General features: G+C 65.8%; 54 protein-coding genes and 1 pseudogene (1 of these 55 running past the window's edge). 24 read left to right on the top strand and 31 right to left on the bottom strand.

The features are described 5' to 3' along the window. Positions 1 to 120: 120 nt before the first annotated feature. A complete protein-coding gene (locus tag NX773_RS15010; protein WP_258857444.1) occupies positions 121 to 1050 on the bottom strand; it encodes a LysR family transcriptional regulator in 930 nt (309 codons plus the stop codon). A 99-nt stretch (positions 1051 to 1149) separates the two neighbouring features. Between NX773_RS15010 and NX773_RS15015 the strand changes: the two genes are divergently transcribed. The 3 genes and pseudogenes from NX773_RS15015 to NX773_RS15025 all read left to right on the top strand — a co-directional run bounded on the left by NX773_RS15015 (position 1150) and on the right by NX773_RS15025 (position 2926). After that, positions 1150 to 1710: a cytochrome b gene (locus NX773_RS15015; RefSeq protein ID WP_258857134.1), complete on the top strand. Its 561-nt coding sequence runs from the start codon at positions 1150 to 1152 to the stop codon at positions 1708 to 1710. 128 nt (positions 1711 to 1838) lie between these two features. Beyond that, positions 1839 to 2309, top strand: a pseudogene (locus NX773_RS15020) (YceI family protein); the annotation flags it as partial. Positions 2310 to 2335: 26 nt separating this feature from the next. Continuing rightward, positions 2336 to 2926: a YceI family protein gene (locus tag NX773_RS15025; protein ID WP_258857135.1), complete on the top strand. Its 591-nt coding sequence runs from the start codon at positions 2336 to 2338 to the stop codon at positions 2924 to 2926. Between the two features lie 15 nt (positions 2927 to 2941). Here the strand turns inward: NX773_RS15025 and NX773_RS15030 are convergent, their stop codons facing one another. Both NX773_RS15030 and NX773_RS15035 read right to left on the bottom strand, forming a co-directional pair. Beyond that, the gene (locus NX773_RS15030) at positions 2942 to 3691 is read right to left on the bottom strand and encodes a winged helix-turn-helix domain-containing protein (protein WP_258857136.1); all 750 of its coding nucleotides are present in this window, start codon (positions 3689 to 3691) and stop codon (positions 2942 to 2944) included. Positions 3692 to 3767: 76 nt separating this feature from the next. Continuing rightward, the gene (locus tag NX773_RS15035; protein WP_258857137.1) at positions 3768 to 4235 is read right to left on the bottom strand and encodes a GNAT family N-acetyltransferase; all 468 of its coding nucleotides are present in this window, start codon (positions 4233 to 4235) and stop codon (positions 3768 to 3770) included. Positions 4236 to 4351: 116 nt separating this feature from the next. On the opposite strand from NX773_RS15035, the gene NX773_RS15040 reads away from it, so the two are divergent. The 3 genes from NX773_RS15040 (at position 4352) to NX773_RS15050 (ending at position 6357) form a co-directional block, all read left to right on the top strand. Continuing rightward, positions 4352 to 4951, top strand: coding sequence for a TetR/AcrR family transcriptional regulator (locus tag NX773_RS15040; protein WP_258857138.1), 600 nt, complete (start codon positions 4352 to 4354; stop codon positions 4949 to 4951). A 220-nt stretch (positions 4952 to 5171) separates the two neighbouring features. After that, the gene (locus tag NX773_RS15045; RefSeq protein ID WP_258857139.1) at positions 5172 to 5564 is read left to right on the top strand and encodes a DUF6010 family protein; all 393 of its coding nucleotides are present in this window, start codon (positions 5172 to 5174) and stop codon (positions 5562 to 5564) included. Positions 5565 to 5577: 13 nt separating this feature from the next. Beyond that, entirely contained in the window at positions 5578 to 6357 is a 780-nt protein-coding gene (locus tag NX773_RS15050) for a carbon-nitrogen hydrolase family protein (protein ID WP_258857140.1), read from the top strand. Between the two features lie 6 nt (positions 6358 to 6363). Here the strand turns inward: NX773_RS15050 and NX773_RS15055 are convergent, their stop codons facing one another. Continuing rightward, the gene (locus tag NX773_RS15055) at positions 6364 to 6603 is read right to left on the bottom strand and encodes a helix-turn-helix domain-containing protein (RefSeq protein WP_258857141.1); all 240 of its coding nucleotides are present in this window, start codon (positions 6601 to 6603) and stop codon (positions 6364 to 6366) included. A gap of 10 nt (positions 6604 to 6613) precedes the next feature. After that, the gene (locus NX773_RS15060) at positions 6614 to 7165 is read right to left on the bottom strand and encodes an outer membrane beta-barrel protein (protein WP_258857142.1); all 552 of its coding nucleotides are present in this window, start codon (positions 7163 to 7165) and stop codon (positions 6614 to 6616) included. A gap of 341 nt (positions 7166 to 7506) precedes the next feature. On the opposite strand from NX773_RS15060, the gene NX773_RS15065 reads away from it, so the two are divergent. Both NX773_RS15065 and NX773_RS15070 read left to right on the top strand, forming a co-directional pair. Further along, on the top strand, positions 7507 to 9162 hold the full coding sequence (locus NX773_RS15065) for a sensor histidine kinase (protein ID WP_258857143.1): 1656 nt from the start codon (positions 7507 to 7509) through the stop codon (positions 9160 to 9162). Then, positions 9159 to 9857, top strand: coding sequence for a response regulator (locus NX773_RS15070; RefSeq protein WP_258857144.1), 699 nt, complete (start codon positions 9159 to 9161; stop codon positions 9855 to 9857). The genes NX773_RS15065 and NX773_RS15070 overlap by 4 nt, the downstream gene beginning before the upstream one ends. A 4-nt stretch (positions 9858 to 9861) precedes the next feature. On the opposite strand, the gene NX773_RS15075 is transcribed toward NX773_RS15070, so the two are convergent. The 13 genes from NX773_RS15075 to NX773_RS15135 all read right to left on the bottom strand — a co-directional run bounded on the left by NX773_RS15075 (position 9862) and on the right by NX773_RS15135 (position 20155). Then, positions 9862 to 10767, bottom strand: coding sequence for a type II secretion system F family protein (locus NX773_RS15075; RefSeq protein WP_258857145.1), 906 nt, complete (start codon positions 10765 to 10767; stop codon positions 9862 to 9864). A gap of 9 nt (positions 10768 to 10776) precedes the next feature. Then, positions 10777 to 11751: a type II secretion system F family protein gene (locus NX773_RS15080; protein WP_258857146.1), complete on the bottom strand. Its 975-nt coding sequence runs from the start codon at positions 11749 to 11751 to the stop codon at positions 10777 to 10779. A gap of 9 nt (positions 11752 to 11760) precedes the next feature. After that, positions 11761 to 13107 (bottom strand): TadA family conjugal transfer-associated ATPase, encoded by a 1347-nt coding sequence (locus NX773_RS15085; RefSeq protein ID WP_258857147.1) that lies wholly within the window; start codon positions 13105 to 13107, stop codon positions 11761 to 11763. A gap of 9 nt (positions 13108 to 13116) precedes the next feature. Further along, positions 13117 to 14271, bottom strand: coding sequence for a CpaE/TadZ family protein (locus tag NX773_RS15090; RefSeq protein ID WP_258857148.1), 1155 nt, complete (start codon positions 14269 to 14271; stop codon positions 13117 to 13119). A gap of 14 nt (positions 14272 to 14285) precedes the next feature. Beyond that, on the bottom strand, positions 14286 to 14720 hold the full coding sequence (locus NX773_RS15095; protein ID WP_258857149.1) for a TadE/TadG family type IV pilus assembly protein: 435 nt from the start codon (positions 14718 to 14720) through the stop codon (positions 14286 to 14288). After that, a complete protein-coding gene (locus NX773_RS15100; RefSeq protein ID WP_258857150.1) occupies positions 14717 to 15142 on the bottom strand; it encodes a TadE/TadG family type IV pilus assembly protein in 426 nt (141 codons plus the stop codon). Before NX773_RS15100 ends, NX773_RS15095 begins: the two co-directional genes overlap by 4 nt. Positions 15143 to 15145: 3 nt before the next feature. After that, positions 15146 to 16426, bottom strand: a complete 1281-nt coding sequence (locus NX773_RS15105; RefSeq protein WP_258857151.1) for a pilus assembly protein TadG-related protein — start codon at positions 16424 to 16426, stop codon at positions 15146 to 15148. A 6-nt stretch (positions 16427 to 16432) separates the two neighbouring features. Further along, positions 16433 to 16654, bottom strand: a complete 222-nt coding sequence (locus NX773_RS15110) for a Flp family type IVb pilin (protein WP_258857152.1) — start codon at positions 16652 to 16654, stop codon at positions 16433 to 16435. Between the two features lie 69 nt (positions 16655 to 16723). Beyond that, complete coding sequence (locus NX773_RS15115; protein WP_258857153.1) at positions 16724 to 16999, bottom strand: hypothetical protein; 276 nt, start codon at positions 16997 to 16999, stop codon at positions 16724 to 16726. An 11-nt stretch (positions 17000 to 17010) separates the two neighbouring features. Beyond that, the gene (locus NX773_RS15120; RefSeq protein ID WP_258857154.1) at positions 17011 to 18534 is read right to left on the bottom strand and encodes a type II and III secretion system protein family protein; all 1524 of its coding nucleotides are present in this window, start codon (positions 18532 to 18534) and stop codon (positions 17011 to 17013) included. Between the two features lie 26 nt (positions 18535 to 18560). Continuing rightward, positions 18561 to 19382 carry a Flp pilus assembly protein CpaB gene (cpaB, locus tag NX773_RS15125; RefSeq protein ID WP_258857155.1) on the bottom strand — a complete coding sequence of 274 codons (822 nt, stop codon included), beginning with the start codon at positions 19380 to 19382 and terminating at the stop codon, positions 18561 to 18563. A gap of 16 nt (positions 19383 to 19398) precedes the next feature. Beyond that, a complete protein-coding gene (locus tag NX773_RS15130; RefSeq protein ID WP_258857156.1) occupies positions 19399 to 19989 on the bottom strand; it encodes an A24 family peptidase in 591 nt (196 codons plus the stop codon). A gap of 7 nt (positions 19990 to 19996) precedes the next feature. Further along, complete coding sequence (locus NX773_RS15135) at positions 19997 to 20155, bottom strand: hypothetical protein (RefSeq protein ID WP_258857157.1); 159 nt, start codon at positions 20153 to 20155, stop codon at positions 19997 to 19999. Between the two features lie 318 nt (positions 20156 to 20473). On the opposite strand from NX773_RS15135, the gene NX773_RS23635 reads away from it, so the two are divergent. Next, positions 20474 to 21058 (top strand): PEP-CTERM sorting domain-containing protein, encoded by a 585-nt coding sequence (locus NX773_RS23635; protein WP_258857158.1) that lies wholly within the window; start codon positions 20474 to 20476, stop codon positions 21056 to 21058. 212 nt (positions 21059 to 21270) lie between these two features. Next, entirely contained in the window at positions 21271 to 24024 is a 2754-nt protein-coding gene (locus tag NX773_RS15145) for a PAS domain S-box protein (protein ID WP_258857159.1), read from the top strand. Between the two features lie 58 nt (positions 24025 to 24082). Here the strand turns inward: NX773_RS15145 and NX773_RS15150 are convergent, their stop codons facing one another. Genes NX773_RS15150 through NX773_RS15165 form a run of 4 tightly spaced genes read right to left on the bottom strand, consistent with a single transcriptional unit; the run spans position 24083 to position 26541 of the window. Further along, complete coding sequence (locus NX773_RS15150; RefSeq protein ID WP_258857160.1) at positions 24083 to 24580, bottom strand: arsinothricin resistance N-acetyltransferase ArsN1 family B; 498 nt, start codon at positions 24578 to 24580, stop codon at positions 24083 to 24085. A gap of 13 nt (positions 24581 to 24593) precedes the next feature. Continuing rightward, a complete protein-coding gene (gene arsB, locus NX773_RS15155; RefSeq protein WP_258857161.1) occupies positions 24594 to 25670 on the bottom strand; it encodes an ACR3 family arsenite efflux transporter in 1077 nt (358 codons plus the stop codon). 24 nt (positions 25671 to 25694) lie between these two features. Beyond that, complete coding sequence (locus NX773_RS15160) at positions 25695 to 26201, bottom strand: arsenate reductase ArsC (RefSeq protein ID WP_258857162.1); 507 nt, start codon at positions 26199 to 26201, stop codon at positions 25695 to 25697. A 10-nt stretch (positions 26202 to 26211) separates the two neighbouring features. After that, positions 26212 to 26541 (bottom strand): ArsR/SmtB family transcription factor, encoded by a 330-nt coding sequence (locus NX773_RS15165; protein WP_258857163.1) that lies wholly within the window; start codon positions 26539 to 26541, stop codon positions 26212 to 26214. A 195-nt stretch (positions 26542 to 26736) separates the two neighbouring features. Between NX773_RS15165 and NX773_RS15170 the strand changes: the two genes are divergently transcribed. The 3 genes from NX773_RS15170 to NX773_RS15180 are packed head-to-tail and all read left to right on the top strand — an operon-like array spanning position 26737 to position 29781. Then, positions 26737 to 28203 (top strand): NAD(P)-binding protein, encoded by a 1467-nt coding sequence (locus tag NX773_RS15170; RefSeq protein WP_258857164.1) that lies wholly within the window; start codon positions 26737 to 26739, stop codon positions 28201 to 28203. A gap of 2 nt (positions 28204 to 28205) precedes the next feature. Next, a complete protein-coding gene (locus NX773_RS15175) occupies positions 28206 to 29429 on the top strand; it encodes an MFS transporter (protein ID WP_258857165.1) in 1224 nt (407 codons plus the stop codon). Positions 29430 to 29463: 34 nt separating this feature from the next. Beyond that, complete coding sequence (locus tag NX773_RS15180) at positions 29464 to 29781, top strand: ArsR/SmtB family transcription factor (protein WP_258857166.1); 318 nt, start codon at positions 29464 to 29466, stop codon at positions 29779 to 29781. Between the two features lie 101 nt (positions 29782 to 29882). Here NX773_RS15180 and NX773_RS15185 read toward each other — a convergent pair whose 3' ends face one another. The 4 genes from NX773_RS15185 to NX773_RS15200 form a co-directional block, all read right to left on the bottom strand. Continuing rightward, on the bottom strand, positions 29883 to 30272 hold the full coding sequence (locus NX773_RS15185; RefSeq protein WP_258857167.1) for a DUF1622 domain-containing protein: 390 nt from the start codon (positions 30270 to 30272) through the stop codon (positions 29883 to 29885). Positions 30273 to 30351: 79 nt separating this feature from the next. Continuing rightward, positions 30352 to 31458, bottom strand: a complete 1107-nt coding sequence (locus NX773_RS15190) for a mechanosensitive ion channel family protein (protein ID WP_258857168.1) — start codon at positions 31456 to 31458, stop codon at positions 30352 to 30354. 39 nt (positions 31459 to 31497) lie between these two features. Next, positions 31498 to 32943 (bottom strand): DUF389 domain-containing protein, encoded by a 1446-nt coding sequence (locus NX773_RS15195; RefSeq protein ID WP_258857169.1) that lies wholly within the window; start codon positions 32941 to 32943, stop codon positions 31498 to 31500. Positions 32944 to 33048: 105 nt separating this feature from the next. Further along, positions 33049 to 33945, bottom strand: a complete 897-nt coding sequence (locus NX773_RS15200) for a LysR family transcriptional regulator ArgP (RefSeq protein ID WP_258857170.1) — start codon at positions 33943 to 33945, stop codon at positions 33049 to 33051. Positions 33946 to 34048: 103 nt separating this feature from the next. Here NX773_RS15200 and NX773_RS15205 point away from each other — a divergent pair, with 103 nt between their 5' ends. Continuing rightward, a complete protein-coding gene (locus tag NX773_RS15205) occupies positions 34049 to 34663 on the top strand; it encodes a LysE/ArgO family amino acid transporter (protein ID WP_258857171.1) in 615 nt (204 codons plus the stop codon). A gap of 21 nt (positions 34664 to 34684) precedes the next feature. Here NX773_RS15205 and ilvD read toward each other — a convergent pair whose 3' ends face one another. Further along, positions 34685 to 36547 (bottom strand): dihydroxy-acid dehydratase, encoded by a 1863-nt coding sequence (gene ilvD / locus NX773_RS15210; RefSeq protein ID WP_258857172.1) that lies wholly within the window; start codon positions 36545 to 36547, stop codon positions 34685 to 34687. A 116-nt stretch (positions 36548 to 36663) separates the two neighbouring features. Continuing rightward, positions 36664 to 38712, bottom strand: coding sequence for a M13 family metallopeptidase (locus NX773_RS15215; RefSeq protein ID WP_258857173.1), 2049 nt, complete (start codon positions 38710 to 38712; stop codon positions 36664 to 36666). 195 nt (positions 38713 to 38907) lie between these two features. On the opposite strand from NX773_RS15215, the gene NX773_RS15220 reads away from it, so the two are divergent. From NX773_RS15220 to NX773_RS15230, 3 genes are all read left to right on the top strand, one after another. Then, the gene (locus tag NX773_RS15220; RefSeq protein WP_258857174.1) at positions 38908 to 39354 is read left to right on the top strand and encodes an acyl-CoA thioesterase; all 447 of its coding nucleotides are present in this window, start codon (positions 38908 to 38910) and stop codon (positions 39352 to 39354) included. 69 nt (positions 39355 to 39423) lie between these two features. Then, entirely contained in the window at positions 39424 to 41886 is a 2463-nt protein-coding gene (locus tag NX773_RS15225; RefSeq protein WP_258857175.1) for a flavin-containing monooxygenase, read from the top strand. Continuing rightward, positions 41883 to 42659 (top strand): SDR family oxidoreductase, encoded by a 777-nt coding sequence (locus NX773_RS15230; RefSeq protein ID WP_258857176.1) that lies wholly within the window; start codon positions 41883 to 41885, stop codon positions 42657 to 42659. The genes NX773_RS15225 and NX773_RS15230 overlap by 4 nt, the downstream gene beginning before the upstream one ends. 41 nt (positions 42660 to 42700) lie before the next feature. Here NX773_RS15230 and NX773_RS15235 read toward each other — a convergent pair whose 3' ends face one another. Next, positions 42701 to 43390, bottom strand: coding sequence for a lipid-binding SYLF domain-containing protein (locus NX773_RS15235; protein WP_258857177.1), 690 nt, complete (start codon positions 43388 to 43390; stop codon positions 42701 to 42703). A 370-nt stretch (positions 43391 to 43760) separates the two neighbouring features. Here NX773_RS15235 and NX773_RS15240 point away from each other — a divergent pair, with 370 nt between their 5' ends. The 7 genes from NX773_RS15240 (at position 43761) to NX773_RS15270 (ending at position 53413) form a co-directional block, all read left to right on the top strand. After that, complete coding sequence (locus NX773_RS15240; RefSeq protein ID WP_258857178.1) at positions 43761 to 45992, top strand: sensor histidine kinase; 2232 nt, start codon at positions 43761 to 43763, stop codon at positions 45990 to 45992. After that, a complete protein-coding gene (locus NX773_RS15245) occupies positions 45985 to 46638 on the top strand; it encodes a response regulator transcription factor (RefSeq protein WP_258857179.1) in 654 nt (217 codons plus the stop codon). The genes NX773_RS15240 and NX773_RS15245 overlap by 8 nt, the downstream gene beginning before the upstream one ends. Positions 46639 to 46713: 75 nt before the next feature. Beyond that, entirely contained in the window at positions 46714 to 47091 is a 378-nt protein-coding gene (locus NX773_RS15250; RefSeq protein WP_258857180.1) for a response regulator transcription factor, read from the top strand. A gap of 84 nt (positions 47092 to 47175) precedes the next feature. Next, positions 47176 to 47925 (top strand): aquaporin Z, encoded by a 750-nt coding sequence (aqpZ, locus tag NX773_RS15255; protein WP_258857181.1) that lies wholly within the window; start codon positions 47176 to 47178, stop codon positions 47923 to 47925. A 131-nt stretch (positions 47926 to 48056) separates the two neighbouring features. Beyond that, on the top strand, positions 48057 to 49889 hold the full coding sequence (gene tssF, locus NX773_RS15260) for a type VI secretion system baseplate subunit TssF (protein ID WP_258857182.1): 1833 nt from the start codon (positions 48057 to 48059) through the stop codon (positions 49887 to 49889). Then, positions 49853 to 50908 (top strand): type VI secretion system baseplate subunit TssG, encoded by a 1056-nt coding sequence (tssG, locus tag NX773_RS15265; protein ID WP_258857183.1) that lies wholly within the window; start codon positions 49853 to 49855, stop codon positions 50906 to 50908. The genes tssF and tssG overlap by 37 nt, the downstream gene beginning before the upstream one ends. 51 nt (positions 50909 to 50959) lie before the next feature. Then, positions 50960 to 53413, top strand: a complete 2454-nt coding sequence (locus tag NX773_RS15270; RefSeq protein ID WP_258857184.1) for a heavy metal translocating P-type ATPase — start codon at positions 50960 to 50962, stop codon at positions 53411 to 53413. Positions 53414 to 53568: 155 nt separating this feature from the next. On the opposite strand, the gene NX773_RS15275 is transcribed toward NX773_RS15270, so the two are convergent. Beyond that, a complete protein-coding gene (locus NX773_RS15275; protein ID WP_258857185.1) occupies positions 53569 to 54939 on the bottom strand; it encodes a multicopper oxidase family protein in 1371 nt (456 codons plus the stop codon). Beyond that, positions 54936 to 55523, bottom strand: partial view of a TolC family protein gene (locus NX773_RS15280; protein WP_258857186.1) — the 3' end only. It continues 795 nt past the right edge of the window; 588 of the gene's 1383 nt are visible here — the last part of the coding sequence; the start codon falls outside the window, past its right edge; it ends in the stop codon at positions 54936 to 54938. The genes NX773_RS15275 and NX773_RS15280 overlap by 4 nt, the downstream gene beginning before the upstream one ends.

Genomic DNA, 55523 nt, shown 5'->3' on the forward strand with positions numbered 1-55523 from the left:
AAACGCCCAATGAGGCACACCGGGCGTCAATAGAGCTTGATCCACGCGCAACGAAAAAGGCCGTCGCGCGTCAACCTATTTAAGGACGAGACACCGGAGCGTCTGCACACCCTGCTTTACTCAAATGCCCGGCGCTTGCGCCGGCAGCTGCACCATCAGGCGCGACGCTTCGCGAAATCGGCCAATTAGCCATTCGGTCGCGGGGCCGGTCGCAAAATCCAGACGTCGGATCAGGGAGAACGGATAGACCAGCCGCTGACGATCGGCCAGCGCCAGCCGCACCAGCGTCCCGTTCGCCAAATCCGGTTCGATAATGTGCGCCGGCATCGAGCCCCACCCGAGCCCCGCGACCAGCAGCCGGTGCTTTGCATCGAGGTCGCCCAAGCGCCAGGTGCGCGTCGAATAGACGTTGAAGTCGCGTCCCTCGGTCATCCGGCTGCGGTCCGACAGCACCAGTTGGGTGTGTTCGCGCAGGGCCGTGACAGGAATCTGTTCCTGGAACTGGGCGAGGGGATGAGAGGGCGCCGCCACCACTTCCAGATGAATCGCGCCGGCCGGGCCGGCATCGATCTGGTCCGGCCAGCTACCCTGCGGACCGGCGATGCCGAAGCCGGATTCGCCGTCGAGCACCAGACTCAACACCCCTCCCAGCGCCTCCATCTTGAGCTTGAGCGCGGTCGTCGGAAATTCTTCGGCAAATGCCTGCAATACCGGCACCAGCGCAGCCGACGGATACATCACATCGACCGCCAGCGAGACCTCGCCTTCCAGCCCCTTGGCCAGGCCCTCCGCGCGTGCCGCCAGTTCGCTGACCAGCAGGTCCACGCGGCGCGCATCGGCGAGCACGGCGCGGCCGGCTTCCGTCAGCACCGGGCGCCTGCGCCCACGCTCGAACAGCGCAAAGCCGAACTGCGCTTCGAGGTTGCCGATGGTGTAGCTGATCACTGATTGGGCCCGGTCGAGCGCGTCCGCAGCCTTGGAAAAGCTGCCGTGTTCAACGACAGCGAGAAAGACCCGCAACTGGTCAAGAGAGGGCGTTCGGTCGGCCATGGTATCTAAAATTTGGATATTAACGATCCATTTTAAGCGATTGTTTGCATGGGAGCTGCGCCATATCATGATGAACATCATGTTTATGCACCGAAAGCAATGAAGCATTCCATCCCGACCCATACCACCGCCAAATACACGAACACCGCAATGGCACTGCACTGGGCCGTCGCCGCGCTGATGGTGTGGGGCTTTGCGCTTGGCTGGATCATGACCGAAATCCACGGCATTACGCCAACCAAGCTGCGCTACTTCTCGTGGCACAAATGGATTGGCGTGACGGTACTCGTCCTGGCACTGGCGCGCCTGCTGTGGCGGGTAACGCACCAACCGCCCGATTTACCCGACGGAATGCATGGTTGGGAAAAGCTGGCGGCCCATGCCGGCCATGCGCTGCTCTACGTGCTGATGCTGGCGATACCCGTCAGCGGCTATTTCTACACGTCGGCAGCCGGGGTGCCGGTCGTTTATCTCGGCGTCGTCCCGCTGCCTACCATCATCGATGCCGATCCCGCACTCGCTAAGTTGCTCAAGACAATCCACATCTGGCTGAACTATGGCTTGCTGGGCGCGGTGGCGGGGCACCTGCTGGCAGTCGTCAAACACCAACTATTCGATCGCCAACGCCTGCTGCAGCGGATGCTGCCGTTCGGCCGGTAACGATACAAATTTTCAGGAGGCCCATCATGTTCCACCAATCCAAAGTCCGCATGCTTGCGCTGCTTGCCGGCGTGTCGCTCGGCGCCAGCGCGCTCGGCACGGTCGCCTAGGCAGCTGTCGATGCCCAGAAGAGCAGCCTGACTGCGACCTTCAAGCAGATGAACGTCCCGGTCGATGGCAAATTCAAGACAGTCACGGCCAAGCTCCAGTTCGATCCGGCCAACCTGGCCAAGTCGAAGGCGCAGATCGATGTCGATGTCGCCAGCTTCGATCTTGGCAACGCAGAGTACAACCACGAAGTGACCGGCAAGGACTGGTTCGACGCAAAGAGCTTCCCGCGCGCGAGCTTTGTTTCCAGCTCCATCAAGCCGGGCGCCAATGGCCGTTACGACGTCACGGGAACGCTGACGATCCGCGGCAAAGCAAAGAGCGTGGTCGTCCCCATGCAGTACCGCAAGGACGGCGCGGCCCAGGTGTTTGACGGCGTGCTGCCGATCAGGCGCCTTGACTATGGCGTCGGGCAGGGCGACTGGGGCGATACCGCCATCGTCGCCAACGACGTCCAGCTGAAATTCCACATTGTTTATACCGGCCAATAAGGCTGATTTCACCTCAGGAGTATATTTTGAAGAAGCATTCTCTCGTCGCCGCCCTGTTCGCCGCTCTCTCGGTCACTTTCGCTGGTTCGGCCATGGCCGCCGCGACCACCTACAATCTGGACCCGACCCATACCTATCCGAGCTTTGCGGCCGACCACTTTGGCGGAATCTCGACCTGGCGCGGCAAGTTCACCAAGAGCAGCGGCACCGTCACGCTGGACCGCGCCGCCAAGACCGGCACTGTGGATGTGACGATCGACGTGGGCTCGGTTGATACGGGCAACGTCCCGCTGGACAAGCACCTGAAAACCGCCGAATTTTTCGATGTCGCCAAATTCCCGACCGCCCACTTCAAGGGCAGCGATATCCGTTTTGAAGGCGACACCCCGGTTGCCGTCAGCGGTGAATTCACCTTCCACGGCGTCACCAAACCCCTGACCCTGAAGCTCGAATCGTTCAAGTGCTTCGTCAACCCGATGATCAAGCGCGAGGTGTGCGGCGCCGAAGCCAGCGCGCAGTTCGACCGTGCTGATTTCGGCGTGAGCTATGGCGCCAGCTACGGCTTCAAGACCCTCACCCAGCTGCATATCCAGGTCGAGGGCATCAAGGCCGATTAAGCGGCCAGCGCCCGGTCAGGCGGCGAGGGAAGCCGGGGCCGGGCGCGCTTGTCGCAGCGAATACCCTTGCCGGTACAGCGTGACGAGCGTCAGCCGGAAATTGCTCAGCTCCTCGAGCTTGAGCCTGAGCTGGTAGATCGCCACGCGAATATTATTCATCGCGCTGGATTTGCCGGACTCGTTAAAGAACGCCACCAGCTCGGCCAATGAGATTACCCGGCTTGACCTGGTCAGGAAGAATTCAGCGAGCGCCACTTCGGTTGGACTGAGCCGCACCGAACGGCCGTTCAGCGAAATGGCCCGGCGCTCGCGCTCCAGGGTGATCTCGCCACAAGGGAGCCGGTGCACACTGCGTTGGCAGCCGGTTGCCAGCGCCAATAGCCGGAACGCCAATTCCGCCGGGCTGAAATCGGGGAACAGCCAGTCCGCCACGCCCCGACTATGCTGTGCCATCGATTGCAGATTTGCTTCGCTGGACGCGATCCCAATAACCGGCACGGTGAGGCCGGCTTTCTTGCGCAGGTGCGACAGGCGGGCGAGCAGGGCGCTGTCGCCGCCGTCGACCACGATGATCGTCAGCCCGTCTGGCGCGATCGCGAGATCCTTTTCGCTGGCAACAGCCTCGATATATGTCACGGAAGGCACGATCCCGGCGCGCCCCAGCAGTTCCGTGCCACGATGCAGCCGACGCGGCCCCTCGCCAAATGCTGCCTTCACCTTCTCGAAGGTCGAATGACTACCGATGATGTTAATGGCGAGATTCATTGCGCTGAGTTAAAGCAAGAATGGTTGCGTTAGTCGCAGTATAACACGGAAAAATACTAATGCAACCATGCTTGCGTTAAGGCTCGGAGCCGGCATCCCCGACATCCCAGGTACACAGTCCCTTGGTATGCAGGCTTGCGCCAAGGCGCTGATAGAAACGGATCGCCCCTTCGTTGTCGCTCTCCACGCCCCAGCGTATCCGCGTATGGCCGGCGGCGAGCGCGACCTCCCTTGCACGCGCCATCAATGCTTCCCCAATCTTCCTGCCGCGATATCTGGCGGTGACAAAAACGTCATCGATCATCATGAAGTGCGCGCCCAGCCAAATGGAGTAATTCACGGTGTAGGAGACGTAACCGGCAGGCTCGCCATCGAATAGAGCGAGCAGGACGCCAAATTGCGGGGCCTTGCCGAAACCAGCGCGCCTGAGCTCGGAAGGGGTGGTATGAACGTGCTGCAAAGCGTTGTGGTGCTCGGCTTCTTCGAGCATCAGGCTGTAGAAGACCTCAACGTCCTGTTCGGTCGCGGGGCGGATTTCGATCATGCTTCCTCTCAAAATGAAGACAAACAAAAAACAGAATGGTGATGGCTGTGTACATCAGCAAGCGCAGCCCGAATTGCGTTAAGATGCCCGGACGCGTGAAATCGACGGATGAACGAATGGAACCGAGCACAAAACAAAAGCGGACCGGCGGCAGGAGTGCGCGGGTGCGCGAGACGGTGATCGCGGCAGCACTTGAAGAGCTTGCGAACAAAGGCTACGACGGCTTCAGCATCGCCAACGTGGCGAAGGCTGCGGCGGTGCACGAAACGTCGATTTACCGGCGCTGGGGAACGCGCGATGCGCTGATCATCGATGTGCTGGACGCAGCGCACATGGCGCCGATCCCGGATCTGGGAAGCCTGCATGCGGACCTTTGCCAGCTGATGATCAACTCGCGCGATCTGATGTGCTCCCCGCTTGGCCGCAGCCTGCTGCAGCTGGCTGCATCTGTCCAGCCCGAAGGCGCGTTTTATCCGGTAATGAAGCAATTCTGGCAGCGCCGCATTCCGGCGCTCGAGGGCATCTTCGCGCGTGCCGTGGCACGGGGGGAATGGAATGCGCAGGTTCCGTTCCGCATGCGGCTCGATTCGCTCCTGGGCGCGGTGACATGGCGGGTGAGCGTGACCCACGATGGGGTGACGGACGAGTACATCGAAGACCTGGTGTCGTTCCACTGTATCGGCGCTCTTGCGGGAGCAAACAAGGAAAATGGATAAGTCGCGTGAAAAGAAGCCCCACGGCGGCCGTGGGGCAAAGCTGTGCGGGAGAGTCATCTGCAGGAGATAACGGTGCACATCATAGTTCGGCATTGGCTGCCCGCCGATGAACATTAGCATGGGCTAATCAGACAAAAAATTAGCGGCCGCTAAACATGGATTTCTCCCAGTGACGATCGCCATAGAATTGCCCGTTCGAGCAACGAACTGAGGAAGGGGCATGGAAATACTGGTCGGTGTTATCTTGGGCTTGATGGCGGTGGGGAGTGCGCGGCTGGTTGGCTTTGACCGGGAGCGCAGCTTCTTTCCTGTGGTGCTGATCGTGATTGCGACCTATTACCTGCTGTTTGCAGCGATGGGCAAGCAGCCGGGATCCCTGCAGAGCGAAGCCATGGCCGCGGTCGTGTTTGCCGCTATTGCGATGGCAGGGTACAAGCGCAGCTTGTGGCTGGTGCCCTTGGGACTGGCGGCGCACGCCGTTTTCGATCTCGTCCACGGCGAACTGATCGTCAATCCAGGCGTGCCGGATTTCTGGCCGACGTTTTGTCTTGGATTCGATCTGGTCGCCGCGGCCTATCTTGCCGCTCTGTTGTGGCGAAAGGAACTTACTTAGTGAAAGCCTTAGCGTGAACCCGGAATATTCAACCAAACTGCCGGTGCTTGCTGCGGCCCAGTGTGCCGTACGGGATGGCGACATCGCGTGCAATGTTCAGCGACACCTCTGCTTCATGGAAGCCGCGCGCAGCCATGACGTCCAATTGCTCGTTTTTCCAGAGCTGTCGCTGACGGGCTACGTTCCACCGCAACCCAGCGAACTTGAACAAGACCTGGATACGCCTTTGATTGCGCCACTGCGCAGCTACGCGCGCGAGGCGAGGATGACAACCGTGATCGGTCTGCCTCTACGATCGGGTTCCCATGACAAGCCGTTGATCGCAGCCTTTGTGCTGCATGCGGATGGGGCCTTATCCGTGTACACAAAAGTTCATCTCCATTCAGGTGAAGAGCTGCATTTCGCGCCGGGGAACGGTGGTGATCTGCTCGAACTTTGCGACACGCGGCTGGCGTTGTCGGTATGTGCCGATTTCAGCCAGCCCTCGCATGCGGCGGCGGCCGCCCGTGCGGGCGCGCAGGTGTACTTGTCCAGTGTCCTGATCAGCGAACGGGGCTATCCCGCCGACAGCGCCACCTTGCAGGGGTACAGCAAGACCCACGAAATGGCCGTGCTGATGGCAAATCATGGTGGACCGACCGGCGGGTGGACTTCGGCCGGGCGCAGCGCTTTTTGGGACCGGAGCGGTCAGATGATTGCGAGCACCGCAGGCCCTGGCAATCAGCTGATGATTGTCTCTGGTAGCCACGGGAAATGGACTGGATTTTCAACCGCCGTGGCCATTTCGGAGTAGCCAGCATCACTTGCGCGGCAGGTAAAAGCGTGCGAGGTCCTCCAGCGAGACCCCGTACGCATGCGCCACTCCAACGACCGTCCTGAACTGCGGATTTGCCACTTTTCCCGCTTCGATGCGGGACAGCACCGGCAGGTTCAGCCAGGCCTCGGCGTGGCCGAATCGTTCGGTGTGTACGCGCAGGACATCCGACAAGATCATCCCGCGCTTGAGCCGAACCTGGACAAGATACTCGTGCATCTGCACTGGCAGTTCCTCAGAACTTGTAGCGCAGGCCGACGGAGAGATTGTCGAGTTTCAGCGTACCTTCATCGGCGTTGATGGCTTTGCCGTAGTATTCATACTCGGCGAACACGGCGATTTTCTCGTCCAGGGAATAGCTGACGCCAAATCCAAGCATCGGGGTCACGCGACGGGTATCGAACACTTCGACCTTGGTGCCTTGCGTGGCCCGGCCGGTGGTGCCGGGGCGGGCGATGCCCAGCTTCGCGTAACCGGAAAAATCCTTCGAAATGGCCATGCGCCCGGTCACCGCGGCGTAGAAGGTTTTCGGTTCCACCGAGACCGTGGTATCGCCACCGGAAATCGAGGCCTTGCCAAAGTAGGTGTAGCCGGCTTCCATGCCAAAACCGTTGGCGAATTCGTAGCCCGCGAAGAGCTTCGCGCTCGTCGAACTCATCGAAAGATCAATCGTTTCCGCATTCATTTTTTGTTGGGCCCGGCCGACGCTGGCTCCGACGTAGGGCTCGCCCGCCAGGGCAGGAGCGATGGACGACCCGATCAACAACATCACTACTAGCTTCTTCATGTGGCAGTTCCTTGAGTTTGTGAGGGACTGAACAATATCCAAACTCCGGCTGGGCGAGAAACATCATTAGCGCAAGCTAATCTGTGTGCCGATTGGCGGTCTGTTGCCGCGCGCGTTGTGTGTGCGTCAACTGAACAATTTGTGCAGTCTTTTTCTTATTCGCAATAACTTTGTTTCGATGAATAAATTTTCCCAAAATCAGCTTTCAATCCCATCAGCAAAAAGCCAACTCATCGAATCGAATTTCGCTACCGATAATTACAAGCGCGGCATATAATTTTCTCGACGGCCTCGTCAATTCGAAGCCGCATTTCTGTTCCGAAATAATCTCGTCGGTTTTTATGCCAGCCTTTTGGATACGTCGCGATAGCGTTGCCGCCGCTGCACAGTCGGATGCCGCGGACGAGCAGATCATCGCGCGCATTCGCCTTGTGCTGACCGTGGCAGCGTTCCTGTCGGCTGCGGCAGCCGCGCCGCAGCCAGACGGCGTGCTGCTCTGGCTGCTCGGGGCTTACATGGCGATGGCGCTTGGCTTATTCCTGGCGGCCGAGGCGGAAATGCGGCTTTCCTTTCAACGGGCGCTGCATTGGTTCGATCTGTTGTGGTGTTTTCTATTTTTGAATGTCGGCTCTTTCGATCCGGGCGACTTTCTGCGGTTTTTCCTTTTCGCAATTCTATCCGCCGGTTTGCGACAGGGTTTTGACGAGGGCGCCAAAATCGCGCTTGTAGCTGCAACAGGTTATGGAATTTCGACGCTGAATAATTTAAGTGAAGATAATCTGTCGCTTATTTTTGTGCGAACCGTTTTTATTTGCGCACTCGGCTACCTGATTGCGCAATTGGGCGAGCAGCGGCTGCAATTGCGGCGCCGGATCGCGCTGCTGCGCGCGCTGGCCCAGCCGTCCAACGCCCGCCTTGGCATCGACCACACGGTCACCGCAATGATGGAAGGGACCCGGGCCTTTTTCGCGGCCGACCGCTGCGTTCTCGTGCTTGGCGCGCCGGGAAAGGGCTGGACCGTGCGCACGGTGCAGGCCGGCGGCCCGCTGGCGGTACCTGCCGTGGCGATCGATCCCGATGCCGCCCAACCATTCCTGGCGGTCCCCGACGACGGCACCATCCTGTACCGGCGCCGTCGCCTGGCGCGACTGCTGCCCGCGCATCCGCACGAGCGGCGCCACTGGCGGCCGCACGCGTCGCTGCCGTGCGAGCGCGTGGCCGACCTGCTGGAGGCCGACAATTTCATCAGCGCGCCGGTGGTGCTGGCCGAGGCGTCCGGGCGCGTGTACGTCAGCCGCGCAAGCCAGCCATACACGCGCAGCGACGCGCTGTTCCTGTCCCAGGCTGTGGCCCAGGCGATGCCGGTGGCGGAGCACGTGGCACTGCTGGACCGGATTGCCTCCGAAGCCGCCAGCAATGAGCGCCAGCGCCTGGCGCTGAACATGCACGACACCGCGGTGCAGCCGTACATTGGACTTGCGCTGGGACTGGCGGCGCTGCGGCTCAAGGTCCCGCCGGACAATCCGATCGCGCCGGAACTGGACGCGCTGGCGGGCATGGTGCAGTCCGTGATCGCCGACCTGCGCGACTTCGCCGGCAGTGTCGCGAACCGGGCACAGGGCGACCAGGCCGAATCGCTGTGCAGCGGCGCGCTCGCGCGACTGGCGGTCCAGATGCGCGAGCGGTACGGGCTGACTGTGCGCGTGGACGTGCAGAAGGGGATGGAACTGGGCGACCGGCTCGCCGCGGAAGTCATCCAGATCGTGCGCGAGGGATTGAACAACATCGGCAAGCACACCGCGGCGCGCGAAGGCGTGGTGCGGGTGCGGCGTGCCGACCGCAAGTTGAGCATCGAGATCGACAACGTGTGCGCCGAAGGCGCGGTGGGTCCCTTCGTGCCGCATTCGATCAGGCAACGTGCGGCCGTGCTGGGCGGGCAGGTGCATGTGCACCGCGCCAGCAGCGCGACTGCGGTTTGTGTGGAGATACCAATATGAATAATACTGAGGGGGCCGGCACGATCAGGGTCATGCTGGTGGACGACCATTCGACCCTGCTATGGGGACTGGAACGCCTGATCGATGCCGAAACGCCGCGCATGTGCGTGGTGGGCGCCGCGCGCGCGGCCGACGAGGCGGTGGCCAAGGCAGCAGCCCTGGTGCCGGACGTGATCGTGCTGGACCTGGACCTGGCCGGGCAGGACGCGGCCGAGTTCCTGCCCGCGATGCTGGACAATGGCGTGTCGCGTGCGCTGGTACTGACCGGGGAGCGGCGCCACGGAGTGCTCGATGCCGCCGTGCGCGCCGGCGCGCGCGGCGTGCTTGGCAAGGAAGCTTCGGCCGAGGTGCTGCTCAAGGCAATCGAGAAGACCCATGCGGGCGAACTGTGGCTCGACCGCGAGATGATGGCGCGCGTGTTCTCGAGCCTGACCGCGCCGCACCAGGGCGACCCGCTGGTCCAGCGCCATGCGTCGCTGACCGGCCGCGAGCGCGTGGTGATCGATGCCGTGGTGGCGTATTCCGATTGCCTGAACAAGACGATCGCGCAGCGGCTTTGCATGTCCGACCACACCCTGCGCAACCACCTGACCACCATCTACCATAAGCTCGACGTGAAGACGCGGCTCGAATTGTACGTCTATGCCACGCGCCACAAGCTCGCCCGGCCAATCGCGGAGCACGCCCATCATTGACGCCTTACGGCTGGCCAAAGAGCGTGGGCACCGAACGGATGATGGAGATGCCGGCAGGGCCGAGGATCACCATGATCACGGACGGGAAGATCAGCAGCACCAGCGGCAGCAGCATCCTGGTTGACACCGTTGCCGCCTTCTCTTCGGCGCGTACCAGCCGCTTGTGCCGGAGGTCGTCGGAGAACACGCGCAGCGAGTCGCCGATGCTGCTGCCGAACTTGTCGGCCTGGGTCAGCATGGCCGCAAACACGCCCACCTCTTCGATGCCCGTGCGCTCCGCCAGGTGACGCAGCGCCTGTTGCCGCGGCACGCCGGCGCGCAGCTCGAGGTTGGTCAGGAACAGTTCTTCGGCCATGGCCAGGCTGCGGTGCCGCATCTCGTCGGCGATGCGCTGCATCGACGAATCGAGTCCCTGTCCAGCCTCCACGCAGACCAGCATCAGGTCAGCCGCATCGGGAAAGCTCTCGAAGATGTCGCGCCGCCGCTCGCGCACCTTCAGGCCGAGGACGAAGTTGGGCGCGTAGCAGCCGACCAGTGCGGCGACCAGCACGAACAGCAAGGTGTTCAGGTTGCTGGTGCCGGTCTGGCGCAGCACGAACCAGGCGGGCAGGCCAAACGCCAGCGGCAGCACGGTTTTCAGGCCATAGTAGATGGGCCGCGCGTCGGCACGCCGGATGCCTGCGTTCACAAGGCGCTGGCGGAGCGGAGAGCTGTTCCAGTCGCCATCGGGCAGCGACAGGCGCGCAAACGGACCTACCAGCTGGGCGACGGTATCGGCCCAGCCGCTTTGCTCGCCTTGTGGTTGCAGTGAGCGCATGCGCTGTTCGATGCGAGAGGGACGCAGAAGCAGCCAGGTGCCCAGCACTGCGCAGCTGGCGGAGGCGCCGATGAGAATGGCAAAGATCAGCATGATGACCACCTATACGCGGACGTGAGTGATGCGCCTGAGCCAGAGCACGCCGACCAGCATCATGCCCAGCATATTGCGCACGAGCGTGATGCCCATCGGGTCCAGCCAAAGCGGTTCCATGAATTTGCGGTTGACGCTGAAGATCACGGCGAACAGGAAAAACGGGAGCAAGGCCACGAACCATGCCGACAGGCGGCCTTCGGCCGTCAGCACCCGCACGCGGGAGATGAGTTTGAGGCGCTCGCGTATCAATCGGCTCAGGTTTGCCAGCAGCTCGGTCAGGTTGCCACCGGCCTCGCGCTGCACCAGCACGGCAACCACGAAGTAGCGCAGGTCCATGAGCGGCACGCGCTGCTCCAGGTTGAGCAGCGCCTGGTCGAGCGGGATGCCGAAGCTGACTTCCTCATGGGTCAGGCGCAGTTCGCTTGCGATCGGGTCGCTCATCTCCGAACCTGCCATTTGCAGCGACGACGAAAAGGCGTGGCCGGCGCGCAGGGCCCGCACCAGCAGGTCCAGCGCCTCGGGCAGCTGCCGTTCCAGTACTGCTAACCGCAGCGCACGCTTGCGCGATACGTAGGCGACTGGGACAGCGCCCGCCGCCAGCGCAACCAGGAGCGCCTGCCACGCGGGCGTGCGCAGCAAAGCCTGTACCAGCAGGCCGGCGCCCGTGGCGGCGCCGAGACAGGTGACGGCAAGCCGCGGCGCGCTCCATGGCACGCCGCTCTGGAGCAGCCAGGATTCGAGCTGTGGCCGTGTTTGCCAGCGTGCCATGAGCCGGTCGAACACCCTCAGCGGTTCCGGACCGCGGCGCAGCAGCGTGGCAGCGTCACGCGCTGGCGCGCGCCCGAGCCGCCGATCGAGGCGCCGCGACGCGTCGCCACGGTAGGACTGCCACGTCAGGTAAGCGCCCGCAAACAGCAGCAGGAGGGCAGCGAGCAGCAATGCGGCAAACAGCAGGGGCGAAGCTGAACGAAAGATGTCCATGGCTTTCTCCTAGAAGACCCTGCGCTGCGGATCGAAGGTATGTTCCGGCAGCTGCAGGCCGAACGTGCGCAGGCGTTCGATGAACTTCGGCCGCACGCCGGTCGCCTGGAAATGGCCCTCGACTTCGCCTGTCGGGCCGACGCCGGTCTGGCGAAACCCCATGATCTCCTGCATGGTGATGACGTCGCCTTCCATGCCGGTGATCTCCTGGATGCTGGTGATCTTGCGCTTGCCGTCGGTCAGGCGCAGCGCCTGGATGACCACCGTGATCGCCGATGCAATCTGCTGGCGCATCGCCTTGAGCGACAGGTTCAGGTTCGCCATGCCGATCATGTTCTCCAGCCGCGCCAGCGCATCGCGCGGCGTGTTGGCGTGGATCGTGGTGAGCGACCCCTCATGTCCTGTGTTCATGGCCTGCAGCATGTCGATCGCTTCCATGCCCCGGACCTCGCCGATGATGATGCGGTCGGGGCGCATGCGCAGCGCGTTGCGCACCAGCGCGCGCTGGTTGATTTCGCCCCGGCCCTCGATGTTCATCGGCCGTGTCTCCAGGCGCACCACGTGCGGCTGTTGCAGCTGCAGTTCGGCCGCGTCCTCGATCGTGACGATCCGCTCGTCGGCCGGGATATAGCCCGACAGGATATTGAGCAGGGTGGTTTTCCCCGCGCCCGTGCCGCCCGAGATGATCATGTTGACCTTGGCCTTGCACAGCGCCTCCAGCAGCGCCGCCATGTCGGGCGTGAGGCTTTTGAGCTCGTCGCTCATCAGGTTGGACATCTTGAGCGGAATATGGGCAAAGCGCCGGATCGACATCATGGCGCCGTCGATCGCGATTGGCGGGATGATGGCGTTGACCCGCGATCCGTCGGGCAGGCGGGCATCAACCATCGGGCTCGATTCATCGATGCGCCGGCCGACCAGCGACACGATCTTGTCGATGATGCGCAGCAGGTGCTTCTCGTCGCTGAAGCAGACCGCCGTACGTTCGAGCCGGCCGCGCCGTTCGACGTACACCTGGTCATAGCCATTGACCAGGATGTCGGACACCGTCGGGTCGGCCATCAGCAGCTCCAGCGGGCCGAAGCCGAGCATTTCGTGCTGGATGTCGCGAATCAGCCAGCGGCGTTCGATGTCGTTGACCGGCGTCGCTTCGGTCTCGAGCATGCGTTCGATGGACGAGGCGATCTCGGCGCGACGCAACTCGGGGGCGGCGCCTTCCAGCGCGACCAGGTCGAACTGTTCGACCAGCCCCATGTGGATGCGCGCCTTGAGCGCCAGGTAGCTGTCGGACTGCGCAACGCCGCCTGCGACCGCGGATAGCCCCGGTCCGCTGTTCAGTTTTTCACGGAGTGACATGGCGTCTCCCTATGCCGCGCGGCCGAGCAGGCGGCCGAACAGGCCCGGGCTCTTTGCGAGCGGTTCTTCGGTCAGGCCGCGCGCGAAGTCCGCCAGGTTGCGGCTGACCGGATTGCTGCGCGCCGCCAGCGCCAGCGGGTCGCCCTGGTTGATTGCGGCCGTCACCTGACGGTATGAGTTCGGTACCGTATGGATCGTCAGCTTGCCCAATGCCCGCTCGATATCGGCCACACCAATGTCGGCACGTTCGAAGCGGTTGACGATCAGTTCGACGCGTTCGTTGCCGTAGCCGAGCGCGCGAAAGGCCAGCAGCAGCTTCTTCGCATTGCGCACCCCCGGCACGGACGGCTGCATGACGATGAAGATCTTGTCCGCGCGGTCCAGCGCCTTGACGCTGGTGCCATCGATGGTCCGGCCCACGTCCATGAGCACGAAGTCGTAATTGGCGGCGGCCAGGCTTACCACCGCTTCGATATGGTCCGGCTTGATCTCCATCGACTGCGCCGGGTCCTCGGGCGCGGCCAGGATGCTCAGCCGGGGGCCCAGCCTGGTCGCGCTGGACGCCAGAAAGCTGGCATCGAGCCGCCCGATTTCGCGCGCGACGTCGGCCAGCGTGGAGGCCGGGGCGCCGTCGTGCAGGAACGACAATGCGTCGCCGAACTGCAGGTTCAGGTCCATCAGCAGCACCGAGCGGCGCGTGGCCAGTTCGGCTGCCAGGTTGGTCGCCAGGAAGGTTGCGCCGGCGCCGCCCTTGCAGCCGATGAAGGCGAACACGCGGCCGTCGGCCTTGCCCTGGCTGATGCGCATCCTGGTGACGATGCGCTCCAGCGCCGATTGCAGGGCGATCGCGCTGACCGGGCAGGGCAGCACCTCGCGCACGCCGGCGCGCATCGAGTTGATCAGGAATTCAGGCGAGGCGCTCGCGCACAGCAGCACCACCGCGACGTTGGGATGGTGGGCCGACAGGTACTCGACCTGCGTCAGCTCGGCAGGGTCGCAGCACATCCCTTCGACGATCACGATGTCTGGCCGTTCGCATTCGACGACCTCACGCATCTTGCTCTTGCCGCCTTCGACGAGCACGCTCTGGTGGGCGCAAGTGTGCAGGACACTGCCTAGCTGCTGCAGGTGCTCCGGGCTGGGTGAGATCAGTGCGACTTTCATGACGTCCTCCGAACTTATTGGCAAAACGTGGCGGAATACGGGTCCTGCCGCAGGCTTTCGCGGGGCAGGTAGGTGCTGAAGTTCGTGCCCGGGATGAGAATCGTCGGGCGCACGGCATCGGGAATCGGCGCCAGCCACTGGAAGTCGAAGTCGGTGATGGTCACCGTCACGCCCTGGCAGGTGCTGGCCGTGCAGCCGGCCGGATTCCATGCAATCGAATAGGCTGAAATCGCGGGTAGCATCTCGCGCATTTTGTTCAGCAGTTCGCCATCGCTCCCGTTTGGATCGACGCAGGCGGCGGCGTAGCGCGCACCGTGGCGGGTTGCCTCGGTCGCGGCATTCCACGTAAAGAGCAGGCGCGCAAAGTCCATGAGCCCCAGCGTGAATGTCAGGAACAGGACCAGCACCAGCGAAAACTCCACCAGGGTGGCTCCATGCTGGCGCGTCATAGCGGACACCTCATGGTCGCAGTGATGTCGCCGAAGGTGATGGTCGGCAGGGCCAGGCCAAAAACCTCCGCGACCGCCGGTTTGAACTGATAGCCGGTAATGCGCACCGTGACGGTGTTGATCAGCGGGTCGCTGCCGGCCAGCTGCCATACCGGGTCCGGTACCATGGCCGTCGTGAGAGCGGGGTCGAGCGCGCTGCCGCTGCCATCCACGGTGCCATACATGATCAGGTTGCGCGACTGCGCCTGATGGGTGCCGGCCTGCTGCACCGACATGTAGCGCGCCGCGTCGCGCACGGACTTGACCGCAGCGTTGTAGCGCTGCAGCGCGCGGCCGAATTCGGTGACGGTAAACATCAGCATCACGATCATGGGGAAGATCAGCGCGAATTCGATGATGGCGGTTCCGTGTTCGCGTTTCATGGCTCACCTCACGAGGACCGGGACCAGCGGGCCGGCCACGCCGCCGGCCAGGCCATTGGTGGTGCAGGGCGTGTCGATCGCGGACGCGTTGCCGATGAATTCCATCTGGCCGTCGTTGTTGGGACCGGCCAGTGGTGCCAACATCAACATGCAGGCAAAGTCGACGATGGTGCTGGTCGTGTCCAGCACGGGGACCATGACGATGCGCCTGTTGTAGCCGTAGCTCGCGTGCTCGCCGCCGGCACCTGGGGTGGCCACGCTCTTGAAGCTGTTCAGCGCGTTCCTGTCGCCAAAAGCGATCTGTGCGCCGTCCTTCAAGTCGGTGCCGGTGTCGTCGAACGATGCAAATGCCGCGCGCTTGGTGAGGTAATTCTTTGCCGTGGCGCCGATGCCGCCGTCGCCGCTGAATGCATTTTGCGGTACCTTGTTGCTCCAGTTCGTGCTCGTGTAAGCGTAGCCGGTAAAGTCGGGATGGTTGTCGCTGGCCGAGTCCTTGTTCTTGTAGATGCCAAAGCGCTGGTTCCACGGCACGTCGACGCTGGTTTGCGCACCGGGCGTGCCGACCGAGTCACCGGCCTTGACGCCGCATTTGCCGTTCTCGGACAGTTCGATGGCGGTCTCTTTCGCGTCATTGCTGCCGTCCAGGTTGTACCACCCCATTTCGCCGGGGCCGGCGCCAATCTTCTTGCCGTAGATGGTGACCCATTCGCCCGGCGCGAATCCGTAATTGGGAGGGCCTTTGCCGGCCTTGGCCCGCAGCGCCACCGGGATGGGGCAGGTGCTCTGCGCATGGCCGCGCGTTGCCACGGCCACCGCATACACGGAATGCGTGGTCGGGAAGCCGTCGGAGGAATAACGGGTCAGCAGCTGGAGCAGGAAGGTGTGCACACCGGGCTGTGAATGCTGGCACTGCACGTAGCGCGCGGCGACCGAATCGGAGGTGGCGCTGTTGGTCGAATCAAAAAAGCTGATGTCGTCGGCGCTGACCTTGGCTTGCCCGTCCCAGTTTGCAGATTGCAGGTTGACCCGGTTCAGGTTTGCCGCCGCCATGCCGGCGTTGATCGCCCTGGTGGTGGACGTGCTTTGACCATCGAGCTCCTGGGCGGCAGCGAGGGCGCAGCTATCCAGTGCCGTCTGCAACTCGGTGCGCACGATGAACAGGCGTGACAAGTCGATCGCGATGCCTGCGAAGCCAATCAGGAACAGGAGCATGAGGCTGAACGTGAGGACAATGGTGCCGCCCTCGCGTCCAGCCGTTGCCGCGGTCGGATCCCTCGGCTTCATTTTCAATCAGGCCGGCGTTGCGGTCAGTTTGCAGGTGCCGCCGCTCAGGCAGGCGGTCACGTTGGTGGTGAAGTCCTTCAGCCCCCCCGGCGCCAGCGCGGCCAGCGCTGCGACCAGCGCGATCGACACGACCGCAATGATCAGCGCGTATTCGACGACCTGGGCACCGTCTTCGTCGTTGGCAAACGAGCGCACGGCATCAGCAAACGATTGAGCAAGTGTTTTCATTTTCAGTACCTTTCATTGAGGATGGTGGGCTGCTGTGGCCCAGGGGATGACCGCTCGGAAGCGGATTGGCTACTTGGTCGAGCCGCCGTTGACGGCTCCTCCAATATTGATCACGTTGGTTACTGGCGGTGGCGCCTTGAAGCTGTCCTGGTAGCGCTTCTGTGCCTCGATCGCGGGCTGGGTGCCGATGCCGAGCGCCTGGTCGGGATTGCGGCCCGCGTCCGGGTTGAGCACTTGCGCCATGCGCGCCTGGCGCACCGCGTCGCCAAAACGCGCGTCGTATTGCGGCGTGGCCGAGCAGCCCGCGAGCATGCCAATGAACAGGAAATATGCGGTGGGTTTCATGTCGATCGTCCTTACTTCGAGGGCGCACTGCGCTTGCCTTCGGATGCGCCCATGATCACGGCATCGGCGCGCGATGGTTCTGCGTGAACGTCGGTCGGCAGTGCCGCGCTGGTCGCGGTCGGCTTGACCAGACGCGGCGTCACGATGAACACCAGTTCCGTCTGGTCCTTCTGGAACTCGCTGGACCTGAACAGCATCCCCAGGATCGGCACGTCGCCGAGGCCCGGGAACTTCTTCAAGGTCTCGGTGACGTTGTTGCGAATGAGGCCGGCCACCGCAAAGCTCTGGCCGTCGTTCAGCTGTACCGTCGTGTCCACGCGCCGTGTGGTCAGCGATGGCAGGATGGCGGTGACATTGCCGACCGTGGTGAACGGCGAGCCGGTCTGCGACAGCTCGGACACCTCGGACACCAGCTTGAGATTGACGCGGCTCCCATCGAGCACGGTCGGCGAGAATTTGAGGCCGACGCCGAACTCCTTTTCCTCGAGGGTGATGGTGGTGCCCAGGCCCTGCGGCGTCTGCGCCACCGGAATGAAGATCTTGCCACCCGAGAGGAAGCTGGCCGACTGGCCGCTGATTGCCATGATGTTCGGCTCCGCGAGCACGCGCACCAGGCCATCCTTCTTCTCGGCATCGATGCCGAGCAGGGTCGCCCCGCTCGATGCCGTGTTCATGGTGGCGTTGGCGGCCGCGCTGCCACCACTGACCGAGGCGCCGGCCGCGCCCATCACGGTTCCGCCGGCGCTGTTGCGGTTGAATTTGCCGAACAAGGCGGGGTTGCCGCCGAAGATGCCCGAGATCACGCGGGAGGTCAGTCCGTCGGCGGAGGTGAACATGCGCGCATAGTCGATGCCAAAGCGGTCGAGCAGCGTTTTGCTGACCTCCGCGATCTTCACCTCCAACATGACCTGCTGCGGCGTGGTCACGCGCAGCAGGTTGACTACGCGCTTGCCGTCACCATAGGCCGCGGCCACGCGCATCGCCTCGTCCAGCTTGGCCATGTCGTTGACGCGGCCGGTCAGCACCAGCGCGTTCTCGGCCGCTTTCACGCGGATCTCCTTCTCCTCGGGCATCACCTCGGCCAGCTTGGCCTGCAGGGTCGCTGGGTCGATCGAGACCACGATGTCCTGCAGGTAGCAGGCGCCGTTCGACTCCTGCAGGATCACGTTCATGGATCCGGCGCGGCGTCCGCGTACGAACAGGTCGGTTGGGCTGAGCAGCAGGACGTCGGTGTCGGCGATGCCGGATTTGCTGTCAGCCGGCGTGGCGGTTGCGGCGGAACCGGCGGCGCCTTCCGCCGCCGCAGCCTTGCCCACCACCGGACCGTCGACCACCACCCGCGTCACCGGCGCCTTGAGCGGGATCACCCGCGACTTGCCTAGCATGACGGTGACGGCCGGGCGTTCGATCACGCCCGCGCAGTGCCGCACCAGGCGGTCGCTCACGCCGGCCGGCTTGGCCACTTTGGCGGCGTTCGCGCCGCCGCACACGGTCACGCATGCCAGCCACACGGCGGTTCGGATGGTTCGGTTCACGGTGTTCTCCCGTTGGGATGTTCTGGTCAGAAGCAGCTCAGGTAGCGGTGCCCGTCACGCAGCACCTCGACGCAGGTGCCAGCCGATGCCACGGTGCGCACCACCTTCGGTCGCGGCGTGGGCGCTGCCGGCGGGCGCGCCGGTTCGACGCCGAACAGTTCGTCCTTGGTGATGCCGCGCGTGTCGACCATCTGCTTGTCCACCTGGTTGCGCAGCACCAGGGACAGCGAGCCCACGCTGCGCGCCAGGTCGAGCTTCTCCGCGTCCTGCGGCGACAGTTCGAGCGTCACGGCGCTGACCACCTTCGGCTTGGTCGCGTCGCGCCCGGCTTCCTGCGCCACCGCCAGCACCAGCACCTGTTCGAGCACGGTCTTGCTGACCTGGCGCGGCGGTTCGTTATGCCCGCGCTCCTGCTGCGTGTTGACCATCACGTCGACATAAGTGCCGGGCAGGGCGAAGCCCGCAACGCCCACCACGTCGTTCACGCGCACTGTCATCGCGCGTTTGCCTTCCGCGATCACGGCCGACAGGCCGCCCTGCGTGCCGACCGGCGCAACCTTGCGCTCGATGACCGGTTCGCCCCGCGCCAGGCTCGTCTTGAGCGTGCGCTGCTGTACATCCTTGATTTGACCAAACGCGCCGGGCGGCACCGAGCCGGCCGGCCAGTCGGCCACCGTCACCATTTCGGGCGTGATGCGCGAGCCCAGTTCGATGTCGACGGCGGCAACCACGACCTTGTTGGCCGCGACGCCGGCGCGCTGCGCCACCCAACCGGTCGCATAGGCCGCCGCGGCAAGGCCGGTGAGCAGGGCGAGGACGATGAGCATGAGTCCTTTGATGTTCTTCATGACGATTCCTTTGCGATCAGATGAAACCGAGCTGGCGCGCGACGACGTTGCCGATGGTGGCCACCGCGATGCTCACGCCGAACGCCAGCTTTCCTGCCGACTGGTGCGCGCCCAGCTGCATGGCCGGGCGCTGGCCGCCAACCGCCGACAGCGCCAGGTGGCACAGCAACTGGCGCGTGTTATCGAGCAGGCGCCCGAACATGCCGTGGCACGCGGCGAAGGCCACGGCAGCAACGCCGCCCACCACGAAACTGGTTAACAGCGCGAACAGTGTGTCGTGCCATCCGAGGAAACTGCCGGCCATCGCCATCAGCTTCACGTCGCCGGCGCCCACTGCGCGCAGCATGTACATGGGGAACATCGCGATAAAGCCGGTCATGACTCCGCCGACGGGGAAACTCCAGCCGGCGCCCGGCAGCGGCGGCACCAGGATGGTCCACGCCATACCGAACGCCAGGCCGCTCGCGGTGAGCCAGTTCGGGATGCGAAAGCTGCGGTAATCGAATACGGCGGCGCCCAGCAGCAGCGCAATCAGTACGCCGGTACGCGGGTCCGTGACCAGCATGGCGAGCAGTTCGATCATTGCGCGTGCTTCGTCCAGTCTCATCTCGTCCTCACGTTTCCGTCCATGTCAGCCTGCGCAGCGCCAGAAAGGCGAGTCCGCCAAGCGCCACGATGATCGCGGCGAGCAGGACGAACTCCATGCGTGAACCGCCGTCGTCTTTCAACAGCCACCTCGCGGCGTTCGAGCAGGCGGACATCGAGCGTGTCATGCGGTCCTTCGTTCGGTGACATGCGTATCAGGCATGGAGCAAGTGTAGGCAGCGACGAACGCGCGGGCATGGGACATCGCGCTATTTTTGAGGGCGTAGTTTTGTACCGGGCGCGCGCGGGAAAGGCAGGACAGATGTCCCGGTCCACAATGGATGAGTCGCATTGCGACATCGGATTGCGAATTTTTTTATGCGTTCGATTCGCGCTTTGTACAAAACCCGCATGAACACGCTTAGGCTGTGGGTGCGGACACGCATCAGCCCGCCACCAGGTCCCGAACCCCCGGCGACCTGGCGCTCAACCTCAAGGAGCGAACCGTGAATACTGTACGAAATACCGTCATCGCAGGCCTGCTCGTCGCAGGCATTACCGCAACCTCCGCCAGCGCCGGCACGCTGACCTACCAGGGCGTTACGTTCACATCGAACTGGAGCGGGAACGTCCTGAGCCTGGAAATCGACGCCGCCAATCCCACCGGCGACTGGCTCACCGCGACCACGCTGGGCGCCCTGCAAATCAAGGATATCGGCACCTTCGATAGCGTCAGCCTGACCTCGGCACCGGGCGACGCGATCAACTGGACCCTGTCGTCGAACGAGCTGACGGCCAACGGCTGTGACGGCGGCGCGCATGTCGGGCAGAGCCTGTGTTACTCCGGCATGCACGTGGCCCTGACCGACAACATGATGTTCCAGTTCACCTTCACCGGCACCAACACCAACTTCACCTCGCCCCACCTGAAGGTCGAAATGTTCAATGGCGCCGGCGGCGACAAGGTTGGCAGCCTCCTGTCGCAGAACATCCCGGCGGCGCCTGTCCCGGAGCCGGACACGTACGCCTTGATGTTCGGCGGCCTCGCTGCGCTGGCCGCGCTGGCGCGCCGCCGCAAGGATCGCGGCTGAAGCCACCGGGATCGCGCGGGCCACGCGCCGCACGGTCCACAGACGCCCGTGCCTGCAATCGCAGGGCGGGCGTTTTTTTTTTCGGGTGCGACCAGTGCGCGGGTGGCGCGACCGCAGGCCGCGCAACAGAACTCATGGTTGGGCCCGCATGCTGTATGCTACAAAAAGTAGATGCATTTCGTTGTCCCCGAGTCAACCCATCAGGACGACACATGGATACGAGCTCCGCGCCACCTGGCTGTGACCTGGCATCACAAGCGCCGTCCACGTCGCAGAAGAAGTGCGCCATGGTGGTGCTGCTATGTTCTCTCGCGGGGAGTGTCGGCCTTGCGCCCTTCGTTCGTCTCCAGTGTCCGAGGGAACTCGCATTTGTCGGTATCTACGGCGCGGCGCTGGTCATCACCGACCTGCTGACCTCATTGTTCCTGGTCGGGCAGATGCCGGCGCGCCGCTCGCGCGGCGTGGCATTGCTGGCGTTCGGATACCTGTTCACGTCCATTGCGACGCTGTGCTACGTTGTCCTGTTCCCTGGCCAGTTCGCTGTGCTGGGCATCGACGCCCACAACGAACTCTCATCCTGGGTGTACTTGCTGGCGCACGGCGTATTCCCACTGTTCGTGGCCGGGTATGCGAGCAGCGGCAGGCAAGCGGCGCCCCGGTTTTTTGTGCGTACCGGGCTGGCCGGCGCGGCCTTGCTGGCCCTGGGGATGACGCTTGCGGTGGCGCTCCTGCTGCCACATCTCCCGCGCCTGCTGGATGGGGACCTGCACACCGCGGCCTACAAGACTGGCGTACGGCTGGACATGTTGATCGGCGCGGCCGCCCTGGCCAGCCTGATCCGGCGCCGGCGGTGGATGCTGCTCGACATATGGCTTGCGGTGGCCATGGTGGCGTGGCTGCTGGACGTGGGCTTGTCGGCCGGCCTTAACGGACAGCGCTTCGATGTCGGCTTTTACGCCGGGCGGCTGTACGGCCTGGCGGCATCGCTCATGGTGCTTGGCGTACTGGCGGCTGAAAACATGTCCCTGCACGAGCGCCTGAAGCGCGCGTTTGCCGAGACGATCGAAGCGCGCGCAACCCAAAAATCGCATGAATTGCTCGCGTCGGTCCTGCAGCAGCTGCCGGAGGGCGTGGTGGTGATCGACCGCGACGATCACTGTGTGATGGCCAACGAACGCGCAGCCAGCCTGGCTGGCCTGGCGCAGGGGATCGGTCCGCTCGCAGCCGCAAGCGAGGCGGTGCGTTCGCTGGTCGGCGACAAGGCCGACCGGATAGCGGAAGGGGCCAGCTTCCGGGGCGAGCTGGTCGAGAGCGCCGCAGACGGCAACCGCCGGGTGCTGTCGGTCAGCGGCTTGCCGATGCGCGACCGGGCGGGAACGATCACCGGCGCCGTCGTCACGCTCGATGATGTCACCGACAGGACCAATGCGGAGGAACAGGTCCGGCATGACCTCGTCAAATCGCGGGCGCTGCTGGAGAACACTCCGCTCGCGGCGGTGGAATGGGGCGCCGACCTGGTGGTGCGACGCTGGAACCGGCGCGCGGAAGAACTGTTTGGCTGGAAGGCGGCCGAGGTGGTGGGCAGGCGAATGGATGAGATCCTGTTCGTGCACGCGGATGATGCGCAGTCGGTCACGTCGATGTTGTCGCAGCTGCTTGCGTCCGGCCAGGTGTACCTGCGTTCCGAAAACCGCAATGTCACGCGCGATGGGCGGGTGCTGCACTGCGAATGGTACAACAGTGCGATTTACGGGGCAGGCGGCCAGCTGGACACCATGTTCTCGCTCGCGCTGGACGTGACGGCCACGCGCCACGCGATCGAGCAGCTGCGCGACGCGGACCAGCGCAAGGACGTTTTCATCGCAACGCTGGCGCACGAATTGCGCAATCCGCTGGCGCCTATCGCCAACGCGGCATCCTTGCTGCTGTCGAAGAAGGTCACGCCCGACCGGATCGAGTGGATCGCCTCGATGATCAGCCGGCAAAGCGGGCGCATGGCGCGCTTGCTGGACGACCTGCTCGATGTCAGCCGCATCAGCCGCGGCAAGTTCCAGCTGCACAGGGAGAGCACAGACTTCGGCAACCTCGTGCGCGAAGCCCTGCAGATCAGCATGCCACTGATCGAAACCGCGCGTCACCACATCCACGTCGACCTGCCGCAGGAAGCGGTGTGGGTGGACGTGGATCCGCTGCGCATGGCGCAGGTCGTGGTCAATCTGGTCAACAACTCAGCCAAATATACGCACCCCGGCGGCAGGATCGAGGTGCGCTTGCGCCAGCATGGGGACGCGGCGACATTGACGGTGGCGGACAACGGCATCGGTATCGAACCGGAGATGCTGGCGCACGTGTTCGAGCCTTTTGTTCAGACGGTGCGCGCGCGCGACCTGTCGCAGGGCGGGCTGGGAATTGGCCTGGCATTGACGCGTGGACTGGTCGAGCTGCACGGCGGTACGATCGCCGCCTACAGCAAAGGCAAGGACTGCGGGGCGGAATTCACCGTGGTGCTGCCGACATGCGCAGGCGCTCCCGTGGCGCACAGCGCCGCCGACGGCGCTGGCGCGACGCTCGCGGGCACCAGCATCCTGATCGCGGATGACAACGAAGACGCGGCCGAATCGCTGGCGCAGCTATTGCGGCTGCGCGGCGCGCACGTCGAGGTGGCGCACGATGGCGAAGAAGCACTGGCGCGTTTTCGGCAGCACCCCGCAGACATCGCCATCCTGGATCTGGGTATGCCAAAGCTCGGCGGCCTCGACGTGGCGCGCGCATTGGCGCAGATGACGCCGCGCCCATATTTGCTGGCGGTGACGGGGCGCGGCCGCAACGAAGACCGGCGCGATTCCGTGCACGCAGGCTTTGACGAACACATGACAAAGCCCGTGCCGCCGGGCCAGCTGATCAAGCTGCTCAGCCGAGTCGCCCCGGCACGGCAGCGCTCACCGCATATCGAGGCGGGTCTTTGATGCGGCGGCGGTGAAAGCATGCGCGGTGCACGAACAGTCGCTCATTGCCAATGGCGGGTCAAAGCTTGAGCTGCCAATATCCGACGTCGATCCAGCGATTGCGTTTGAAGCCCACCTCGCTGAAGTGCGCGGCCTTGGCGAACCCCACTGCTTCGTGCAGGGCGACACTGCGCTCGTTCGGCAGGGCGATCCCGCCGATGGCCAGATGGATGCCCTTTGCGCGCAACAGTTCGATCAGCGCGCGGTATAACGCGCCGCCCCAGCCCTGGCCCTGCGCGCCACCCTCCAGGTAAACCGACGTCTCGACCGAGTGCCGGTAGGCCGGCCGCACCCGCCATTTGGTCGCGTAGGCGTATCCACGCACTCGTCCATCGGCCTCGAGCACGAGCCATGGCAGCCCGGCGTTGTTGACATCATCGATGCGACGGGCCATGTCGTCCGCCGTCACCGGCACTTCCTCGAACGAGATCGTGGTCTGTTCAATGTAGGGGTTGTAGATGCCTGCCACGGCAGGGGCATCGGCGCGCGTGGCGGGACGGATGGTTGGTGAGGTCATGAATGGTTCCTGGTTATGCAGCGCGGCCCGCGTCGTACCAGCCCTGGCTCGCGTTGACGACGCGTACCACCAGCAGCATCACCGGCACTTCGATCAGCACGCCGACCACGGTCGCGAGCGCCGCGCCGGATTCGAACCCGAACAGGCTGATCGCGGCGGCCACGGCCAGCTCGAAGAAGTTCGATGCGCCGATCAGGGCCGAAGGGCAGGCGACGCAATGCTTCTCGCCCGCCTTGCGGTTGAGCCAGTAGGCCAGCGCCGAGTTGAAGAAGACCTGGATCAGGATCGGCACCGCCAGCAGTGCGATGACCGTTGGCTGTTTCAGGATCGCGTCACCCTGGAAGGCAAACAACAGCACCAGCGTGAGCAGCAGGGCCGAAATCGACCATGGCGCGATGCGGCCGATCGCCGTATCGAACACCGCCTGGCCCTTGGCCAGCAGCGCGCGGCGCAGCCACTGGGCGATGAGCACCGGGATCACGATGTACAGGATCACCGAGACGATCAGGGTCTCCCACGGCACGGTGATGCTGGACACACCGAGCAGCAGCGCGACGATCGGCGCAAAGGCAAACACCATGATCAGGTCGTTCAGGGCTACCTGGGACAACGTAAAGTACGGGTCGCCGTTGGTAAGCCGGCTCCAGACGAACACCATCGCGGTGCACGGCGCTGCCGCCAGCAGGATCAGGCCGGCGATGTAGCTGTCAAGCTGGCCTGCGGGCAGCATCGGTGCGAACAGGTGCCGAATGAAGATCCAGCCCAGCAAGGCCATCGAAAACGGCTTGACGAGCCAGTTGACGAACAGCGTCACGCCGATGCCCTTGACGTGCGCGCGGACCTGGTCCAGCGCGCCGAAGTCGATCTTGACCAGCATCGGGATGATCATCACCCAGATGAGTACACCGACAGGCAGGTTCACCTTCGCGATCTCCATCGCCCCGACGGCCTTGAACAGGCCAGGGAAGGCCTGGCCGAGCAGGATGCCGGCGACGATGCACAGGCCGACCCAGGCTGTCAGGTAACGTTCAAAAAATCCCAGCGGGGCAGGGGCGGCCCGGGTGCTGCTCACTTCACATTGCACGGACATGCGTTGCTCTCTTCCTGGTTCGTTTTACAGCGGCAGATTGCCGATTTCCCTGATGGCGCGGCGCCGGGCGTCCGCATCCATCGACTCGATCGGCAGGGCCACGAAGGCCTCGATGCGGCGCCTGATCTGGGCAAACACCGTCGCGAATGCCGCGCGCTTTTCTTCATCCGAGCCGGTGACCGCGGCCGGGTCTTCATAGCCCCAGTGCGCGGTCGCGGGCTTGCCAGGCCAGAAGGGACAGGCTTCGCCGGCGGCGTTGTCGCAGACGGTGATGATGAAGTCCATGTGCGGCGCGGCGGGCAGCGCGAATTCGTCCCAGCTCTTGCTGCGCAGCCCGTCGGTGGGGTAGGCCGGGTCCAGTCCCTTGATCTGCTCGATGGCGAACGGGTTGATGGCGCCGGTGGGCTTGCTGCCGGCCGAGTAGCCAGTGAAGCGGCCCTGGCCGAGGATGGTGGCCAGGGCTTCGGATATGACGCTGCGCGCGGAATTGCCGGTGCAGAGGAAGAGGATGTTGTAGGTACTGGTGGTCATGAGGATCGGCTTAGTCAGTTGTGGCCCAGCCGTTAGCAGGCGCCGGGACGCAGGAAGCGCCGCTGCAGCAGTTCTCGGTCAGGAAGGCGAGCAAGCCGTTCATCTTGTCGAAGTTGGCGGAATAGATGACGAAGCGGCCCTCGTGCCGGGGCAGGATCAGGCCCGCGTGGGTCAACTCTTTCAGGTGGAAGGACATGGAGGATGCGGGCGCGCCGAGCGCCTCGGAGATCTTGCTGGCCGCGAGGCCCTCCGGCCCGGCCTGAACGAGCAGCCGGAACGTGGAAAGGCGCGATTCCTGCGCCAGTGCGGCAAGGGCAGTGATGGCGTCTGTGGTGTTCATCTCAAGCCTTTCAATTTGATTGTTCGAGTATAGTCGAAATCTTTGACCGAGGACAGCGACACGAAGAATCATTTCGATATTTCTAGAAATGTGTTGACGAACGGAATTGCCCTTGCTATTGTTTGTTCGTCGAATTACGAACGATTAATTCGCCCATTCTTGAATGCAGTGCAGGACAATACAAGGAGAAGAACGATGAGTACGGATACGACCCCAGACAATCTTCCTGTTGCAGTGCTGGGCGCTGGCCCGGTGGGACTGGCCTCTGCCGCCCATCTGCTCGCACGCGGGCTGACCCCGCTGGTCCTTGAGGCCGGCTCTGCCGTCGCGGCCAACCTCGCCACCTACCGCCATGTGCGGCTGTTCTCACCGTGGCAGTTCAATGTGGACAAGGCCGCGCGCCGCCTGTTGCTGCAACACGGCTGGAATGCGCCCGCCGACGATGGCTTGCCGACCGCCGGCGAGCTGGTGGACCAGTACCTTGCGCCGTTGGCCAGCCTTCCTGCGCTCGCACCGCATCTCAAGTTCGGCCAGCGCGTTATCGCGATCACCCGCGCCGGTTTCGACAAAGTGAAGACCAAGGGCAGGGAAGCGGCGCCTTTCATTGTGCGCACGCAGACGGCCGAGGGCCCACAGGAATTCCTGGCGCGCGCGGTGATCGACGCCACCGGCACCTGGTCCCATCCCAATCCCCTCGGCGCGAACGGGATCGCGGCGATCGGCGAAAGCGCGCTGTGCGAACGCATCGCCTACGGCATGCCGGATGTGGCGGGCCAGGAACGCTCGCGCTACGCGGGCCATCGGGTGCTGGTCGTCGGCGCGGGACACTCGGCAGCCGGCAGCTTGCTGGCCCTTGCCCAGCTGGCGGAACAGGACCCGCGCACCAGCATCGTGTGGGCGACCAGGAGCGGCCAGCTGGCGCGTGTCTTCGGTGGGGGCGACGCCGATGGCTTGCGTGCGCGCGGCCAGCTTGGCCAGCGCTTGAAGGCGCTGCGCGATTCGGGTTCGCTCGAGATGCACCAGGACTTCCGCATCCGCGAGATCGTCGGATCCGGCGGCAAGCTGCGCGTGATCGGTGAACCGAAAGACGGCGCCGCGCCGGCGATCGACGGCATCGACCGCATTGTGTGCGCCACCGGCGCGCGACCGGACCTTTCCATCACCCGCGAGCTGCGCGTGCGGCATGACCCCTGGCTGGAGAGCACGGACCTGCTCGCGCCGCTGATCGACCCGAACGAACACAGCTGCGGCTCCGTGCGTCCGCACGGGCACCGCGAACTGGCGCATCCCGAATCCGGCTACTACGCCGTTGGCGCAAAGAGCTACGGCCGCGCCCCCAACTTCCTGATGGCGACCGGGTACGAACAGGTGCGCTCGGTGGTCGCCGCGCTCGCCGGGGACATGGGCGCTGCCGACGATGTGCAGCTTGAGTTGCCCGAGACGGGTGTGTGCAATACCCGCCTGGCCTACGAGGACGCGGAGACGGAAAAGCGCTCCGGTTGCTGCGGCGGCCCCGGGCCGCGCGGCAATGCGCAGGACCAGTCCTCCGGCTGCTGCGGTGACGCCAAACCCGCCGCGGGCACCGGCACGCTTCGACTCAAGGAGCTGCCTGCGCGCTGGTTCCGTATGCTGGCGCTGTCCGGCGCACACTGCTGCGCGTGAAGATGTCGGGAACATCCACCGCACACGCCCGCGCAACCGTTGGCATTCTCGCCGTCACGCAAATCACCTCCTGGGGGGCGCTCTACTATGCCTTTGCGGTGGTGGCGCCGCGCATCCAGGCCGAGCTTGGGATGGGGCCGGAGCTCGTGTTTGGCGCCTTCTCATGGAGTTTGCTGGTTTCCGGACTGGCCGCCACCCCGGTAGGCGTGCTGCTCGACCGCTTCGGCGGGCGCTACGTCATGGCAGCCGGTTCCCTGCTCAGCGCACTAGGCCTGGCTTGGCTCGGTAGCGCGAGCGGCGTGGTCTCTTACTACGGCGCCTGGAGCCTGATCGGCCTGGCGATGGCGCTCACGCTGTACGAGGCGGCGTTCGCGACCATCAACCGCGAGCTCGCTTCCGGCGCGCGCCGGGCCATCTCGACGCTGACGCTGTTCGGCGGCCTTGCCAGTACCTTGTTCTGGCCGCTGACGAGCTGGCTCGACGCCAGGCTGGGATGGCGCGCCACCTTCCTGTGGTATGCCGGCGCGCAAGCGCTGGTGTGCTTTCCCCTGCATTTGCTGCTCGGCCGTGGTGGCGTTTCCAGCAGAGCGGCAAGAACCGCCAGTGCGAAGGGGCATACCCTGGCGCAGGCTGTCCGCCAGCCGGTGTTCTGGATGCTGGCATTCGCTTTTTCGGCCAACACCTTTGTCTTTTCCGCGATGGCGGCCCACCTGATCCCGTTGCTGCGCCAGCTTGGGGTGGCGGCGGGAACTGCGGTCCTGCTGGCCGCCATGATTGGCCCCATGCAGGTAGCGGGCCGGCTGTGCGAAATGGCATTTGCATGCAGGGTGACGCCGCAGGGCGTTGGCAAGCTCACGTTCGCCACGCTGCCCGCCGCGTTGCTGATCCTTTACCTCGGCGGCGCGCAGGCGTCGGCCGCGGCCGCATTCTGCATCCTGTACGGGCTCAGTAACGGGATCCTGACCATCGTGCGCGGCACTTTGCCGCAAGCGCTGTTCGGCAGCGAGCACTATGGTGCGATTGCCGGCGCGATGGCAGCGCCATCGCTGCTGTCAAAGGCCGCGGGCCCTTTGCTGGCGGCCATGTTCCTGCACGCCTCCGGCACACCGTCGGGGCTAGTGCTGGTGATGCTCGCGGTCTCGGTGATCTCGTTCGCCTTCTATCTGGCGGCCGTACGGGTGGCGCGTGGCCGTTCGAGCGCATCGCTCGCTATGCCCGTTGACTGATGTTATGCTGATCCGCCCGACAACCGATGACCCGATGACCAGTTCCTGCTGCGGCCCGCGCCCGGGCGCAAACGACGCCCCCGACATTGACGCCGATGACCTTGCGCGCATGTGCAAAGCGCTCGGCCATCCTGCCCGCGTGCGCCTGCTCAGGCACCTGGCGGACTATGGCGATTGCTATTTCGGGAAGCTGACCGACGTGCTGCCGCTGGCCGCCTCCACGATCTCGCAGCACGTCACGATCCTGAAAGAGGCCGGCCTGATCGAAGGCGCGGCCGACGACAAGCGTGTGTGCTATTGCGTCAACAAGGAACGGCTGGCGCAGTTGAAGCAGGCGATCGGGCTTCTGTAGCATTCGCTGGCCGAGCGTTTCATGATGTTCGCGCGGCCAAACCGGCCGCCGATTCATGAGCGGGATTCGCACGGGCCGCAAGTCGCCAGCAACCGTTGACCTTAGTGTGACCGGTCCGCAATCGCCTGGTGCTGTTTCAGCGCCGGCTCCTCGCTGGCCTGCTCGTCCTTCATCTCGCGGCTGAGGAAGAAGTTCAGCGCTGTTCGGATGATCGCGATGGCGGCCAGTTTGCCGATCCGGTCCCAGCTCGGCGCGACCGACGTGGACAGGATGTCGGCTGCCAGCTGCAGTTCCAGCGCAAGGGTCAGGAAACGCGCGAATGACAGCCGGATCGGGGTGAAGCGGGCCTGCTGGCTGACGGTGGCGTGCCGGACCAGGCCGACGACGACCACGACCACGCCGGCCGCGATGATCAGGGCGCCCAGCGTCTCCACCAGCAGCCGCAGCCATTCCACGTAGTACTGTACCTGTTCCTCGACCTGGCCGAACATGCATGCCCCCCAGGCCACATGCTAGCCGAACAGGTCGTTTGAGGACGTACGATTGCTGCAGCCTGGCCGAGCCCGCGGCTCATGCCGGGTCGGTGGTGGGAACCCCCTTGCCGCTGACTGTGCCGGCGACCGAAGTCACCCCCACGGCGGCGGCATCGACCAGGTGCAGGGTCTGCGTCGGGAATGCAAATTCGATGCCGCGCCGCCCGAACTCGACGTACAGCTGGACGTAGATTTCCTGCTGCACGTCCATGTACACCTTGAAATCGGGGTCGTTGACGATGTAGACGGCCTCGAAGTTGAGCGAGGAGGGCCCGAAGCCGCTGAAATGGGCGCGGTCGAACGTCACCGCCGGCTGGGCGCGGATGATATTCTCGATCAGCTGCGGAATCACCCGGATGTCGCTCTCGGAGATGCCGTACACCACGCCAATGGTAAAGACGATTCGGCGGCTCTCCATGCGCTTCATGTTGTGAATGCGGCTCTTGAGCAGGTCGGCGTTCGAGAACACGATCTGCTCGCCGTTCAGGCTGCGCACACGCGTGGTCTTCAGCCCCACATGCTCCACTGTGCCGGCGACGCCGCTGACGTTGATCGAATCGCCGATCACGAACGGCTTGTCGAGCACGATCGACAGGGAGGCGAACAGGTCGCCCAGAATGTTCTGCACCGCGAGTGCGACCGCGATACCGCCAATGCCCAGGCTCGCCACCAGCGTCGTGATGTTGAAGCCGAGGTTGTCCAGCACCATCAGCGCGATGATCGCCCACAAGGCCAGACGGGCGACGAACCCGATCGCCGCCGCCGAGGTGGCGCGCGCCGGGTCTTCGTCGCGGCGCGCACGGTAGTAGCCAAGCCATGCGCGCACGCCGCGGTCCGCCCAGATCGCAACCTGGAGCAGGGCGGCGGTGATGGCGGCGCGCTGCAGGAACAGGTGGGCGCCGGCGCTCAGCCGCAGCGTGGCCGCGCCCGCGTACAGCCCCACCGCCGCCAGCAGCACGAGATGGGTCGAGTCGAGTGCCGCGACGGCGATGTCGTCAATGCGCGTTTCGGTGCGCGCCGCCAGAACGCCAAGGCGGCGCACCAGCACCCGCTTGACCACGACCAGGCCGAGTGTGACGGCAACGGCGATGGCGGTGGCGGCGGTCCAGGCGCTGGTCGTGTTATCGAGGAAAACGTAATTCATCCAGTGATCCTTTGGGCAAATTGCAGAGGAGGGCGCTATTCAGGTGCGCTTGTCCGAGCCGGATTTGCGCCGCTTGTTCTGTGCCACTGCCGCCGGTTGTGGTCGAGCGGGAAGCTGGACCAGTTCCAGCCGGGCTCCGTGCAGGCGCACCCCGAGGCCGGCCTTGATCCGGTCCAGATCGCCATTGTCCAATGCCGGCTGGGCCTGGATCAGCACGACCGTGACCGGCGCCGGCGCCTGGTTGCCGGCGGCCGGCGCGGTGGCTGGCGTGGCCTCATTTGCCGGGGCCGCGGTATCCGGCCGGGTTGCCGCAGTACCGTCGGCGATCGAAATTCTCTCGATGGACGGGTACTGCGCCAGCACCTCCTGAATGATCTCGCCTTGCAGCGCCTTCGCTTCCTGCATCTTCGACAGCTGCAGGTTCAGCTCATCGGCCTTGGATGCGCGGTCGCGCAGCTCGTCGATGGTGCTGTTGTAGATGTCGCGTTTGAGCTCGTCGCGCAGGGCCGCCAGGTCCACCTTCTCCTGCCCCACGTGCCGCACCACCAGCGTCGCCTTGGCGAAGCCGCCCGAGCGCAGTTGGCCGGACAGCCGTGCCTGCGCGGCCGCAGTCAGCGGGTTGCCGCCCAGCGTGACGGCCACGCGGCGCGCCCGCACCGAGACGTCGCGCGAGAGGATGAAGGAGCCCGGCTGGGTCTCGAGCTCGCGCAGCACTTCCTTGCTGGTGGCGAGGAACATCTGGTCGCGCACCATACCATAGGCAAGGTAGCCGCTGGGCAGGGCCAGCGCCAGCACCCCGATCGCGATCACGGCGTGGGCGCGGCGCTGCAGCGTGGGGGTTGCCTGTTCGTGTTCCGGAAAGCCCATCAGCTTGACGAACAGGAAGGTGGACAGCGCGATGAAAAACGCGTTGATGGCGAACAGATAGGCCGCGCCCAACAGGAAGTCCCAGTTGTGCGTGGCCAGGCCGTAGCCGACGGTGCACAGCGGCGGCATCAGCGCGGTGGCGATGGCCGCACCCGGAATCACGGTCGATTCCTCGCGCCGGGTCTGGGCGATGATGCCGGCGCAGCCGCCGAAGAACGCGATCAGCACGTCCCACAGGTTGGGTGTGGTGCGGGCGACCAGTTCCGACTGCGCCTGGGTCAGCGGGCTGACCAGGAAATACAGGCTCGAGGTCAGCACGCTCAGGACGGCAAAGATCAGCAGGCTGCGCGCGGCGCTGCGAATCAGGGCAAAGTCGCTGATGGCCGCGCCATAGCCGATGCCAAGGATTGGCCGCATCAACGGGGAGATGAGCATGGCGCCGATGATCACGGCCGCCGAGTTGACGTTCAGGCCAACCGAGGCAATGAGAATGGCGAAGAACAGCACCCAGAGGTTGGTCCCGCCGATGCGCACGCCGGCGCGGATGCTGTGGTCGATAACGTCGTGGTCGTGCTGGTCCTGCCTGAGGTCGAAGAGGTTTTTGAGGGCATGAAACATCAATGCGGCCTTTTCTGTCGGGCGCCGCGCGCAGCGGTGCCGGTGAGAGGAGCTGCCGCGGGCAGCCGTCGAAGGCTGTATCCTAACTCAACAATTGCCTCTGCATCAGGCCGGCAGCGGCAACAGGACCGAACGCGACGCCTGCAGCAGCGCCGCGCCCATGCGCTCCAGGCGCGCCGGCTGGATCCGCCACGCATGCCAGTACAGCGGAACGTCCACGTGCAGGCCCGGCGTCAGGTCCACCAGCGCGCCGGCTTGCAGCATCGTCGCGCACTGTTCCAGGGGCAGCATGCCGTAGCCCAGGCCCAGCCGAATCGCTTCGGCGTAGGGTTCGCTGGCCGGCACATAGTGGAACGGATACGCGCCTTCCGGCAGGCCGAAGTGCTGCAGCAGAAAGTTGGTCTGCAACAGGTCCTTGCGATCGAAGACCATCACCGGAGCGCGCCGCGCGGCCTCGCGGTTCATCCCGGCCGGGAACCAGCGCCTGGCAAACTCCGGCGCGGCGACCATGCGGTAGCGCATCAGGCCCAGCGGCGTGACGCTGCAGCCGCGCACCGGCGCGGCGACCGACGAAATGCAGGCGACCGCCTGGCCTTGTTCGAGCAGGGCCGCAGTGTGCCCCTGGTTGTCCAGCACGAACTCGACCAGCAACTGTTCCGTGAGCAGGATGGGCGCGAGCGCCGGCAACAGCCAGGTGGCGAGCGTGTCGTTGTTCACCGCGAGCGCAACGCGGGCCGGGCCGGCATCGTTGCTCAGCTCGGCAAGGAACTCCGCCTCCAGCAGCGCGCGCCGCCGCAGGAACTGCAGCAGCCGGATGCCGGCAGCGGTCGGCCGGCACGGACGGGAGCGCACGAGCAAGGGGGCGCCCATGTCGTGCTCGAGCGCGGCAATACGCTGCGAGACGGCCGATGGCGTGATGTGCAGCTGGACTGCCGCCTGCTCGAAGCTGCCGTGGTCGATGGCGGCGACAAACGCTTCGCTGCGGCGTGGATCGATGTTCATACAATTAGCACGGCTTATGGCTCGGTATATTTCGTTAATATAGTTGATGCGGCAGGGCGGGGGAAGGCATGCTCGGGTTTTCGACGAACAGAAGGAGCAAGCAGTGTTTTCCCAACAGGTTTTCGTGCAGGGACTGGGCATGGGCGCCAGCCTGATCATGCCGATCGGCGCCCAGAACGCCCATGTGATCCGCACCGCCATCCGCGGCCGGCACGTGGGGCTGACAGTGGTCATTTGCGTGCTGGTGGACGTGATCCTGATCGCCCTGGGGATGGCCGGCCTTGGCGCGGTGGTCGAGTCGTCGCCGCTGGTGCTGGCCGCCTGCCGTTACGGCGGAGCGGCCTTCCTGCTGTGGTACGGATTGCGTTGCCTTGGCAGTTCCTGGAAAGGCGGCGACGGGCCGTCACTGGCCGCGGGAGCACAGACCGGCACCGCAAGCACGGCGGTGGCCACGGTGCTGGCGATGTCGCTGCTTAATCCCCATGTGTACCTGGATACCGTGGTGCTGCTGGGCGCGGTGGGCAGCAGCTTGGCCGCAGGTCACCGCAGCTCGTTCGCGGCCGGCGCGATGGCGGCCTCGCTGTTGTGGTTCTCGGCACTGGGGCTGCTGGCGTGGCGCTGCGCTTTCGTGCTCGGCCGGCCAGCAGTGTGGCGCGTGGTGGAGGCGCTCACCGGCGCCACCATGCTGGTGCTGGCGGGATTGCTGCTGCGTGGCTGAAGCGAATCCCGCCGCGCGCGATCAGCGCTTCAGTTGCGACAGGTCGCGCACCGCGCCGCGGTCGGCCGAGGTGGTCAGCGCGGCGTAGGCTTGCAGCGCCTGCGACACCACGCGGTCGCGGTTGATGGGCTTCCAGGCATCCTGGCCGCGTGCCTCCATCGCGGCGCGGCGGCGCGCCAGTTCGTCGGCCGGCACGCGCAGGTCGATGCTGCGGTTGGGGATGTCGATGTCCACCGCATCGCCGTCCTCGATCAGGCCGATCGCGCCGCCTTCCGCCGCTTCGGGCGAAGCGTGGCCGATCACCAGGCCCGACGAGCCGCCCGAGAAGCGGCCGTCGGTGAACAGCGCGCAGGCCTTGCCCAGGCCCTTGGACTTGATGTACGAGGTGGGGTACAGCATCTCCTGCATTCCGGGGCCGCCCTTGGGACCTTCGTAACGGACGATGACGACGTCGCCGGCGTGCACCTGGTCGCCGAGGATGGCTTCCACCGCCGCGTCCTGGCTCTCGAACACGCGCGCCTTGCCGGAGAACTTGAGGATGCTCTCGTCCACGCCAGCGGTCTTCACGATGCAGCCTTTTTCGGCGATGTTCCCGTACAGGACCGCCAGGCCGCCGTCCTGCGAATAGGCGTGCTCGCGGTCGCGGATGCAGCCGTTGGCGCGATCGAGGTCGTTCTGCGCATAACGCTCGGACTGCGAGAACGCCACCTGGGTCGGCACGCCGCCCGGCGCGGCGCGGAACAGCTCGTGCACGGCCGGGTCGTCGCTCTTGCGAATGTCGTACTTTTCGATTGCCTCGGCCAGCGACTTGCTGTGCACCGATGGCACCGTGGTGTCGAGCAGGCCGGCGCGCGCCAGCTCACCCAAAATGGCGGTGATGCCGCCGGCGCGGTGCACGTCCTCAATGTGGAACTTGTCGGTCATGGGCGCGACCTTGCACAGGCAGGGCACCTTGCGAGAGATGCGGTCGATGTCGGCCATGGTGAACTCCACTTTGGCCTCGTGCGCGGCGGCCAGCAGGTGCAGCACGGTGTTGGTGGAGCCGCCCATCGACACGTCCAGCGCCATCGCGTTTTCGAAAGCGGCCTTGGTGGCGATGCTGCGCGGGAGGACCGATGCGTCGTCCTGTTCGTAATACCGTTTAGCCAGTTCCACGATCAGCCGGCCGGCGCGCAGGAACAGGTCCCGGCGGTCGGCGTGGGTGGCGACGATGGTGCCGTTGCCCGGCAAGGACAGGCCCAGCGCCTCGGTCAGGCAGTTCATCGAATTGGCGGTGAACATGCCGGAGCACGAGCCGCAGGTGGGGCAGGCCGAACGCTCGGCCTCGAGCACGTCGGCGTCGGACACGGCCGTGTCGCCGGCCTTGATCATGGCGTCGATCAGGTCCAGTTTGATGACCTTCTGGTCGTTGCCCACCACCTTGACCACCTTGCCCGCTTCCATCGGCCCGCCGGAGACGAACACCACTGGGATGTTCAGGCGCATGGCGGCCATCAGCATGCCGGGGGTGATCTTGTCGCAGTTGGAGATGCACACCATCGCGTCGGCGCAGTGCGCATTGACCATGTATTCGACCGAATCGGCGATCAGGTCGCGCGAGGGCAGCGAGTACAGCATGCCGCCGTGGCCCATGGCGATGCCGTCGTCCACCGCGATGGTGTTGAATTCCTTGGCCACGCCGCCGGCCGCCTCGATCTCGCGCGCGACCAGCTGGCCCAGGTCCTTCAGGTGCACGTGGCCCGGCACGAACTGGGTGAACGAGTTCACCACGGCGATGATCGGCTTGTCGAAGTCGCCGTCCTTCATGCCGGTGGCGCGCCACAGGGCGCGGGCGCCCGCCATGTTGCGGCCTTGGGTGGTGGTGCGGGAACGGTAGGTGGGCATGCGCTTGTCTCCTGGACTGCTGAATGAATTGCCCTAGGGTGCCGCAGGTGCTGTGATTTGTCCAATATGTCGTAAGAGGCCCTGTGATTCGCTATGCGTATCACAGGGCCTCCGGGCTACCACACCCGGCACTGCTGCGTGGCCGCGCGCACCATCTTCGCATTGGCCTTGCAGCTGAAGGCGCGGCTGAACGCGGGCAGGTTCGACAGCGGGGCGTTGACCCGGTACGCGGTCGGTGCATGGCTATCGGACTCGACCACCTTGTGCAGGAACTCGGGGGTGTGTGCCGTGCACCAGTTCTGCGCGAACCGATAGAAGAATCGCTGGGCCGGCGATGTGCCGCTGGCGTCCCGGCGGTAGAGGCTTGCCTCGCCAAGCCTTGCCTGCAGCGCTTCGAAGGCCAGGCGCAGCCCGCCGTAATCGGCCACGTTTTCCTGGTACTGGCGCTGGCCCTTCAGCTTCATGCCGGGCAGCGGCTCGTGTGCATTGGCCTGGTCGATCACGCATTGGCCCTGGTTTTCCTCGGCCTTGATGTCGGCGTCACTCCAGAGTTCCTGCTCACGCCCGTCGGGGCCGTACATGTGCATTTCGGCCACATGGACGAACTCGTGCGCGAAGACCGTGCCGAAGGTGGCGTAGTTCAGTTCCGGCGCGGCGTCGGCGTCAAAGCGCGGCGAACCGAGGTAGGCCGCGGTCATGATGATCGAATTCGACAGCGCGTCCGGAAAGCCGTTGGGCACCACGAGGCGCGCCGCCGCCATGCCATCCCCAACCCACGGGCTGACGATCATGTCCCAGGCGGTGAGGGAATGCTCCTTGCCCACGCGCGCCCACGTGCGGCGCTGTTCGTAAGTGCGCGCCGCCAGCACGTTGGACAGGAAGCCAGATGCGTCCAGCGGGTAGCTGCCGACCTCGGGCCACTGGTCAGGGAAGCCGATCTTCAGGTCGGTTTTGGCCAGCTTGTCCGCCGTCGCTTTCCTTCCTTCCGGCGAGAGCCATTGCGCGCCGGCGACGGCGGCGACGATGCGTTCCTTGATGTCGGAGGCGATCTTCTGCGCCGCGTCGCGCGCCTTCCAGCCCAGCACGCGGGTCGCGTACTGGCGCGAGAACTCGACCCCCATCGCGCGCACGGTGGCGTCGCGGCACTGGCCGACTGGGTTGCCCAGCTGGACGCGCAGCGCCGGGCTGAGGTCGCCGAAGGCAGCGTTGTAGGGCGACGGCAGTTCGCCGCGCAGCGAGAACAGGAACGACCACCGGATGAAGGCACGCAGCTCGGCCGGCGTGCGGGTGGACAGTTCCTTTTCGACCGCCTGCAGGTAAGCGGGCGATGTCAGGTTGACCACGCCGCCGGGCGGGGCGCCGGCCATCTCGAAGAAGTGGGGCCAGTCGATCGACGGCGCCAGTTGCGCAAGCTGGGCCAGCGTGCGTGGGTTTTCGGCCGCGTCCGCGTCGTAGCGGTTGCCCAGGTGCTTGCGCAGGGCCGCCACCATTGATGCCACCGCTGCCGCGTCGCGCCTGGCGTCTTCTTGTCCCATGCCGGCGGCGGCGAAGGTGCGCTCGACGGCCTGCTGGTTCCCAAAGAGATAAGGGTTGTTGATCTCGCCGCGGTAGCGGTCCCACTGCTTGCGGTCGGGCTGTCCGCTGTACTCGAAGAATGGCTCCACGCCGATGGCGTTCAACGCCAGCAGCAGATCCTGGATCTGGGCGGGCGACTGCGCGGCATCGATGCGGGCCAGCCATTGCTTGACGATCGCGCCATCGGACGCATTGCCGGCCAGGCAGGAGGAGTAGAAGGTCTTCAGCCGTGCAAGCTCGGGGTCGCCCGACACGTCCTGGGCAAACAGGGTCTCGAAACTGTGCTCGAGATTGGCTTCGAACTGCTGGCTGATCATATGGATCGTCGGATGCGCCGCGTCCGTCTTTGCCGTGGCAATGAAGCCGCCACAGGCCCGCAGGTAGAAGTCATCGCAGGCATCGACCGCGTTATCCATCGCCGCCAGCGAGATGGCGTTGCCGGTCACCGGCGCGGTCTTCTTGCGTTCCTGCGCGTGCGCCTTCTTGTGCGTGGCGGACGGCGCGGCGGCGTGGGCCTGCGCGCATGCGGCGCTTGCCAAGGCCAGAACAATGCCGGCGATGGCACGAGCGGATCGGTGCTGCTTTTGCATGTCGTTGTTTTCCTTCTCTCGGACGCGAAAGTGCGATAAATGGTTATCGGTGCGTCAATACCATACATTAAAATGTGAGCCAGTGGGACATCTGCATGCCACATTCTCGGGCACATTTGCGATGCGAGGCATTCGCGCTTATCCTTCGAGCGGAGCCGCTGGCCGGCCCGCATTCAAGTATCGAAGGAGCTGCATTTGAACTGGGACTATCCCAATCCGCACACCTGCGCCGTGGCCGCAACGGCCGCCGATATCGATGGCCTGAACCACACGAACAACGCGGTCTATGTGAAGTGGTGCGAGCAGGCGGCGTGGGCGCATTCCGAGGCGCTTGGCCTGTGTCTGGCCGATTATCGCCGGCTCGATCGCGCCATGGCGATCCGCCGCAGCGAGTACGACTACCTGCTGCCCACGTTCGGCGGCGAAGCCCTCCTGATCGGCACCTGGCTTGTCGCCAGCGATGGCAAGACGCGCATGCAGCGCCGGTTCCAGGTCGTGCGTGTGGCCGATGGCGCGACCGTGCTGCGCGGCTGCTGGGACCTGGTCTGCATCCAGCTGGGCACCGGCCGGGTCAGCCGCATGCCGGAAGAATTCAAGTCGGTCTACCTGCCGGCGGTTCAGGGCGATCAAAGCGCGACATAGACAAAACAGTAAGTTTTGCGGTTATGATTGGTTGTTGTCGCCCCGCTTACTTCATTGGAAGGTGGTCCGATGTCTGCAACCAGTTCTTTGCCGGTCACGTTCAAGGCCATCATCGTCGGCGCCGGCTTTGGCGGCATCGGCATGGCGATCGCGCTGAAAAAGGCGGGGCTGGACAGCTTCGTCATGTTGGAAAAGTCGCAGGATGTGGGCGGCGTCTGGCGCGACAACGCCTACCCTGGCGCGGCCTGCGATGTTCCCTCGCACCTGTATTCGTTCTCGTTCGAGCCCAATCCCGACTGGTCGCGCGTATTCGCGACCCAACCCGAAATTCACCGCTACCTGCAGCGCTGCACCGATAAGTATGGCCTGCGCCCGCACCTGCGGCTTGGGGCGGAGGTGCGCCAGGCCGACTATGACGAGGCGCTGGCGCTGTGGTGCGTCACGCTGGCCGACGGCACGCGCCTGCGCGCCAGCATTCTCGTCACCGCCACCGGCCAGCTAAGCCGGCCCGTCGTGCCGCGGATCGAGGGGATCGAGCGTTTCGCGGGCCCCGCCTTCCATTCCGCCCGCTGGGATCACGGGGTTGCGCTGGAGGGCAAGCGGGTGGCGGTGATCGGCACCGGCGCGTCGGCCATCCAGTTCGTGCCTGCGATTGCGGACAAGGTCGGCCAGCTCACGGTGTTCCAGCGGTCCGCCGCCTACATCATCCCGCGCGGGGACCGCGCCTATCGTGGCTGGGAGCAGGCGATGTTCCGGCGCCTGCCGTGGACCATGCGCCTGCATCGCGCCGCCATCTATCTCAAGTACGAATCCAGGGCGCTCGCGTTCACGCGCATGAAGCCCTTGCTGTCGCTGGCGGTGGGCCTGCCGTTTCGCCGGTTGCTGGCGCGCCAGGTGCCCGATGCGGCGCTGCGCGCAAGGCTGGCGCCGGATTACCCGATCGGCTGCAAGCGCATCCTGCTGTCGAACGACTATCTGGCCGCGATGGCCAGGCCGAACGTGGCACTGGTCAGCGAGTCGATCAGGCGCATTACGCCAGACGGGATCGAGACCGTGGACGGACGCCACCATGCAGCCGACGCGATCGTCTATGGCACCGGTTTTGCCGCGACCGAGTTCCTGGCGCCGATGCGTGTCACGGGGCGCGGTGGCCTGAACCTGCACGACGCGTGGAAGGACGGCGCCAGCGCCTACCTCGGCATGACGGTGCCGGGCTTTCCGAACTTCTTCATGCTCTATGGTCCGAACACGAACCTGGGGCACAACTCAATCCTGCATATGCTCGAGAGCCAGATCGCGCATGTGATGCGTTGCCTCGATGCCGCCGAACGCGCGGGCGCGCAGGCGATCGAAGTCGAACGCGCGCGGTACAGCGATTTCAATGCCGGCATCCAGCGGCGCCTGGCGAAGTCGGTATGGGCCGGCTGCCGCAGCTGGTATGTGGACGCGGCAGGGCACAACAGCACCAACTGGCCGGGCTTTACGCTGTCGTATCGCTGGCTTGCAAAACGCTCCGGGCTGCAGGCCTACAGTTTCAGCCGGCCGCTCGAAGGCAGTGCGGACAGGGCGCTCATCATGCCGCCGCAGGGCTGGGTCGAACGGCTGAACGCGGGCATGGTGCGGCTGCTGCTGCGCGCCTGTTTCCGGCCGCTGGTGGGGCCGCCGTGGAGCGCGCGTTGGCAGCGCCTGGCCGTTGCGCTGCTGTCGCCGCTGATGCCCGGCGTGCCAGGCGTGGCGCGCCTGCGCCGCATCGTCGGCACGGTCCCCGTCCAGGTCGTGACGCCACATGGGGCGGCGGGCGCGGGCGCCATGCTGTACCTGCACGGCGGCGCTTTTTGCCTCGGCACACCCGGCACCCACCGCAGCGTGAGCACGCGGCTGGCGCGTCAGGCGCGCATGCCCGTCTGGGTGCCGGACTATCGGCTGGCGCCCGAGCACCCGTATCCCGCCGGGCTGGACGACGCGCTGGCCTGCTACGACGCGATGATCGCGCAAGGACTGGCTGCGAGCCGGATCGTGATCGGCGGGGACTCCGCGGGCGGCGCGCTCGCGCTGGCGCTGGCGCTCACGCTCAAGGCGCGCGGCGAAGCGATGCCGGCCGCGCTGGTGCTGGTCTCGCCGCTCACCGACCCGTCCGCGAGCGGCAGTTCACTGATCCTCAAGCGTGCCGAGGATCCAATGGTGCGCCAGGGCTGGCTCGAACAGGCGCTCGGCTGGTACGCCTGCCCGCGTTCGGCCATGCCGCACCATCCGCTCGAGGCCGACCTGCGCGGGCTGCCGCCGATGCTGGTGCAAGTTGGCGACCAGGAGATCCTGCTGTCGGACTCGACCCGGCTGGCCGAACACGCGGCGGCCTGCGGTGTGCCGTGCCGGCTCGAAGTGCATGCCGGCCGCTGGCACGTGTTCCATCTGTCGGCCTTCTATCTCCAGTCCGCGGTCGCCGCGCTGGGCAGGATGGCCGACTTCGCGCGCGACTGCGTGGCGCGCGTGCCCGAACGTGATGGGATGCGTGCAATCGGAGGGCAGCAATGAGCTTGGATCGCCAGTGCGTGTTCATCACCGGCGCGGCAGCGGGCATCGGCCGCGCGACGGCGCGCCTGTTCAGCCAGCGCGGCTGGTTTGTCGGCATTGCGGACATCGACGCGCCCGCGCTGGCACAGCTTGCGCAGGAATTGGGCTCCTCGGTCATGCGATTCAGGCTGGACGTGACCCGTGCGGAGGAATGGAACGCCGCGCTTGGCGCCTTCTTCGATAAGACCGGGCGGCTGGACCTGCTGGTCAATAACGCGGGCATCCTGATCTCGGGGCCCTTCGAGTCGAACGCGCTGGCGCGGCACGATGCGCTGGTGGACGTGAACATCAAGGGCGTGATCCATGGCTGCCATTGCGCGCGGCCGTTCCTGGCCAGGACACCCGGCGCGCGGCTGGTCAATTTGTCTTCCTCCGCCGCGATCTATGGCCAGGCGGCGCTGGCGACCTATTCGGCCACCAAGTTTGCCGTGCGCGGGCTGACCGAGGCGCTGAACATCGAATGGCAGGACCAGGGCATTCGCGTGATGGACGTGATGCCGCTGTTTGTGCAGACCGCCATGGTCAAGGACATGAATGCGGCTAGCATCCGGCGCCTCGGCGTGCGGCTCACGCCCGAGGACGTGGCGAACGTGATCTGGAAGGCGGCCCATTACCGCGGCAGCCTGGGCAAGGTGCACTGGCCAGTTGGCATTCGGGCCAGGCTTTTTCATGCGTTGAATGGCGCGGGGCCGGACCGGCTGGCCAGGTTCATCGCACGCATGATTGCAAAGTGAGCCGGCGCGGGCAGTGGCGCTGCCCACGCATGCAAGCTGCGTTACTTGACCGGTGGCGCATGTACCCCGGCCGAGGCAACGTCGCCCAGCTTGCGGCCGTACGGGTTAGTCACGCTGTGCTCGATCAGGATGTCCACCGGCGTCACCGTGCGCCCGTAGAAGGCGTGGTTGCGCCCGTCGTCGATCGTGATGACGGTGCCGTCCAGGTTGATCCCGCCGTACAGGCCCTTGGTGCGGGTGAAGGTGACGATATCCGACGTGATCGGCGCCGCGGCGCCCGCGCCAACCGGGCCGGCCGCAATGCTGACGTCGCCGCCGAACTTGAACGAGGTGGACAGCAGTGAATTGAGCGCCTTGTCCGTCATCACCAGCGCCACCATCTCCGCCTTTTGCGCGCCGGCCTGCAGGCCCAGGCTGCCGGAGCCCATGTGGTAGAAAGCCGGGCCGTTCCAGCCGCTGCCGGTGCGGCTGCGCGCGATCACCAGCAGCGGGCCGCCCGATCCGCCGACCACAAAGCCGGCCTGATAGATTGCCGGGCTCACCATGACCGCCTTGGCTTCATGGACGTGGGTTTGCAGCCAGCTCATCTGCGGATCGCGCATGAAGTCCGCCAGCGTCTTCTCCGCGTCATCCACCCGCGCGTGGGTGTCTTCTTGCGTGGGCGTGGACTTGCAGCCTGCAACCAGCAGCGCGACCCAGGCCAGCAGCAGCACCGATGTGCGTGCAAACAATGTGGGCATCATGACCTCGCAGCGTAACAAGTTAAGAACCCGTCAGGGACTGCCTGCAGAATAGGCGAGGCGAAGCACGCTGGATATTGGACCTTCGGCCACTTTGCCGTTTCGACGGCCCGCATCCAGGACGGCCGCTGCCGTGATCATAAACGCGCCAGATGGTTCCCGCTTCTGTTGGCTGAGCGCGCATCCCCTTTGCGGGAGCTCAAAGCGTGCAAGCGTTCGGCTGATCGCCCGTCGGCAGCCGCCTAGAATCGACGCAGATTCGTGCGACCGACACCACGGCCAGGTTCGTGTCGTATTGCCGCAGGTGACAAGCATCCCGTTTGAGGCGCTGCCCGGGCAGGGCAGGCCGAAGGAAGGTTTCATGGAGTTCAGTTCCGCCCAGCCAAAGGGCGCGATCGGCAAGGCTTCCCTGCGCAGCTGGACGCCAGCGCTGTGGAGTGCCGCATGCTACTGGGTGGCCGCGCAGCTCGCCTCGATGCTGGTGAATGCGGCCGTGCCGCTGCCACAGTTCCGGCCGGGCGGCGCGGTCCTGATGGCGGCGATGCTGCTCAACCCGGCACGCGCCTGGTTCAGCATCCTGCTCGCGGCACTGCCGGTGTCGCTGCTCGTGCAATGGCACCACGGCCTGCCGCTGGCCCTGGCCTGGTTCAGCGGGGACGCCAGTGTCGCCGTCCTCGGTGCGGCGGGAGCGCTGTGGCTGCTGCGTGGGCCGCCGCGGTTCGACCTGCTGCACCACGTGCTGGTGTTCGCGTGTTGGTGCGCGTTCGCGGCGCCAGCGTTGGCCGCGCTGCCTGAGGCGGCCATGCTGTCCGCGACCGGCATCGGCCCGCCGTCGTTCTGGCAGGCGTGGAGCGCGCGCGTGTTCGGCGGCGCGGCGGCGGTGCTGGCCATCGTGCCGCCGGCCATGGGCCTGCGCAGCGGCGCGCTTGCGCGGCTGCTGCAGGACCGGCCGCAACGCCAGTTCGAGGCGGGCCTGGCAGCCATTGCGATCGCGGTGCTCGGCGGCTGCGCGTTTGTCAGCAAGGGGGCGCCGGCCCACCTGTCGGCGCTGCTCGGCTACGCGCCGCTGCCGCTGCTGTTTTGGGTCGCGCTGCGCTTTGGCTCCCTGGGCGCTGGCCTTGCCATGTTCGTGTTCGCCGCGCTGGTCGTCGCGTCGACGGCGGCGGGCAGCGGGCCCTTCGCCAGCGATGCGATGGGCGGCGCGCCACTGCCCCTGCCCCTGTTCCTGGACGCGGTTGCGGTGCCGATGCTGCTGCTGACCGCGCTCACCCAGGAGCGACGCGGCACGCTGGCTTCGCTCAGGCAGGAACAGGAAAAGCTGGGCATTGCGCTGGCGTCCGAACGCAGGCGTGCCGAGCGGCTGGCGCGCGAGCGCCGCGCCCGCGCCGAGGTCGAACAATGCGTCGCCCAGCGCACGGTGGAACTGCGGCGCGCCAACGAGGTGCTGCGCTCCGAGATCGCTGCACGCAGGAAGGCGCTGGAAGCCGAGCGCGCCGCGGCCTTGCGCTTTTCGAACCTGTTCCGGCTGGGCCCGGACGCGATGGCGCTTGGCGCTTCGGCCGACGGCCCCCTGGTGGACGTGAACGACCGCTGGCAGCAACTGTTCGGCTATGGCCGCGACGAGGTGATCGGCCGCAGTCCGGGCCAGCTTGGCCTGTACGCCGGCCCCGACGACAGCGCAAAGGTGCTGGCCTGCTTTGGCGGACAGGGCGCCACCCGCGATCTTGAGCTGCGCATGCGCGACCGCCAGGGGCGCGAGCTGCAGGTGCTGATGTCCGGGGTCTCGATCGGCGCGGGCAACGAGTGCTGCTTCCTGGCGATCATGCGCGATGTGACGGAGCAGCGGCGGGCCGAGGCCGAACTGCGGCGGCAGCGCGAGCAGCTGACCCACCTGAGCCGCGTGGTGGTGCTGGGCGAGCTGTCCGGTGCGCTGGCGCACGAACTGAACCAGCCGCTGGCCGCGATTCTGGCCAACGCGCAGGCCGGCCGGCGCTTCCTGTCGCAGCCGTGCCCGGACATGGGCGAGATCCACGACATCCTGGACGACATCGTGGAAGAGGACAAGCGCGCCGGCGAAGTGATCCGCCGGCTGCGCGCACTGTTCAAGAAGGAAGAGACGGTGAAGAAGCCGCTTGCCGTTGCGGACCTGGTGCGCGACACGCTCCAACTCACCCACGGCAATCTGGTTGAGCGCAATGTCGCCGTGGAGTTCGCGGCCGGGCCGCCGCTGATGGTGCGGGGCGACCGCATCCAGCTGCAGCAGGTGCTGCTGAACCTGGTGGTGAACGCCTGCGACGCCATGCGCCTGGCTCCGCCCGAACGGCGCCGCATCTGCATCGCCAACGCGCTGCGGGCGGACGGGCAGGTGGCGCTGACGGTGTCCGACTGCGGCCCCGGCATCGCGCCGGACATGATCGGCAAGGTGTTCGATCCCTTCTTTACCACGAAGACCGAAGGGCTCGGTTTCGGCCTGTCGATCTGCCGCGCGATCATCAGCCAGCATGGCGGGACGATCGAGGCCAGAAACCTGGCGCAGGGCGGCTGTGCGTTTTGCATCAGCCTGCCCGTCTATTTTGGGGACAAACATGAGTGACGAAAAAACCGTGTACCTGGTGGACGACGACCCGGGCGTGCTCAAGTCGCTGGGGCGGCTGCTGCAATCGGATGGGCTGGCGGTACGCGCCTTTCAGTCGGCCGGCGAGTTCCTGGCGCAGCACGACCCCGCGCTGGCCGGCTGCATCGTGCTCGACATGCGGCTGCCGGACCTGGGCGGACTGGCGCTGCAGCAGGCGCTGCTGGCTTCCGGCTGCGAGCGTCCGGTCGTGTTCATGACCGGCTTTGGCGACGTGGCCGACAGCGTGCAAGCGATGAAGGCCGGCGCCGTCGATTTCCTGACCAAGCCGTGCGACGACGACGAGTTGCTGCGTGCGGTCCATGGCGCCATCGCGCGCGACGAGGAGCGGCGCCGCGTATCCGACGAACTGCAGCAAATCCGTGGCCGCATGGCCTTGCTCACCCCGCGCGAACACGAGGTGATGCAGCAGGTGGTGGACGGGCGCATGAACAAGCAGATTGCGGCCGACCTGGGCGTGGCCGAAAAGACGATCAAGGTGCACCGTGCGCGCGCGATGGTCAAGATGGGGGCATCCTCGCTGGCGGACCTGGTGCGCAAGACCTTCGAGCTGGAAGTGGGCGCGGTGGTGGACGGCCACGACAGGCCTGGGCGGCGCCAGCACTGAAGGCGGGCCCGCTGCGGGGAGCGATTGGACCAACGTGCAATCGCCATTTGCGTTCCCGTCCCTTATAAGACCGCAATGGACATCCATGCAGTCAAGGTGGCGGTGGTTGACGACGAGGCCCCGGTGCGCAAGGCGCTGGCCCGGTTGCTGCGCGCCGCCGGCTACCAGGCGCTGACCTACGCCAGCGGCGCCGACTTCCTCGACGCGCTGGGGCGCGAGCGTTTCGCCTGCCTGATCCTGGACCTGCAGATGCCCGGCATGTCGGGCCTGGATGTGCAGGCCGGGCCGCTGTTCCGGCAGGCCGGGGTGCCTGCCATCGTCATCAGCGCGCGCGACGAGCGCGAGGCGCGCGAGACCTGCATGGCCGCCGGCGCCTTCGCCTACCTGACCAAGCCGGTGGACGACCGCGAGCTGCTCGCAGCGGTGCAGGCGGCCAGCGCCAGGGCGCGCTAGGACCAACGTCCAATCGACGCCTTCGGGCCTGACACCGACAATCGGTGTCTGGTTGTCGTTGGCATACCTGTTGGGGAGGACGCAATGTTCATCAAACTGCTGGCCGAATTCATCGGCACCTTCTGGCTTGTCCTCGGGGGCTGCGGCAGCGCCGTGCTGGCTGCCAGATTTCCCGAGGTCGGCATCGGCCTTGCCGGCGTGGCGCTGGCGTTCGGCCTGACCGTGCTGACCGGCGTGTACGCGCTCGGTCCCATCTCGGGCGGGCACTTCAACCCGGCGGTGTCGGTCGGGCTGTGGGCGGGCGGCCGTTTTCCGGGCAAGCAGCTGGCGCCCTACATCGTGGTGCAGGTGGTGGGCGCGGTGGCCGCGGCCGGCATCGTGTACCTGATCGCGAGCGGGCAGCCGGGCTTCGACCTGCAGGCGTCGGGGCTGGCGGCCAACGGCTACGCGGCGCACTCGCCTGGCGGCTATTCGCTGGAGTCGGCGTTCCTGTGCGAGGTGGTGATGACTTTCATGTTCGTGCTGGTGATCCTGGGCGCGACACATGCGCGGGCGCCGGTCGGGTTCGCCGGCATTGCGGTGGGGCTGGCGCTCACGCTGGTTCACCTGATCAGCATCCCGGTCACGAATACGTCGGTCAACCCGGCGCGCAGCACCGGGCCGGCGCTGTTCGTGGGCGGCTGGGCAGTGATGCAGCTGTGGATGTTCTGGGTGGCCCCACTCATCGGCGGGGCGCTGGCCGGGGTGCTGTACAAGGCGGCGTTCCAGCGCGAGGTGCACGAGCCAGCGGTGACCGGCGGACTGGAGCCGGGCGTCGCGGGTGTGCGGCCGTAGGGTGAACGCGTGGGCGGCAGACCCGCCCACGCTACGGCCGATAACAGGCAAATTGACAGCGGTCAACGTGGAGGGCGGGGCGGCGTGGGAGCATCGGACTTGGTCATCAGCAATCTGGGGCGGGGCGGCCGATGGACGAGCTTTTGCGCTATTTTGAAGAGGAGCTGGGCCTGTTCGGCCAGTATGCCCGTGAGTTTCGCAACCGCTTTCCCAAGCCAGCCAGCGACCTGCACCTTGCCGGCGACAACTACGAAGACCCGAGCGTCGCGCGGCTGATCCAGTCGGTGGCGCTGCTCAGTGCGCGCATCAGGAAGCGGCTGGACGACGACTACCCCAAGTTCACCGAGGCGCTGCTGGAAAGCCTGTACCCGCACTATCTGCGGCCGATGCCTTCGTATTCGGTCGCGCAGGTGTCCGCGGGCGAGGCAGGGCAGCTGGCTACGCTGCCCCGCGGCACGGCATTGCGCGCGAGCGCGGTCGAGCACACCATCTGCCAGTTCCGCACGGTGTACGACGTCACGCCGGGCGCGCTGGCGGTGGTGCAGGCCGGGTTTTCGTCGATGGTGAACGCACCGCGCTCACTGCGCCTGCCGCGCGGCGTCAGTGGGTGCATCAGCATGACGTTCGCCTGCACCAATCCGGCGTCGCACATGACGCCCGATTGCGCCGGTACGCTGCGCCTGTTCGTGGATGGCGAGCCCTCGCTGCGCGCGGCGCTCATCGATGCGCTGTTCATGCGCACCGCTTGCGCGTACCTGCAGAGCGAGCCGGGCGCGAGCTGGGCCCGGCTCGAGCGCGTGCCGCTGCGCCTTGCCGGCTTTGCCGATGACGACGCGATGATCCCGTTGCCGGCGCGCTCGCACCCGGCGTTCCGGCTGCTCGCCGAGTACTTCGTCTATCCCGAGAAATTCCACTTCATCGACCTGCAGCTTGCCGAGCTGCTGCCGTTGCTGCCGGCCCGCTGCCAGCGCTTCACGCTGCATTTGGCGCTGTCCGGCGTGCCTGCCGACTCGGTGGGCGCGCGGCTGCTCGCGCCGCTGGCGCATAAGAACCTGCTGCCCGGCTGCACTCCGGTCATCAACCTGTTCGACAAGGCGGGCGTGCCGGTCCAGCTGTCGCACACGAGCGCGGACTACGCGCTGGTCGCGGACGTGGCGCACGCGGGCGCATACGAAATCTACAGCGTGGACCAGGTGCGCCTGGTGCGCGAGGGCGCCGGCGGTGGCCGCGTGACGGACTTCAGCCCGCTGTATGCGGTGCGCCACGACACGGCACACAACGCGTCCCGCAACTACTGGCTGACCCGGCGCGACGACGCCACTGCGGCGGTCAGCCCGGGCCACGAGCTGCGCATCTCGCTCATCGACGCCGAATTCAGCCCGACCGCCGCCGCCGGCGCCACGCTGTCCACCGAACTGACCTGCACCAACCGCGACCTGCCATCGCAGCTGCGCTACGGCCATCCGGAAGGCGATTTGCGCGCCGACGGGCTGGCCGGCGCCTATCCGATCCGTATGCTGCGCCGGCCCACGCCGAGCTACCGCTTCGCCAGCGGGAACGGGGCGCACTGGCGGCTGGTCACGCACCTGGCGCTCAACCACGCGCAGCTCACCAATGCCGGGTTGGGCGACTTCCAGAAGATGCTCGCGCTGTACGACCTGGTGCGCACGCCGATCTCGCAGCGGCAGGTCAACGGCATCGTCGGGCTGGAGCACGGCGCGGTGCGGGCGTGGGTGAAGACCTTGCCCGCGTCCACGCTCATGCCGGGCATCGCGGTCCGCATGACGGTGGACGAGGAAGCCTTCGTCGGCAGCAGTCTGTACGTGTTCGCGCAGGTGATGGACAGATTCTTCGCGCTCAATGCGCAGCTCAACTGCTTCACCCAGCTCACTCTGGTGTCGGAACAGACCGGACAGGAAATCGTCGCATGCCCGCCGCGCACGGCCGAGAACACGAGAGCGTGATCGAGCGCCTGCTGCGCGAGCCGGAGCAATTCGGCTTTTTCCAGGCGGTGCGGCTGGCGCTTCTTTGGTTTGCGCAGCAGGGTGTGCCGGCTGGGCAGGCGCTCGAACGCCACCTGCGTTTTCGGAACAGCGTGTCGCTCGGCTTTCCGGCAAGTGAAATCGAAACGGTGGCGCTGCTGCGCGGGGAGGACGAGTCCGGCGGCCAGTTGCACATCACGCCTACCTTCATGGGCATGCTGGGCACGCACGGCGCCTTGCCCGCGCACTTCACCGAACGGGTCGTGGCGTGGCAGTCGGGCCAGCAGGACGAGGCGCCGCGCGCCTTCCTCGACCTGCTGTCGAACCGCATGCTCGCGTTGTTCTATGAAAGCTGGCGCAAATACCGGGTCGAGCATGCGGTTGCGGACGGGCGCGACGGCTTCGAGCCCCTGCTGCTAGCGCTGGCGGGCTTTTACCCCGGCAGCGCGCTGCAGAACACGGACGGGCTGTGCGACGACGCGGTGGCGTACTACGCCGGGCTGATCCAGCAGCGGCCGCTGTCATCCAGGGTGCTGGCGCGCATCCTGTCGAGTTACCTCGGCGTGCCGCTCGCGGTCGAGGAAATGGCCGACTACTGGGACGTGATGGCGCCAGGCGAGCAGACCTGCCTTGGCCTGGCCAATGCGGCGCTGGGCGACACCGCCGTGGCCGGGGCGCGCAGCTGGCGGCCCGACCTGCACGTGCGGGTTCGGATCGGCCCGCTGGACCGCGCGGCCTACGAGCGCTTCCTGCCCGGCCGGACAGGCGCGGTCGCGCTCGAAAAGATGCTGTGCCTGTTCGGCGTGCCCACGCTGGTGTACACGGTCGCACTGGTGCTGCGGGCCGGAGAGGCGCGGCCGGTACAGCTGGGCGGGAGCGAGCGGACGCGCCTTGGGCTGGACAGTTTCATGCTCGATGAGCCTGCGCCGGCCGAGCGCACCGACATGCGCTACCAGCTGCGCCCGCTGCGTCCCTTGCGCCCGCCTGGCGGGGGGGCTTGACCTTCCCACGATGGAAAGCCTTATCCTGTGCTTATCCTATGAGGAGGGCACATGCAGGACTCAGGCAATACAACCCAGACCGTTGAACTGGATTTCGGCATCGTCGGCATGACGTGCGCGTCATGCGTGGCGCGCGTGGAAAAGGCGCTCAGGGCGGTGCCGGGCGTGACCGACGCCACCGTCAACCTCGCAACCGAGAAGGCCGCCGTGCATGCGGGAGCGGGCATCGACCCGCAGGCGCTGGTGGCGGCCGTGGAGAAGGCCGGCTACGAGGCCGTGCCGGTGAACCGCGCGCAGCCGGCCGCCGCCCCGGCGCAGCCGTCCGGCCTGCCGTCGTGGTGGCCGGTCGCCGCCTCGGCCTTGCTCAGCCTGCCGCTGGTGATTCCCATGTTCGGCCAGCTGTTCGGCGCCGACTGGATGCTGCCGGGCTGGCTGCAATTGGTGCTCGCCACCCCGGTCCAGTTCTGGCTCGGCGCGCGCTTTTACCGCGCCGGCTGGAAGGCACTGCGCGCTTTCAGCGGCAATATGGACTTGCTGGTCGCAATCGGCACCAGCGCCGCGTACGGGCTGTCGGTCTACCTGCTGGTCAAGCACTGGGGCCAAGGCATGGCGCACCTGTACTTCGAGTCCTCGGCGGTGGTGATCACGCTGGTCTTGCTCGGCAAGTGGCTGGAAGGCCGCGCCAAGCGCCAGACGGTGGAGGCGATCCGCGCGCTGGAGTCGCTCAAGACGACCGAGGCGATCGTGCGCCGTAACGGCAGCGACGTGATGGTGCCGCAGGAGCAGGTGCGCACCGGCGACGTGCTGGTGGTGCGTCCCGGCGAACGGGTGCCGGCGGACGGCAAGGTGATCGAGGGCGCCAGCCATCTGGACGAGTCGCTGCTGACCGGCGAGAGCTTGCCGGTGGCAAAGCGGCCGGGCGACCAGGTCACCGGCGGCGCGGTCAACGGCGAGGGCATGCTGCTGGTCGAGGCGACCGCGGTGGGCGCGGACTCGATGCTGTCGCAGATCATCAGGCTGGTCGAGGATGCGCAGGCGGTCAAGGCCCCGATCCAGCGGCTGGTGGACAAGGTGAGCGCCGTGTTCGTGCCGGTGGTGCTGCTCATTTCGCTGGTAACGCTGCTGGGCTGGGGTTTTGCCACCGGCGACTGGCAGCAGGCGCTGCTCAACGCGGTCGCGGTGCAGGTGATCGCCTGCCCGTGCGCGCTGGGCCTGGCCACGCCGACTTCGATCATGGTGGGCACCGGCGCGGCGGCGCGCCACGGCATCCTGATCAAGGACGCGGAGGCGCTGGAAACCGCGCACGCCGTCAAGCTGGTCGTGTTCGATAAGACCGGCACGCTCACCGAGGGCAAGCCGCAGGTGGTGGCAGTGGAGGGCGATGAGCCGAATCGCGTGCTGGAGCTGGCCTGGGCCGTGCAACAGTACAGTGACCACCCGCTGGCCAAGGCGGTGGTGGATGCGGCGCGTGAGCGCGGCCTGCTCCTGCCGCAGGCCAGCGAGGCCTCGGCCTTGCCGGGGCGCGGCGTGCAGGCCCGGTCGGGCGAGCAGACACTGTACCTGGGCAACCTGCGCCTGATGCAGGAACTCGGTGCCGCGACCGGCCCGTTTGCCAGCGCGGCCAGGCGCCACGAAGAGTCAGGCCGCACGGTGTCCTGGCTGGCCGCCAAGGATGGCGCCGGCGTGCACATCCTTGGACTGGTGGCCTTTGGCGACCGCGTCAAGCCGTCCGCATCGCTCGCCGTGCAGCGCCTGGCGCAGATGGGTGTCGGGGCGATGATGCTCACCGGCGACAACCAGGGCAGCGCGCGAGCGGTGGCCAAGGCGCTGGGACTGCAATCGTACGTGGCCGAAGTGCTGCCGGGCGACAAGGCCCGCGTCGTCACCGAGTCGATGGCGTCCGGCAAGAAGGTTGCAATGGTGGGCGACGGCATCAACGACGCGCCCGCGCTGGCGGCGGCCGACGTGGGCATTGCCATGGCCAGCGGCACCGACGTGGCGATGCACACGGCCGGCATCACGCTCATGCGTGGCGACCCGGCGCTGGTGGCGGACGCGATCGACATTTCGCACCGCACCTACCGCAAGATCCGGCAGAACCTCGGCTGGGCCTTTGTGTACAACGTGGTCGGCATTCCGCTGGCCGCGTTCGGAATGCTCAATCCCGTGATCGCGGGCGCGGCCATGGCGCTGAGCTCGGTGAGCGTGGTGAGCAATGCGCTGCTGCTGCGGCGCTGGAAGCCTGCCCCGGTGGCGCAGGTAGAACAATCAACTTCAACCCAACCAGGAGAACGAAGCATGTATGAATTGACGGTAGACGGCATGACCTGCGGCCACTGCGTGAGCCGCGTGACCAAGTCGGTGAAGGATGTGGACGACGCGGCCAAGGTGGAGATCGACCTGGCGTCGAAAAAGGTCCGCGTGGACAGCGGCGCTGGCATCGACGAGATCGCGGCTGCGATCGATGAGGCGGGCTATCCGGTCCTCGAAAAGAAAGCCGCCTGATGCGGTAGGGTGGGCAGGTTTCCTGCCCACGCGTCCAGATACGGCCAGCATCGCTGCTCATTCAACCTGAGTTGAACGCGTGGGCAGGAAGACCTGCCCACCCTACGATGAACATGGGGCTCCGGTTTGCGCCGGAGCCCCTTTTGCTTGGAAGATCAGTGCCCGTGGTGCTCGCCGGGCCTTCTCACCGTGAGCACGGTGTCGCTTTCCGAACCGCCGGCCTTGGCCCGCGGCGCCTCCGGCAACTCGCCCGTCCACTCGCGTGCCAGCGTCCCCGGCGGGTTCTTGTACCAGCCCGGGTCCTTGTAGTCGCCGCGCGCCAGGCCTTCGCGCACCTTCAGTACGGTGAACATGCCGCCCATTTCGACGCCGCCGAACGGCCCCTGGCCAGCCATCATCGGCAAGGTGTTTTCCGGTAGCGGCATCTGCATGCCACCCATCGAACCGCCTTTCTCGCCCATCACCATGTAGCCGGGGATCAGGTCGTTGATCTTCTTCGCCACGCCACGGTGGTCCACGCCGATCAGGTTCGGCACCTGGTGGCCCATCGCGTTCATCGTATGGTGCGACTTGTGGCAGTGGAATGCCCAGTCGCCGGGATTGTCCGCGATGAATTCGATCGCCCGCATCTGGCCCACGGCGACGTCCGCCGTCACCTCCGGCCAGCGCGCGCCCGGCGGGACGAAGCCGCCATCGGTGCAGGTCACTTCGAACCGGTGCCCGTGCACGTGCATCGGGTGGTTGGTCATGGTCAGGTTGCCCACGCGGATGCGCACGCGCTCGTCCTTGCGCACCACCATCGGATCGATGCCCGGGAAGACGCGGCTGTTGAAGGTCCACAGGTTGAACTCGGTCATGGTGTTGGTGCGCGGCGTGTAGCTGCCGGGGTCGATGTCGTAGGCCGACAGCAGGAACACGAAGTCGCGGTCCACCGCGTGCTGGCGCGGGTCCTTCGGGTGCGTGACCCAGAAGCCCATCATGCCCATCGCCATCTGGTTCATCTCGTCGGCGTGCGGATGGTACATGAAGGTGCCGGCATGCCTGGCCACGAACTCGTACACGAAGGTCTTGCCGGGCGCGATGCCGGGCTGGCTCAGGCCGGTGACGCCATCCATGCCCGAGGGCAGCAGTTGGCCGTGCCAGTGGATGCTGGTGTGTTCGGGGAGCTTGTTGGTGACGAAAATGCGCACGCGGTCGCCCTCGACCACCTCGATGGTCGGGCCCGGGCTCTGGCCGTTGTAGCCCCACAGGTTGGCCTTCATGCCGGGCGCCAGTTCGCGCACGACCGGCTCGGCGACCAGGTGGAATTCCTTGACGCCGTCCTTCATGCGCCACGGCAGGCTCCAGCCGTTCAGGGTGACGACCGGGTTGTAGGGGCGGCCGCTGGACGGCGCCTGTGGCGGCATGGTGGCGGCCGAGGACTGGACCGGTGCTTCGGGCAGCGATGCGGCGCCAGCCTTGCTGATCGCCGAGGCGCCTACCATCGCGACGCCGGCGCCAGCCAGGAATGATCTGCGGGATGTCATTGCTTGTGTTCCTTGTTCATGTCGTGGTTGCCAACCTGCGCACCCAGGGACGCTTCGAGCGTGGCGTGGGCGACCCAGAAGTCTTTGAGCGCATCGATGTAGGCGTTCACCGCACCGGCCTGCTCGCGTGCGTCGGCCAGCAGTTCAAAGGTGGAGGCGAGCATGCCGTTGTAGCGCAGCAGGACTTCACCCGAGATCTTCTTGCGCAGCGGGATCACGTCGTCCCGGTAGTGGCGCGCCAGGTCGTACGACGAGCGGTAGCCCAGGTAGGCTTCGCGCGCTTCGCTGCGCGCGTTGACGGCGGCCTCGGCAACGCGGTTCACCGACTGCATGTAGATCGCTTCGGCGCGCGCCACGCGGGCGCCGCCCCAGTCGAACAGCGGCAGTTCGAGCGAGATTTCGTAGCCGCGCGAGGTCGGCAGGTCGCTGCCGGTGTTGCGCACGTAGCCCAGGTCGAGCACGTTGATGAAGCGCGTCGTTTTGGTCAGGCCCAGCGCCGAGGCGGTGGCCTGCGCCTCCGCACGGGCGGCCTGGATGTCGAGCCGCTGGCTGATGGCCATGCGTTCGATGTCGTTCAGCTCGGC

It is taken from the genome of Massilia solisilvae (assembly GCF_024753215.1).
GTDB classification, from domain to species: Bacteria; Pseudomonadota; Gammaproteobacteria; order Burkholderiales; family Burkholderiaceae_D; genus Telluria; species Telluria solisilvae.

What these genes read in the sequence shown, in the direction of transcription:
- NX773_RS15010 (WP_258857444.1), bottom strand. Translation starts at nt 1,050, where the DNA reads ATGGCCGACCGAACGCCCTCTCTTGACCAGTTGCGGGTCTTTCTCGCT.
- NX773_RS15015 (WP_258857134.1), top strand. Translation starts at nt 1,150, where the DNA reads ATGAAGCATTCCATCCCGACCCATACCACCGCCAAATACACGAACACC.
- NX773_RS15030 (WP_258857136.1), bottom strand. Translation starts at nt 3,691, where the DNA reads ATGAATCTCGCCATTAACATCATCGGTAGTCATTCGACCTTCGAGAAG.
- NX773_RS15035 (WP_258857137.1), bottom strand. Translation starts at nt 4,235, where the DNA reads ATGATCGAAATCCGCCCCGCGACCGAACAGGACGTTGAGGTCTTCTAC.
- NX773_RS15040 (WP_258857138.1), top strand. Translation starts at nt 4,352, where the DNA reads ATGGAACCGAGCACAAAACAAAAGCGGACCGGCGGCAGGAGTGCGCGG.
- NX773_RS15045 (WP_258857139.1), top strand. Translation starts at nt 5,172, where the DNA reads ATGGAAATACTGGTCGGTGTTATCTTGGGCTTGATGGCGGTGGGGAGT.
- NX773_RS15060 (WP_258857142.1), bottom strand. Translation starts at nt 7,165, where the DNA reads ATGAAGAAGCTAGTAGTGATGTTGTTGATCGGGTCGTCCATCGCTCCT.
- NX773_RS15065 (WP_258857143.1), top strand. Translation starts at nt 7,507, where the DNA reads ATGCCAGCCTTTTGGATACGTCGCGATAGCGTTGCCGCCGCTGCACAG.
- NX773_RS15070 (WP_258857144.1), top strand. Translation starts at nt 9,159, where the DNA reads ATGAATAATACTGAGGGGGCCGGCACGATCAGGGTCATGCTGGTGGAC.
- NX773_RS15075 (WP_258857145.1), bottom strand. Translation starts at nt 10,767, where the DNA reads ATGCTGATCTTTGCCATTCTCATCGGCGCCTCCGCCAGCTGCGCAGTG.
- NX773_RS15080 (WP_258857146.1), bottom strand. Translation starts at nt 11,751, where the DNA reads ATGGACATCTTTCGTTCAGCTTCGCCCCTGCTGTTTGCCGCATTGCTG.
- NX773_RS15085 (WP_258857147.1), bottom strand. Translation starts at nt 13,107, where the DNA reads ATGTCACTCCGTGAAAAACTGAACAGCGGACCGGGGCTATCCGCGGTC.
- NX773_RS15090 (WP_258857148.1), bottom strand. Translation starts at nt 14,271, where the DNA reads ATGAAAGTCGCACTGATCTCACCCAGCCCGGAGCACCTGCAGCAGCTA.
- NX773_RS15095 (WP_258857149.1), bottom strand. Translation starts at nt 14,720, where the DNA reads ATGACGCGCCAGCATGGAGCCACCCTGGTGGAGTTTTCGCTGGTGCTG.
- NX773_RS15100 (WP_258857150.1), bottom strand. Translation starts at nt 15,142, where the DNA reads ATGAAACGCGAACACGGAACCGCCATCATCGAATTCGCGCTGATCTTC.
- NX773_RS15105 (WP_258857151.1), bottom strand. Translation starts at nt 16,426, where the DNA reads ATGAAGCCGAGGGATCCGACCGCGGCAACGGCTGGACGCGAGGGCGGC.
- NX773_RS15110 (WP_258857152.1), bottom strand. Translation starts at nt 16,654, where the DNA reads ATGAAAACACTTGCTCAATCGTTTGCTGATGCCGTGCGCTCGTTTGCC.
- NX773_RS15115 (WP_258857153.1), bottom strand. Translation starts at nt 16,999, where the DNA reads ATGAAACCCACCGCATATTTCCTGTTCATTGGCATGCTCGCGGGCTGC.
- cpaB (WP_258857155.1), bottom strand. Translation starts at nt 19,382, where the DNA reads ATGAAGAACATCAAAGGACTCATGCTCATCGTCCTCGCCCTGCTCACC.
- NX773_RS15130 (WP_258857156.1), bottom strand. Translation starts at nt 19,989, where the DNA reads ATGAGACTGGACGAAGCACGCGCAATGATCGAACTGCTCGCCATGCTG.
- NX773_RS15135 (WP_258857157.1), bottom strand. Translation starts at nt 20,155, where the DNA reads ATGACACGCTCGATGTCCGCCTGCTCGAACGCCGCGAGGTGGCTGTTG.
- NX773_RS15145 (WP_258857159.1), top strand. Translation starts at nt 21,271, where the DNA reads ATGGATACGAGCTCCGCGCCACCTGGCTGTGACCTGGCATCACAAGCG.
- NX773_RS15150 (WP_258857160.1), bottom strand. Translation starts at nt 24,580, where the DNA reads ATGACCTCACCAACCATCCGTCCCGCCACGCGCGCCGATGCCCCTGCC.
- arsB (WP_258857161.1), bottom strand. Translation starts at nt 25,670, where the DNA reads ATGTCCGTGCAATGTGAAGTGAGCAGCACCCGGGCCGCCCCTGCCCCG.
- NX773_RS15160 (WP_258857162.1), bottom strand. Translation starts at nt 26,201, where the DNA reads ATGACCACCAGTACCTACAACATCCTCTTCCTCTGCACCGGCAATTCC.
- NX773_RS15165 (WP_258857163.1), bottom strand. Translation starts at nt 26,541, where the DNA reads ATGAACACCACAGACGCCATCACTGCCCTTGCCGCACTGGCGCAGGAA.
- NX773_RS15170 (WP_258857164.1), top strand. Translation starts at nt 26,737, where the DNA reads ATGAGTACGGATACGACCCCAGACAATCTTCCTGTTGCAGTGCTGGGC.
- NX773_RS15175 (WP_258857165.1), top strand. Translation starts at nt 28,206, where the DNA reads ATGTCGGGAACATCCACCGCACACGCCCGCGCAACCGTTGGCATTCTC.
- NX773_RS15180 (WP_258857166.1), top strand. Translation starts at nt 29,464, where the DNA reads ATGACCAGTTCCTGCTGCGGCCCGCGCCCGGGCGCAAACGACGCCCCC.
- NX773_RS15185 (WP_258857167.1), bottom strand. Translation starts at nt 30,272, where the DNA reads ATGTTCGGCCAGGTCGAGGAACAGGTACAGTACTACGTGGAATGGCTG.
- NX773_RS15190 (WP_258857168.1), bottom strand. Translation starts at nt 31,458, where the DNA reads ATGAATTACGTTTTCCTCGATAACACGACCAGCGCCTGGACCGCCGCC.
- NX773_RS15195 (WP_258857169.1), bottom strand. Translation starts at nt 32,943, where the DNA reads ATGTTTCATGCCCTCAAAAACCTCTTCGACCTCAGGCAGGACCAGCAC.
- NX773_RS15200 (WP_258857170.1), bottom strand. Translation starts at nt 33,945, where the DNA reads ATGAACATCGATCCACGCCGCAGCGAAGCGTTTGTCGCCGCCATCGAC.
- ilvD (WP_258857172.1), bottom strand. Translation starts at nt 36,547, where the DNA reads ATGCCCACCTACCGTTCCCGCACCACCACCCAAGGCCGCAACATGGCG.
- NX773_RS15215 (WP_258857173.1), bottom strand. Translation starts at nt 38,712, where the DNA reads ATGCAAAAGCAGCACCGATCCGCTCGTGCCATCGCCGGCATTGTTCTG.
- NX773_RS15225 (WP_258857175.1), top strand. Translation starts at nt 39,424, where the DNA reads ATGTCTGCAACCAGTTCTTTGCCGGTCACGTTCAAGGCCATCATCGTC.
- NX773_RS15230 (WP_258857176.1), top strand. Translation starts at nt 41,883, where the DNA reads ATGAGCTTGGATCGCCAGTGCGTGTTCATCACCGGCGCGGCAGCGGGC.
- NX773_RS15240 (WP_258857178.1), top strand. Translation starts at nt 43,761, where the DNA reads ATGGAGTTCAGTTCCGCCCAGCCAAAGGGCGCGATCGGCAAGGCTTCC.
- NX773_RS15245 (WP_258857179.1), top strand. Translation starts at nt 45,985, where the DNA reads ATGAGTGACGAAAAAACCGTGTACCTGGTGGACGACGACCCGGGCGTG.
- NX773_RS15250 (WP_258857180.1), top strand. Translation starts at nt 46,714, where the DNA reads ATGGACATCCATGCAGTCAAGGTGGCGGTGGTTGACGACGAGGCCCCG.
- aqpZ (WP_258857181.1), top strand. Translation starts at nt 47,176, where the DNA reads ATGTTCATCAAACTGCTGGCCGAATTCATCGGCACCTTCTGGCTTGTC.
- tssF (WP_258857182.1), top strand. Translation starts at nt 48,057, where the DNA reads ATGGACGAGCTTTTGCGCTATTTTGAAGAGGAGCTGGGCCTGTTCGGC.
- tssG (WP_258857183.1), top strand. Translation starts at nt 49,853, where the DNA reads ATGCCCGCCGCGCACGGCCGAGAACACGAGAGCGTGATCGAGCGCCTG.
- NX773_RS15270 (WP_258857184.1), top strand. Translation starts at nt 50,960, where the DNA reads ATGCAGGACTCAGGCAATACAACCCAGACCGTTGAACTGGATTTCGGC.
- NX773_RS15275 (WP_258857185.1), bottom strand. Translation starts at nt 54,939, where the DNA reads ATGACATCCCGCAGATCATTCCTGGCTGGCGCCGGCGTCGCGATGGTA.